The 57,671-nt window shown below is 42.4% G+C and carries 47 protein-coding genes (1 of these 47 running past the window's edge); 11 read left to right on the forward strand and 36 right to left on the reverse strand.

Annotation, left to right across the window (positions count from 1 at the left end; all coding sequences use genetic code 11):
• A partial coding sequence (locus BUB77_RS18865; protein ID WP_170866692.1) for a transposase occupies positions 1 to 348 on the forward strand: 348 nt, incomplete at its 5' end.
• 205 nt (positions 349 to 553) lie between these two features.
• Here the strand turns inward: BUB77_RS18865 and BUB77_RS18870 are convergent.
• From BUB77_RS18870 to BUB77_RS18885, 4 genes are all read right to left on the reverse strand, one after another.
• Positions 554 to 2,227, reverse strand: a complete 1,674-nt coding sequence (locus tag BUB77_RS18870; protein WP_073278506.1) for a sigma-E factor regulatory protein RseB domain-containing protein — start codon at positions 2,225 to 2,227, stop codon at positions 554 to 556.
• An 81-nt stretch (positions 2,228 to 2,308) separates the two neighbouring features.
• The gene (locus BUB77_RS18875; RefSeq protein ID WP_073278409.1) at positions 2,309 to 2,521 is read right to left on the reverse strand and encodes an RNA polymerase sigma factor; all 213 of its coding nucleotides are present in this window, start codon (positions 2,519 to 2,521) and stop codon (positions 2,309 to 2,311) included.
• A gap of 97 nt (positions 2,522 to 2,618) precedes the next feature.
• Entirely contained in the window at positions 2,619 to 3,782 is a 1,164-nt protein-coding gene (locus BUB77_RS18880) for a M23 family metallopeptidase (RefSeq protein WP_073278410.1), read from the reverse strand.
• Positions 3,783 to 3,853: 71 nt separating this feature from the next.
• Positions 3,854 to 5,188 carry an MATE family efflux transporter gene (locus BUB77_RS18885; RefSeq protein WP_073278411.1) on the reverse strand — a complete coding sequence of 445 codons (1,335 nt, stop codon included), beginning with the start codon at positions 5,186 to 5,188 and terminating at the stop codon, positions 3,854 to 3,856.
• Positions 5,189 to 5,965: 777 nt separating this feature from the next.
• On the opposite strand from BUB77_RS18885, the gene BUB77_RS18890 reads away from it, so the two are divergent.
• Entirely contained in the window at positions 5,966 to 6,724 is a 759-nt protein-coding gene (locus BUB77_RS18890; protein WP_073278412.1) for a MerR family transcriptional regulator, read from the forward strand.
• Between the two features lie 197 nt (positions 6,725 to 6,921).
• On the opposite strand, the gene BUB77_RS18895 is transcribed toward BUB77_RS18890, so the two are convergent.
• The 5 genes from BUB77_RS18895 to BUB77_RS18910 all read right to left on the reverse strand — a co-directional run bounded on the left by BUB77_RS18895 (position 6,922) and on the right by BUB77_RS18910 (position 14,692).
• Positions 6,922 to 9,414, reverse strand: a complete 2,493-nt coding sequence (locus BUB77_RS18895) for a leucine-rich repeat protein (RefSeq protein ID WP_073278413.1) — start codon at positions 9,412 to 9,414, stop codon at positions 6,922 to 6,924.
• Between the two features lie 181 nt (positions 9,415 to 9,595).
• A complete protein-coding gene (locus BUB77_RS30005) occupies positions 9,596 to 9,739 on the reverse strand; it encodes a hypothetical protein (protein WP_170866693.1) in 144 nt (47 codons plus the stop codon).
• 292 nt (positions 9,740 to 10,031) lie between these two features.
• On the reverse strand, positions 10,032 to 11,897 hold the full coding sequence (locus BUB77_RS18900) for an ABC transporter ATP-binding protein (protein ID WP_073278414.1): 1,866 nt from the start codon (positions 11,895 to 11,897) through the stop codon (positions 10,032 to 10,034).
• Positions 11,890 to 14,136: an ABC transporter ATP-binding protein gene (locus BUB77_RS18905; RefSeq protein ID WP_073278415.1), complete on the reverse strand. Its 2,247-nt coding sequence runs from the start codon at positions 14,134 to 14,136 to the stop codon at positions 11,890 to 11,892. The genes BUB77_RS18900 and BUB77_RS18905 overlap by 8 nt, the downstream gene beginning before the upstream one ends.
• A gap of 40 nt (positions 14,137 to 14,176) precedes the next feature.
• On the reverse strand, positions 14,177 to 14,692 hold the full coding sequence (locus tag BUB77_RS18910) for a MarR family winged helix-turn-helix transcriptional regulator (protein WP_073278416.1): 516 nt from the start codon (positions 14,690 to 14,692) through the stop codon (positions 14,177 to 14,179).
• 340 nt (positions 14,693 to 15,032) lie between these two features.
• Here BUB77_RS18910 and BUB77_RS18915 point away from each other — a divergent pair, with 340 nt between their 5' ends.
• Both BUB77_RS18915 and BUB77_RS18920 read left to right on the forward strand, forming a co-directional pair.
• Positions 15,033 to 15,464: a MarR family winged helix-turn-helix transcriptional regulator gene (locus BUB77_RS18915; protein ID WP_073278417.1), complete on the forward strand. Its 432-nt coding sequence runs from the start codon at positions 15,033 to 15,035 to the stop codon at positions 15,462 to 15,464.
• 70 nt (positions 15,465 to 15,534) lie between these two features.
• Positions 15,535 to 16,647 (forward strand): alpha/beta hydrolase family protein, encoded by a 1,113-nt coding sequence (locus BUB77_RS18920; protein ID WP_073278418.1) that lies wholly within the window; start codon positions 15,535 to 15,537, stop codon positions 16,645 to 16,647.
• Positions 16,648 to 16,961: 314 nt separating this feature from the next.
• Here the strand turns inward: BUB77_RS18920 and BUB77_RS18925 are convergent, their stop codons facing one another.
• From BUB77_RS18925 to BUB77_RS18990, 14 genes are all read right to left on the reverse strand, one after another.
• On the reverse strand, positions 16,962 to 18,239 hold the full coding sequence (locus tag BUB77_RS18925; RefSeq protein WP_073278419.1) for an O-acetylhomoserine aminocarboxypropyltransferase/cysteine synthase family protein: 1,278 nt from the start codon (positions 18,237 to 18,239) through the stop codon (positions 16,962 to 16,964).
• Positions 18,240 to 18,331: 92 nt separating this feature from the next.
• Positions 18,332 to 20,848 carry a homocysteine S-methyltransferase family protein gene (locus BUB77_RS18930; protein WP_073278507.1) on the reverse strand — a complete coding sequence of 839 codons (2,517 nt, stop codon included), beginning with the start codon at positions 20,846 to 20,848 and terminating at the stop codon, positions 18,332 to 18,334.
• A gap of 76 nt (positions 20,849 to 20,924) precedes the next feature.
• Entirely contained in the window at positions 20,925 to 21,326 is a 402-nt protein-coding gene (locus BUB77_RS18935; protein WP_073278420.1) for a hypothetical protein, read from the reverse strand.
• Between the two features lie 35 nt (positions 21,327 to 21,361).
• Positions 21,362 to 23,248, reverse strand: coding sequence for a bifunctional homocysteine S-methyltransferase/methylenetetrahydrofolate reductase (locus BUB77_RS18940; RefSeq protein WP_084124464.1), 1,887 nt, complete (start codon positions 23,246 to 23,248; stop codon positions 21,362 to 21,364).
• A 129-nt stretch (positions 23,249 to 23,377) separates the two neighbouring features.
• Positions 23,378 to 23,788 (reverse strand): nuclear transport factor 2 family protein, encoded by a 411-nt coding sequence (locus BUB77_RS18945; RefSeq protein ID WP_242962546.1) that lies wholly within the window; start codon positions 23,786 to 23,788, stop codon positions 23,378 to 23,380.
• Between the two features lie 15 nt (positions 23,789 to 23,803).
• A complete protein-coding gene (locus BUB77_RS18950; protein ID WP_330392632.1) occupies positions 23,804 to 24,232 on the reverse strand; it encodes a DUF2500 domain-containing protein in 429 nt (142 codons plus the stop codon).
• Positions 24,233 to 24,397: 165 nt separating this feature from the next.
• On the reverse strand, positions 24,398 to 24,826 hold the full coding sequence (locus BUB77_RS18955; protein WP_073278510.1) for a hypothetical protein: 429 nt from the start codon (positions 24,824 to 24,826) through the stop codon (positions 24,398 to 24,400).
• Between the two features lie 154 nt (positions 24,827 to 24,980).
• On the reverse strand, positions 24,981 to 25,673 hold the full coding sequence (locus BUB77_RS18960; protein ID WP_073278421.1) for a response regulator transcription factor: 693 nt from the start codon (positions 25,671 to 25,673) through the stop codon (positions 24,981 to 24,983).
• Positions 25,674 to 25,716: 43 nt separating this feature from the next.
• Positions 25,717 to 28,407, reverse strand: coding sequence for a sensor histidine kinase (locus BUB77_RS18965; protein ID WP_073278422.1), 2,691 nt, complete (start codon positions 28,405 to 28,407; stop codon positions 25,717 to 25,719).
• Positions 28,408 to 28,592: 185 nt separating this feature from the next.
• Positions 28,593 to 29,153, reverse strand: a complete 561-nt coding sequence (locus BUB77_RS18970) for a potassium-transporting ATPase subunit C (protein WP_073278511.1) — start codon at positions 29,151 to 29,153, stop codon at positions 28,593 to 28,595.
• A 243-nt stretch (positions 29,154 to 29,396) separates the two neighbouring features.
• Positions 29,397 to 31,454, reverse strand: coding sequence for a potassium-transporting ATPase subunit KdpB (kdpB, locus tag BUB77_RS18975; RefSeq protein WP_073278423.1), 2,058 nt, complete (start codon positions 31,452 to 31,454; stop codon positions 29,397 to 29,399).
• A 17-nt stretch (positions 31,455 to 31,471) separates the two neighbouring features.
• A complete protein-coding gene (gene kdpA / locus BUB77_RS18980) occupies positions 31,472 to 33,157 on the reverse strand; it encodes a potassium-transporting ATPase subunit KdpA (RefSeq protein WP_073278424.1) in 1,686 nt (561 codons plus the stop codon).
• Entirely contained in the window at positions 33,154 to 33,243 is a 90-nt protein-coding gene (locus BUB77_RS18985; RefSeq protein WP_139241242.1) for a potassium-transporting ATPase subunit F, read from the reverse strand. The genes kdpA and BUB77_RS18985 overlap by 4 nt, the downstream gene beginning before the upstream one ends.
• 450 nt (positions 33,244 to 33,693) lie before the next feature.
• Complete coding sequence (locus tag BUB77_RS18990; RefSeq protein ID WP_170866691.1) at positions 33,694 to 33,837, reverse strand: hypothetical protein; 144 nt, start codon at positions 33,835 to 33,837, stop codon at positions 33,694 to 33,696.
• 142 nt (positions 33,838 to 33,979) lie between these two features.
• On the opposite strand from BUB77_RS18990, the gene BUB77_RS18995 reads away from it, so the two are divergent.
• The gene (locus tag BUB77_RS18995; protein ID WP_139241243.1) at positions 33,980 to 34,516 is read left to right on the forward strand and encodes a hypothetical protein; all 537 of its coding nucleotides are present in this window, start codon (positions 33,980 to 33,982) and stop codon (positions 34,514 to 34,516) included.
• A gap of 41 nt (positions 34,517 to 34,557) precedes the next feature.
• Here BUB77_RS18995 and BUB77_RS19000 read toward each other — a convergent pair whose 3' ends face one another.
• Both BUB77_RS19000 and BUB77_RS19005 read right to left on the reverse strand, forming a co-directional pair.
• A complete protein-coding gene (locus BUB77_RS19000) occupies positions 34,558 to 36,003 on the reverse strand; it encodes a GNAT family N-acetyltransferase (RefSeq protein ID WP_330392633.1) in 1,446 nt (481 codons plus the stop codon).
• A 48-nt stretch (positions 36,004 to 36,051) separates the two neighbouring features.
• Positions 36,052 to 36,855, reverse strand: a complete 804-nt coding sequence (locus BUB77_RS19005) for a MerR family transcriptional regulator (protein WP_073278428.1) — start codon at positions 36,853 to 36,855, stop codon at positions 36,052 to 36,054.
• 154 nt (positions 36,856 to 37,009) lie between these two features.
• Between BUB77_RS19005 and BUB77_RS19010 the strand changes: the two genes are divergently transcribed.
• Positions 37,010 to 37,687 (forward strand): YitT family protein, encoded by a 678-nt coding sequence (locus BUB77_RS19010; protein WP_073278429.1) that lies wholly within the window; start codon positions 37,010 to 37,012, stop codon positions 37,685 to 37,687.
• 419 nt (positions 37,688 to 38,106) lie between these two features.
• Positions 38,107 to 38,793, forward strand: a complete 687-nt coding sequence (locus tag BUB77_RS19015; protein WP_073278430.1) for an ankyrin repeat domain-containing protein — start codon at positions 38,107 to 38,109, stop codon at positions 38,791 to 38,793.
• A gap of 247 nt (positions 38,794 to 39,040) precedes the next feature.
• Here BUB77_RS19015 and BUB77_RS19020 read toward each other — a convergent pair whose 3' ends face one another.
• Both BUB77_RS19020 and BUB77_RS19025 read right to left on the reverse strand, forming a co-directional pair.
• On the reverse strand, positions 39,041 to 40,429 hold the full coding sequence (locus BUB77_RS19020; RefSeq protein ID WP_073278431.1) for a GDSL-type esterase/lipase family protein: 1,389 nt from the start codon (positions 40,427 to 40,429) through the stop codon (positions 39,041 to 39,043).
• Between the two features lie 98 nt (positions 40,430 to 40,527).
• Positions 40,528 to 41,928, reverse strand: a complete 1,401-nt coding sequence (locus BUB77_RS19025; protein WP_073278432.1) for an MBOAT family O-acyltransferase — start codon at positions 41,926 to 41,928, stop codon at positions 40,528 to 40,530.
• A 466-nt stretch (positions 41,929 to 42,394) separates the two neighbouring features.
• Here BUB77_RS19025 and BUB77_RS19030 point away from each other — a divergent pair, with 466 nt between their 5' ends.
• Positions 42,395 to 42,961, forward strand: a complete 567-nt coding sequence (locus BUB77_RS19030; protein ID WP_073278433.1) for an SOS response-associated peptidase — start codon at positions 42,395 to 42,397, stop codon at positions 42,959 to 42,961.
• Positions 42,962 to 43,269: 308 nt separating this feature from the next.
• Positions 43,270 to 44,130, forward strand: a complete 861-nt coding sequence (locus BUB77_RS19035; RefSeq protein ID WP_073278513.1) for an MBL fold metallo-hydrolase — start codon at positions 43,270 to 43,272, stop codon at positions 44,128 to 44,130.
• Positions 44,131 to 44,155: 25 nt separating this feature from the next.
• Here BUB77_RS19035 and BUB77_RS19040 read toward each other — a convergent pair whose 3' ends face one another.
• Entirely contained in the window at positions 44,156 to 45,595 is a 1,440-nt protein-coding gene (locus BUB77_RS19040) for a hypothetical protein (protein WP_073278434.1), read from the reverse strand.
• A 459-nt stretch (positions 45,596 to 46,054) separates the two neighbouring features.
• Here BUB77_RS19040 and BUB77_RS19045 point away from each other — a divergent pair, with 459 nt between their 5' ends.
• A complete protein-coding gene (locus BUB77_RS19045; RefSeq protein ID WP_073278435.1) occupies positions 46,055 to 46,312 on the forward strand; it encodes a hypothetical protein in 258 nt (85 codons plus the stop codon).
• Positions 46,313 to 46,314: 2 nt separating this feature from the next.
• Here the strand turns inward: BUB77_RS19045 and BUB77_RS19050 are convergent, their stop codons facing one another.
• The 8 genes from BUB77_RS19050 to BUB77_RS19085 form a co-directional block, all read right to left on the reverse strand.
• On the reverse strand, positions 46,315 to 47,475 hold the full coding sequence (locus tag BUB77_RS19050) for a pyridoxal phosphate-dependent aminotransferase (RefSeq protein WP_073278436.1): 1,161 nt from the start codon (positions 47,473 to 47,475) through the stop codon (positions 46,315 to 46,317).
• A 96-nt stretch (positions 47,476 to 47,571) separates the two neighbouring features.
• Positions 47,572 to 48,948 carry an FAD-binding oxidoreductase gene (locus BUB77_RS19055; RefSeq protein ID WP_242962547.1) on the reverse strand — a complete coding sequence of 459 codons (1,377 nt, stop codon included), beginning with the start codon at positions 48,946 to 48,948 and terminating at the stop codon, positions 47,572 to 47,574.
• A 35-nt stretch (positions 48,949 to 48,983) separates the two neighbouring features.
• Positions 48,984 to 49,928, reverse strand: a complete 945-nt coding sequence (locus BUB77_RS19060) for a MetQ/NlpA family ABC transporter substrate-binding protein (RefSeq protein ID WP_073278437.1) — start codon at positions 49,926 to 49,928, stop codon at positions 48,984 to 48,986.
• 103 nt (positions 49,929 to 50,031) lie between these two features.
• Entirely contained in the window at positions 50,032 to 50,991 is a 960-nt protein-coding gene (locus BUB77_RS19065) for an L-lactate dehydrogenase (protein WP_073278438.1), read from the reverse strand.
• Positions 50,992 to 51,016: 25 nt separating this feature from the next.
• Positions 51,017 to 51,697 (reverse strand): methionine ABC transporter permease, encoded by a 681-nt coding sequence (locus BUB77_RS19070; RefSeq protein ID WP_073278439.1) that lies wholly within the window; start codon positions 51,695 to 51,697, stop codon positions 51,017 to 51,019.
• On the reverse strand, positions 51,681 to 52,724 hold the full coding sequence (locus BUB77_RS19075; RefSeq protein WP_073278440.1) for a methionine ABC transporter ATP-binding protein: 1,044 nt from the start codon (positions 52,722 to 52,724) through the stop codon (positions 51,681 to 51,683). The genes BUB77_RS19070 and BUB77_RS19075 overlap by 17 nt, the downstream gene beginning before the upstream one ends.
• Positions 52,725 to 52,974: 250 nt before the next feature.
• Entirely contained in the window at positions 52,975 to 53,877 is a 903-nt protein-coding gene (locus BUB77_RS19080) for a LysR family transcriptional regulator (RefSeq protein ID WP_073278441.1), read from the reverse strand.
• 136 nt (positions 53,878 to 54,013) lie between these two features.
• Positions 54,014 to 54,784: a class I SAM-dependent methyltransferase gene (locus BUB77_RS19085; protein ID WP_073278442.1), complete on the reverse strand. Its 771-nt coding sequence runs from the start codon at positions 54,782 to 54,784 to the stop codon at positions 54,014 to 54,016.
• A 430-nt stretch (positions 54,785 to 55,214) separates the two neighbouring features.
• On the opposite strand from BUB77_RS19085, the gene BUB77_RS19090 reads away from it, so the two are divergent.
• On the forward strand, positions 55,215 to 57,671 hold the 5' portion of the coding sequence (locus BUB77_RS19090) for a metallophosphoesterase (RefSeq protein ID WP_073278443.1). The gene runs 2,418 nt beyond the window's last position; only the first 2,457 of its 4,875 coding nucleotides appear in the window; the start codon lies at positions 55,215 to 55,217; the stop codon falls past the right edge of the window.

Consider the following 57,671-nt stretch of genomic DNA (forward strand, 5'->3'; position numbering starts at 1 on the left):
CTGGTCATGGATAACCTGAACACTCATACAAAAGCCTCTCTCTATCAAACATTTCCGGCAGAGGAGGCATTTGAGTTGGCAAAACGGCTGGAAATTCATTATACCCCAAAGCATGGAAGCTGGCTCAATATAGCTGAAATAGAACTGAATGTCATGACAAGGCAGTGTTTAAAACGGCGAATATCAAAGATTGAAAAACTAAGCCAGCAGCTATCTGCTTGGGAACAAGAGCGTAACAGTAGCAAAGCAACTGTACAATGGCAGTTTAAAACAACAGATGCAAGAATAAAGTTGGCATCTTTATATCCAAAGCTTATAAGACCAGTTATCGATTTGGCTTCACACTAGGTAAAGCAGTGCCACTGTTTGAGCTCGTTAACTGACACAGCCATAGTTGTCACAGCGAGTTTGGCGCTGATTTACCTGCCAGTTACGTTTTCTGCCGCTTTAGTGGAATAAGGGTTCTCGCGTAACAAAACTTCAAAACAACCCCCTTGGTCATCGTCCGCTTCCATAAACTTCCTTCATACATTTGTCATGACTTCCTATAACGCTATTTCTCTTTCTCATAATTCTTATTTTTATCATACCCTACCACAGTCCAGATGCCCGTGCTGTCCTGCCTTACAAGTTGTTTTAAGTATACCTTTGAAACCGGAGATTTTTTATTATCTACCTGAATTTCGACTGAGCTTCCACTTTTGCTTATCATCTTGAAATCCTCATAGGGAATAGGATAATCTCCCGTTATTCCTTCCGGGTAGATTAAAAGGCTTGTAAATACCTGAGCTACAAAGGCCGGGTCCAATCTCCAGGGCTGATGTCCGGCGTCCACACTCTTTTGGGTCTCCTCTTCCGTTTTAATATCATAATCCACCTTTATCTGAGGTATATTTTCCTTAGTTTTTGCAAGAACTGCCTTACTTCCTGTCAGTGCTTTGATAAAGACATTGATTTCATCCATGGAGCCATTTCCCAAAACCTGATACTCTCTGCCTTTTTGCTGCCAGCGAATGCTGGTAATATCTGCTTGCTGACCTAGACTCTCTGCAGCGATACTTCCGGCTTCGGCGACAGCCACACTTCCGGCTGCCACAGCATCCGTTATAATTTCCGCTTTCATAGAACCAATTGAGCCTGTTACAGCCCTGCCGGTTTCTTCTTTTGCAAGTGCAGCTTTTTCTACAACAGCTACCTTATTGTCCTGCCCGTCAAGACCATAATATAGCTTTATTGCTTTTTCCCCGGTATTTGCCGCAATTTCTATTAAGCTAAAAGAGGTATCCGAAAGCTCCGGCAATTTTGACGAAAATCCCGAAAGATTTTCTGCTTCCTCCAGGGTTGCGCAGAGCTGCCAGCTGTCATTCCGGTTTACAACATATCCGGTTAAATCACCATGGCTTAAATACTCTTTTGGTATTCCGTTCGTATAATCAATATCCGCATACCGGATTTCATAGGCAATCCCATTTACCGTAGCCGTCAGCTTTTTAAGCGGCACTCCTGTTTTCTTATCTATCCAGAGTCTGTAGCTTTCCCCTCCCTTGGGTGTGACCTTGTAAAGAACCGCCTGCCGGCCTCCTATTATGACCTTCTCCGCTTCTTTTACTTCCTCTGCTTCTTTTACATCCTTTATCTCCTTTCCGATTTCAAAGGTAAAGGAGTAATTGTCCGGAAAGGACGGATAAAGGCTGATATAGTTGTCTTCCTTTTTCTTCTGCCACTTTTCCTTCTTATTATTGGCTGTTATAAGCCCCTCTTCCATTCCCTGCAGCTCCTTGACATAGTACCTGCCCTCCTTATCCGCCCAGACCTCTCTGACCGCCTGGGTATTACGCTGTCCTTCCCCATTTATCGATGTAACCGTTACTATACCATGGTAAGCATTTGCCTTTTCGTAAGCCTGTTCCATTGCATACACAGGATTTGCACCGGGCAGAAGGGAATCCTTCAGGTAGAATACTCCAAGAAATACCGCCGCAGCGGCTGCCACTCCCCAGAAGGCAGGTGCAATATTGTGTTTCTTTCCGGATTTCTTTTTGTTTTTCATGTCAGAAAGCTGTTTTTCAAAACCCTCTTTGGGGCAGACAGGTTCATCCAGGTTCTTCAGAGCCCTGATAACATCTGTCAGTTCCTTTACTTCCTCTTCCGCCCATAATCCCTTGTCGGGTACCTGTTCCTGATTCAATTTATTAATATATTCTGAAACCAGCTTTTCCTTTTTCATTCCATCACCCTCCTTAATACCCAGTTTCATGGCAATCTCATGCATATCTCCAACTTGCCTATGGCATTGCTCAAATAAAAATTATAAATGCAACATATTTTTTATAGCTCTAGCCGGCTCCCTATTCTGCTTTCTCCACTCATCTCTTATTATATTTAATGCAATAGTTTTTAAATAAGCACTGTAATTTTCAATTACCGCATATTCTTTTTTAAGATATGCCATAACTTTGGAATAGGTTTCCTGGGTAATTTCCTCTGCTTCTTCATAAGTATGGACGAAAAAAACATACAAAACGTTATACTATAATTCACATTTTGTATGTTTTCTTATACTAATCTATGTTTTATATACTCCATATGCTAACACTTTCATAGGAGTGAAATTCCATTTACCTGCCCTGCTCGCCTGTACCTTCTATGGAATCTCCCGTATCCTCGTCGGTATTATGGGGTACAATATTCGTATCGCCTTTATTCTTCTTAAATTCCTCCACTGCCGGGTCCTTTATATTATAGATGCGCTTCCACTCCTTGGAATCCGTTACCTTTGCCGCCTCAGAACGGTTATGGTACAGGAATTTTACGATATCATAGCAGTCTACCCAGATTTCATTGCTTCCTTCCTTCTGGGATTCATCAAAGATCAGCTGTAATCCAAAATGCAGATGGGGCGTGTCGATATTATTGACATTTTCCGTATTGCTATAGCCTGTTCTGCCAAGATATCCGATAACATCTCCGGCCTGAACGATGCTGCCTACTGCCAGCTCCTTGTTATATGGATAGTTCTTTCTAAGGTGTGCGTAATAATAATAACGCTTTCCGTCAAAGCTCCGGATACCGATTCTCCAGCCGCCGTACCTGTTCCAGCCAAGTGCTTCCACATATCCGGACTCTACGGCAATTACAGGTGTTCCCACCTGCCCCATCATATCATGTCCCAAATGCCTTCTTTTATAGCCATAGGTCCTAGATACCCCAAAATCATCATAATCACTGTAGGGAAAGTATTTTGCAAGGGGCAGATAGGCTTTTAACCCATACTTCTTGACCCATACCTTCTCTTCCGGCTTATCCTCCTTAGCAGCTTCTATTTCATACTCTCCCACCAGCCCTCCAAGGACTGCGGTATAGGCTTCCAGATAGTAGGTATAGTATTTCATATCTTTTGTAACCACCTCCATGGTAGTCTCGCCACTTTTTAATTTATCAGCAAGACTGGTAAGGTCTTTTTCTTTATACCTTGAAAAATCCCCTCCATAGCGGGTACCAAGATAGGCCAGCAGCTGTATCCAGTTTAACTTGACATTCTCTGAATGTGAGTTGATATCCAAATCACAGGCTTTCACCATAGCTTCAGAACACACATCAAAATCCACCCATTTTATGTACTTCTTCTCAGTTCCTCCCTCTGTCGTGAGAAAACGAGGCAGGAAGGTTTCCTTCATAAATTGCCTGATACCCTCACTTTTATTGCCGCCTAATACAATAATTCCAACTACTGCCAGCAATAAAGCTGCTTCTATGATTATTCCATACTTTAACTTCTTCATAAAAAGAAAACCCTCATCCATAAACTGTAGTAACATTTTATGTCATGAGGGGACTTCTTAGCACTATTTTTCTAGTTTAAGTAGGCATGCCTTATCCATTTGCCTTTTACAAACCGCAGGGTAAAACAGATTCCGCGGAACAGCCAGTCAATGGTCATGGCAACCCATACGCCCATTACTCCCATATGAAGGCCTTTCACCAGGAAATAGCTGAATCCGATACGCCATATCCACATGGACAGAATGGAAATGGTCATGGTAGCCTTTACGTCATTGGCCGCTCTTAAGGCATTGGGCAAGGCAAAGGACAGGGGCCAGATGATGCAGCAGCAGATACTATGGTAAATTATCAGTGCCATGGTAGTCTTTTCGGAAGGGCCGGACAGGGCGAACAGACCTATAATCTGCTCCCGGAACAGGAATATGCCGATATTCAGCACGCCCAGTATCAGGTAGCAGAGCTTCATGATTTTAACTGTATATTTCTTTGCCTGGGCGATATCTTCCGCTCCCACGCACCGTCCCACTACCGTAATCATGGCTAATCCCATGGCGCTGCCCGGTATCAGGGCAAATCCTGCTATGGTGCCTGCCACGCCATTTGCTGCTATGGCTACAGCTCCAAGGCTTGTGACCAGGCCCTGGACCAGAATCTTACCTATCTGAAAGATGCTGTTTTCCAGTCCGTTGGGAACACCAATGTTTAATATCCTCTTTATCATCCGGAAATCAATTCCTGCATGGAGGATATTATTTACATGGATAATATTTTTCTTTTGCCTGATCAGGGTATAGATGATTATGGCAGAAGCCGCTCTCGCTACCAATGTGGGAACAGCAACCCCTTCCACTCCCATATGAAGGAGAAATACCATAATATAAATTCCGGCAATATTAATCAGATTCATTATGATGGAAACATACATGGATATCTTGGAATTTCCCATGGCCCGAAACAGGGCGGCACAGGAATTATAAACTGCCAGAAAGGGAAAAGAGAAGGCGGTGATAAAGAAATAGGTGGCTGCACTTCTCATGATGTCCTTTTCCGGTTCCCCATAAATCACCCGCAGGAGATTTTCATTTCCAATAAGAGAGATTGCCATAATAATAAGTGCAAAAAACAGGGTTGTTATTATAAGCTGTCCACCGGCTTTACTGGCATTATCCGGCTCTTTCTTCCCTAAATACTGGGATGCTACTACAGCGCCTCCCGTTGCCAGGGAGGAAAAAAGTGTTATCAATAGAACGTTTAAGGTATCAACAAGGGATACTCCGGCAATTCCTGCCTCACCGGCGGCTCTGGATACCATCATGACATCCACCAGCCCAACGGATACTGCAAGAAATTGTTCGGCAATCAGCGGCAGAATCAGTTGAAAAAGCTGCTTTCTGGTAAATAACATAATAATAATGACCTTTCCTTGGTAAATTATATGTAAATACTATGTTTACAACAGTTAAATTCCATTATGGAACGGGGGAGCTAAAATTACAATATAATTTTCGACAATTATTCATGTAGTATCTTATTCAAAAGTTGGCGAGGTTACTTTTGGGGTTGGAATTGAATTGGCGGGGTAATATCTAGAATGGCAATATCCAGGGTGTTAAATGTATCTTCGACAAATAAAAATACACTCAGCTCCATGATAGTCGCTTCGTTGCATTTTTATTTGTCGAAGATACATGGGAAGGTTGAGATTAGTCTATGGAAGGGGTATGGATTGATTAATAGGAGGTCTGCTACTTTTATTTTATAGGTAATTTTTTATTAAAAATATTTGAATATATTTGAATATTTAAGTCCTCTTTTGAAAGACCCTCCTTCATCCTGAATGAAAAAGAAATTCTACTACATTTGAACAAAAGTGGCATTCTTGAATTTACCCAATTAAAATATAACTGTCCATTTTCCATTCGTAGAAAATTTGTAAAATTACCTATTGACATTAACATTACGTAAAGGTTTATGATAAACCTATGGTTGATGATAACTGTATCCGGAGCCGTTATCCTTAACCTGAATGTGCGCACAATACGGCTGTTTATGCAGGCAGGCTACTTAAATCATATGTTAACAGACTGGCAGAGAGCCTGACTTGTTATGGTCGTATAAAGATATAAAAAGACCCTTTAAGACTTAGCAAACTATCACAAACGATGGGACGGGAGGTAACAGGATGGAATACACCATTTTAAAATTGAGCAGGATGGCTGGAATCAGCACCAGAACCCTGCGTTATTATGACAGCATCGGACTGCTAAAACCGCTGAGAATCAATTCCTCCGGTTATCGAATCTACGGGCAGAAGGAAATTGCTTTATTGCAGCAGATACTCTTTTACAGGGAATTAGGGTTCAGTCTGGAGGATATCCGCTCCATCGTATTAAGCCCTGCTTTTGACAATCTGAAGGCCTTGGAGGAACACCGCAGTAAACTGCTAAAAGAAAGAGAGCGGCTGGATTTGTTAATATCCACCGTTGATAAAACCATTGATTCAGCAATAGGGAGGAATATCATGTCAGATAAAGAAAAATTTGAAGGTTTTAAAAAGGAACTGGTAAAAGAAAACGAAGATAAATACGGAAAAGAAATCAGAGAAAAATATGGGAATAAGGCAGTGGAGGAATCCAATAAGCGTATGTTAAGCTTGACCAAAGAGGAATACAGCAGATGGGAAGAACTCAGCCATCAGATTCTGGTGACCCTGAAGGAAGCCTATGCCACCGGAGACCCCGCAGGGGAAAAAGCCCAGGAGGCCGCAGCACTTCACAAGGAATGGATCACTTTAAGCTGGGGACACTATAATCCTGCCGCCCATGCCGGCCTTGGTGATATGTATGCAGCAGATGAACGCTTTAAGGCATACTATGATAAAGAACAGGATGGCCTTGCCGAATTCTTAAGAGACGCTATCCATGTATATACCAATGCTTAATCACCTCGAGCCTTTTTAAATGTTTCATCTGAAAGTTTACACAGGTAACCGGTCCGGTTATTATACGAATGATTTAGCGAGATTTAGCCCCTGCCATAAACCGGACCGGAATGAAAGAGGAAGTTCTGCAATCCTTAACCCCTGCTTTTAATGGCAAGGTATACAAGGCTGCAGAACTTCCTTTTTGTCAGTGGAAATTAATCATACACGATATCTCTGGGATATTCCGTATCCCCAACAGTGAAATATTTAAGGTTGCCCAAATAATTATAAAGTGACTGTGATTCCATACGGAAACTGGTATTGCCGGCTTCAACCTCTATACCTTTTACCTTCCCGCTTCTTACCAGTGTCTGATAAAATATGGTAGGAATCTTAGTTACTGTGGCGGGAATTGTTAATACCGGATTTTGATACTCGTCCGTACACAGATACATAACGGTGCCATCCTTACTATATAAAATTCCGTTATCCATCTTAAAATTTTGATTCTCATCACTGACTATTATTTTTTTCAGGTTCTCAAATCCCCATACCGGATTATCATAGTATATCCGGAAGAACTCTTTCACATTTTTCCCAATGGTCAGTGTCTCCAAATGAGGATTGGTATGCGGTTCAAAATAATAGCTGTATTCATTTATGCTTACCGGTTCAGCATTATACAAGCCCTTTACGGAAATAACCGTATCCGGAATGGTAAAGCTCTTATCGCTCTTTTGGTATGGATATGCAATCAGTTCCGTTCCTGCACTGTTATACAGAACTCCATCCATACTTTTATAAGAAGTACTTCCCTGGCTCACCTGGATTTCTTTCAGGGAGCTGCTGCCGGTGAAATTATAATCCTTATATTCCAGTTCCTTTGACAGGGTCAGCTCTTCCAAATAAGGATTTCGTATCATGGAAAAGGAATCATAAATGGTTTTGACCGTATCCGGCATTGTATAAGCTTCACTCTGCTTCTTAATGGGATAGTACAGCAGCTCTGTTAATTCCTTATTATATAATACTCCGTCTCTGGAGGCATATTTGCTGTTATCAGGGTCTACCTCAATTGATTCCAGGGATTTTATATACCGCAGCTCAAATATTCTCATATCAGTTAAACTCTTCGGTATTTTTATACTTGTCAGATCGCGGTTATAAAAAAGCATCATTTCTATTTTTCTGACAGAATCCGGTAATATCAGATTTTTTGTATCCTGAGGAATATCATACAGGATGGATTTATCAGCACTGAGCAGCATCCCATTTTCCAGGGTATAAAGCTTATTGCCCTTGGATAAGGTTACCTTTTTCAAAGTAGGAATATCATATATATTCAACGTACCGCCGGCGATATCCGCCTTAGGGGGAATAACCAGTTCCTTTATACCGCCGTTTATTATCAGTCTGATGGGCAGCGATTTTAACGTATCAGGAAATTCAGCCTTTTCCTGTTTCAGGAACAAGGATAATTCCGTTTTTTCTTTATTATATAAAGAACCTCGATGAAGTATAAATTTTTTATTGCCGTTCTCCAGAACTATCCTGCTAAAGCACATATCGCTTTGATTGTAGGAAAAGAAGGTCTTTAAGTCTCTTGGAATCTTAATCTCTCTCGCATTTTTCATACTGAAATCACTTAAATCAAGACTTTGCAGGGTGGAAGGGAACAACAGGCTGCTCTTGCTATAAGCCTGGGGTACAAATATTATTTTTGTAAGATCCCTATTATAGAGAATGCCCTTATAGGATTTATACAGCTTGTTTCCGCTTTCCACCGAAATAGTCTGCAGGGATTTAAGATTCTTAATGTCAATAACATCCATTTTGGTAAGGGCTTTCGGTATGGTAATCGTGGTTAATTCATTACAGGTGGATAAGGCTCCTTTATTAATGCTTTTTAACCCGGAGGGCAAGGTCAGCTTCTTAATCCGGCTGTTGTAAAAGGAATTTTTCAATAAAGCAGTTGTTCCCTTTGGCACGGAATAGACCGTCCCCTTACCGTTGGGGTATAAAAGCAGGGTAGCTCCCTTTTTATCAAATAACACACCATCTTTTGCAGAAAATGAGGTATTCCTGCTGCTGACTTTAAAGCCATTAATATGCCTTAACTGATTCATTATGGATTTCAGCTGGCTGCGGTCCACCTTGGCTCCGATGGTAACCGTCTGCAGCTTATCAGCATGGACAAATGCATTACTTTTAATCTTCGTTACCGTATCCGGAATTACATAGGAGGTATTTCCGGAAGCAGCCGGATATTGAAGAAGGAGGGTTTTGCTCTTATTAAACAGGCACCCGTTTACAGACACATAGCTGGTGTTCCCCTTCGCCACAGTGACTGCCCTTAACTTGCTTAATCCGTCACTATAATTAAAACCGTTATAGCTTATCTTTTTTAAGGTGGAAGGTAATGTTACGGTTTCAAGATTCGGAAAGTAACCGGTGGCAAGAATATCCCAGTCAAAGGAAGTTACACCTTCCTTTATTCTGATTTCCTTCACGGAGAAATAAACCGGTTTGTTAAAAAAATCCGAAATCACCAGATTTTCTGAAATCGTAAATACCTCTTCTGCATTATAAGCTGCCGTATTATCTTTTGAATAGTTATACTCAGAATCTGCCCTTACGGCTTGTGCCGGTACTGCCAGCCAGATACATGCAATTGCCAGATAAAAAATATACCGCATTTGTTTCTTCATAATCCTCTTCCTCTCTCTTTTGCAAAGCAAATCAATACATATACTCCATCCTCTCTGTCTTCTTTATCATAACCAGCCGTTTTGTTAAATCCATGTCAGAATTCTTATAAAACCCTATTCCTTCCTTAAGATTTATGCTCTGCCGTTTGAAAGGCCAACTTCATTTCCGTTTCAAAAAATGCTATTCCTTTTTATTATAGTAATTATTCGTAGTGTTTCCACTGTTATTTCCAATTCCGTATTTTACCGGTGACAGGAAAAATCCCAGTATCACACCGGTCAATAAACAGATAATGCTGACTAAAATAGCTACTGACTTCTTCATATTAACTCCTTTCGTGAATATCAAATTTTTGATTTAATTCCTGAATACATAGTTGAAAACAATTTTTTTGTTTTTAAACGAGCAACCATGCATTTCGCAATTACTTTGAAATTGCTCAATTCTTATTTTGCTTCAGTTCTTATTTTGCTTCAATTCCTATTTTGCTTCAGTTCAAGAAAAAGAAATCCCTCTGCCGGAAATCCCTTGTAAGGATTTCCGGACAGAGGGAAACTCTATCCCTACTATTAACTTAATGTAATCTGCAATATTTTGCAAGAGTTATTCTGCCTGATTAAGCGGTCTCTTCAAATTGTGAATTGTAGAGGCTGGCATAGAAGCCGTCCTGCTTTAACAGATCTTCGTGGTTACCCTGCTCTACGATATCTCCATCCTTCATAACAAGGATAAGGTCAGCATCACGGATAGTCGATAATCTGTGGGCAATGACAAAGCTGGTTCTTCCCTTCATCAGGTTATCCATTGCTTTCTGGATTCTTACCTCCGTTCTGGTATCAACAGAGCTGGTAGCTTCATCCAGAATCAGAATCTTAGGGTCTGCCAGAATCGCTCTGGCAATGGTCAGGAGCTGTTTCTGTCCCTGGGATACGTTGCTGGCTTCTTCATTTAATTCCATCTGGTATCCGCCGGGTAGGGTCTGGATAAAGTGATGGGCATGAGCAGCTCTGGCTGCTGCAATGACCTCTTCATCCGTAGCATCTTCCTTGCTGTAACGGATATTTTCCATAATGCTTCCGTTAAAGAGCCAGGTGTCCTGCAGTACCATACCGAACATCTTACGAAGCTCTCCGCGGTTAAAGTCCTTGATATTGTGGCCGTCAATCAGGATTTCACCGGAGTTTACATCATAAAAACGCATTAATAATTTTACCATCGTGGTTTTTCCGGCTCCGGTAGGGCCTACAATTGCAATCTTTTGTCCGGGTTCAATCTTTGCTGAGAAATCATTGATGACAATCTTATCGGGATTGTAACCAAAGTGTACGTTCTTAAATTCAACCCTGCTGGCCACTTTTTCGGTATCTACCGGATTGGCAGCAAACTGGTCTTCCTCTTCTTCATTTAAGAATTCAAATACTCTTTCCGCAGCCGCAGCAGTCTGCTGAAGCTGGGTGGATATCTGGGCAATCTGGGCAATAGGCTGGTTAAAGCTTCTTACATACTGGATAAAGGACTGGATATCACCGACCTCAATGGTCTTTTTGATAGCCAGGTAGCCTCCCAGGATGGATACTGCAACATATCCGATATTTCCCACAAATGCCATAATAGGATGCATCATACCAGAAAGGAACTGAGATTTCCAGGCTGAATTGTAAAGAGTATCATTGGCCTTTTCAAATTCCTCAATTACCTGTTTTTCACCATTAAAAGCCTTAACGATGTTATGTCCGGAATAAACTTCCTCCACCTGTCCGTTAACATGGCCTAGATATTCCTGCTGGGACTTGAAGTATTTTTGTGACATCTTCATCATAAGGGCAATCAATAAAGAAGATATCGGGAGAGTCAGAACAGCTACCAAAGTCATTCTTCCGCTTATGGAAATCATCATAATGGTTATACCGATAATCTGTGTAGCAGCTGTAATGAGAGTTGTAATACTCTGGTTCAAGCTCTGTCCCAAGGTATCAACATCATTTGTAACTCTTGATAATACCTCTCCATTGGTCTTTGTTTCAAAATAATTCATAGGCATGCGGTTTATCTTGCCGGAAATCTCTTTTCTCATCCGGTAAGTTACCTTTTGCGTTACTCCAGTCATGATATAGCCTTGAACAAAAGAAAATATTGAGCTTATAACATATAATCCAAGCAAAAAGAGAAGGGTCTCTCCTATTTTTGAAAAATCTATTTCTCCTGTGCCCTTTATTCTGCCTAGCAGACCTTCAAAGATGTCTGTCGTAACATTACCTAATATCTTAGGTCCTGCAATAAAGAAAACGGTACTTCCTACTGCAAAAAGCATAGCTATTATAATGCTGATTTTATAGGCAGATATATATTTAACCAGCTTTGAAATGGAGCCTTTGAAATCCTTTGGTTTCTCAACCGGTCCTCCTAGGCCTCCGCCGCCCATGGGGCCTCTGGAAGCCCTTCCCCGGCGAGCTGTCGTCTGTACATTTTTTTCATCACTCATATGCCAATTCCTCCTTTGACAACTGTGATAACGCAATCTGGTTATAGACATCGCAGTTCTTTAACAGTTCCTTATGAGTGCCCTTTCCGACAATTTTGCCGTCATCCAGTACTATAATCTGATCTGCATGAAGAATGGTAGAAATTCTTTGCGCTACAATAATAATAGTCCTATCCTTAATTTCATCATTTAAGGCTTTACGGAGTGTAACATCTGTTTTATAATCCAGCGCAGAAAAACTGTCATCAAAAATAAAGATTTCCGGGTCTTTTGCAATTGCTCTTGCAATGGAAAGCCTCTGCTTCTGTCCGCCGGATACATTACCGCCGCCCTGTGAAACCTGCGTCTCATATTTTTCGGACTTCTCTTCTATAAAATCAACCGCCTGTGCAATGCGGGCAGCCTTCATTATCTCTTCCTCTGTGGCATCCTGCTTACCGTATTTGATATTGGATTCAATGGTACCGGTAAAAAGCACTCCCTTTTGAGGTACAAAACCAATCTTATCCCTCAAGTCATGCTGCTTGATCTCCCGGATGTCCACACCGTCAACCAGAATGCTTCCGCCTGTAACATCATAAAATCTTGGAATTAAATGTACCACTGTGGACTTACCGCTTCCGGTGCTTCCGATGATAGCCGTTGTTTTACCCGGTTCTGCTGTAAAGCTGATATCTTCCAGTACATTATCATCTGCATTCGGATATTTGAATTCAACGGATCTGAATTCTACATAACCCTTTTTGTCCGGTACAAAAGCCTTGGAGGTTGAAGGGTCGTGTATTGTCATCTTGGAATCCAGCACCTCCAGAATACGTCCTGCCGCAACTGTAGCTCTTGGCAGCATAATGGATATCATGGAGAACATTAAGAAGGACATAATGATCTGCATGGTATACTGCAGGAAAGCCATCAGGTCACCTACCTGCATCTCTCCGTTATTAACACCGTGCGCACCGCTCCAGATAATGAGTACGGATACACCGTTCATAACAAGCATCATAGCTGGCATCATGAATGTCATCGCTCTGTTTACAAACAAATTAGTCTTTGTCAAATCCCTGTTAGCCGTATCAAAGCGTGCTTCCTCTGACTCCTCCTTGTGAAAGGCACGGATTACGGGAAGTCCTGTAAGTATCTCTCTGGTTACCAGATTCAAACGGTCTACCAGCTTCTGCATGGACTTAAATTTGGGCATGGCTACGATAAACAGCGTACCTACAATTGTAATAATAATGATGACTGCCAATGCAATAATCCAGGTCATGGACACATTGGTATTTAATACTTTTACGATACCTCCGATAGCGAGAATCGGAGAATAAAATACAATTCGTATCAGGAATACCAGCATCGTCTGTATCTGCTGGATATCATTGGTGCTTCTTGTGATAAGGGAAGCAGTGGAAAAATGGTCGAACTCTGAGTTGGAAAAGCTGACGACCTTTCGGAACACACTGCCTCTCAGGTCTTTACCCAGCTTAGCTGCCATTCTGGAAGCAAAAAAGCCTACCAGTACGGTGGATATCATGGCAATAAGAGCTAAACCGAGCATTTTTAATCCTGTGAATAAAATATAATGAGTCTGGATTTTATCCGTATCCATACCCAATGCCTGGTATTCATACTTTACAATAGCTGTTGCCGACTGGGTTTTAAGGGAATCCGGTGTGCCTTCCAATACTTTTGTAACAGGCTCAAGGAATTTATCAGCTTCTTCTTTGGGTAAGGAGATTATCATTGCTAATAAAGGTGCCTTCTGCAGCTGCTCCGGTACCACCTTGGCAACGGCTTCCTTTAATTTTGCAGTACTGTCGCTTTCCATGCCCAAAGAACCTATCATTAGCATGGGATGCGTTAAAATCTGATTTAATTTATCTTTACTATCTTTGTCTATGTCTTTCAGAACGTAGATATTTTCCTTTTCCAGACCCGGATATTTATCAAGGTAATCCTTATATTTTTTCTCGGATACAGAATCCTTTGTCACCAGCACATAGGAATCCAATACTTCCTTCTGATCCTTTTCGTCTGTAAAATAAAGGACGGCTTTCATATAATTTTCCGCGATTGCCTCAGGAACTGCGCTTTCAATTCCTCCTCCCTGGATACCCACATCTACGATATCGGAGGTGTAGGAAGGAAGTGTTAAATCACAGTAAGCCTGAAGTCCTAAAAGAGCTACAACTACCAGCATAATAGGCCAGGAGGATTTTAACAGCTTTAATATTTTAAACATAGCTGCTCCTTTCTGATATGTTTTCTGTCAATTTGCAGGATTAAAAAATATTGGTTTCACCTGATTCTTTTAAAACTTCTTTCATAGAACCGTACAGCCTGTTAAGATTCTGAATCAGATTTTTTGTATCTTCTTCTCCCATTTTCTGAATTGTTTTGTCTGTAAATTCATATAACCTTTTTGTGGAATCCTGAATAATTTTATCTCCAGTTTCCGTAAGTACGATATAAACTACTCTACGGTCCTTCGTATCCGTTATTCTTTCAATATAATTTTTCTCTTCTAAGCCCTTTAACATTTTAGATGTGGCAGATTTGGTAGAATGAACCATCTTACTTAGCTCGCTTACTTTTACACCAGGCTCCCCCTCTTCCCTTTTCGTATCTCCACACCTACCGGCACCGTGATGAATAGCGCCTAACATCATAAACTCAGCCGGATAAAGTACTCTGTTTGTATGAACCTTACCCATCAGTTTGCGTACATTGTTAAATGAAGTAAAAAGCTCATGTGACATGGTTCCTTCTTTGTTACTGTCATCCCTTATATCTGCCATTTTTATTCTTTCCTCCTTAAGAACTTCCCAAATCAAGCTCTTGTTATGGGTCCAAGTACTGCCTTGCACAAGACAGCGCTAGTCTATTTTAGTTGAATAGCTCAACTATTGAGATGTTCAACCAATATTATAATTCTTTTTTTTATGAAGTCAATACAGCTTATAAAAAATAGCAGATTCCATAATCCAAACAATTTACGGTAACCATTTGCTTTCATAATGCACAAAATTCGATTAGATTATGCTGTGATGCCAGTAGTCACAAAAAATGCTTGACAAAATATTTAGTTAAAACTATTATAGCTATAACAACTAATCGCAGGGAGGTGTGTATCGGAATATGCCATATGACTACACAAAATTGATTGGATATAAAATAATCAAAGGTGAGGTTCTGATAAAAAGGAAGATTCTTAATGCTTTTATTGAAAAAGGATACATGATTACTTTCGAGCAATGGATCGTCTTAAACGTGCTCTATGCGGAACCTGGTATCATTCAAAGCGAAATTGCCCAAAGAACCTATAAAGACAAAACAAATGTCACCCGGATTTTAGATGTTTTAGCAAAGAATGGGTATATTATCAGAGAAGCCAATGACAAGGATAGAAGAATTGCATGTGTATATCTTACGGATGCTGCAAAAAAAATGTTTGCAGATATAATACCGTACATTGAAGAAATCAATGAACACTTTTGTAATGGAATATCCGAGGAGGAGTTAGCCTTATTTGATGATATTTTTGGGCGGCTTTGCAAAAATGCTGAATAAGCATTTTTTGCCATAATAGTTGTTGTAGCTATATTAGTTATATCAACAAATAGAAACGGAGGAATTATGCATGGTAAAGTTATCAGTAAAGGAAAAATTCGCCTTCCAATTTGTAATGGGAGAAAAATTCTATCAAAGGTGGTATGCCCGTTTTCTGTCCTTTGGCATTGATTACGGGAGACTGAAAAGGGTAATCGGAAGAATTACCGGCTGGATGCAATGGTGTGCAGAATGGACAAGGGAGGGGGATTACCTTTTCCAAAAGGCGGAAGAAGCCCTTAGGGAAGGCTCTGAAACCAAGGCCAGAGCATTATTCCACGAAGCAACCGCCTGCTATCATATCGGACAGCACATTTTTTTCATTGACAGCCAGCAAAAGGAAGCCTCCCAGGAAAAAGCCAGAAGAAGCTATAAAAGAGCAATCGGATTATATGCGGAAGAAGAAAGACCCATAAGAATCGACATCCCCTTTCAAGGTACTCAAATTCCAGGATATTTAAGACTCGCCGATACTCCCAATAGACCTCTTATTATCTTTGTAAATGGTATGGACAATATTAAGGAGGCCGAAGGACATGCACAGGGAAGTATATTCAGACAAAATGGCTTTAACTTTTTTACTTTTGATGGGCTGGGACAGGGAGAGCTGTGGAAGAGCCTGAAATTTGATTCAAAGCAGTATCACATAGCGGTTTCCGCCATTATAGACTGGTTTGAGGCCAATCAATCCTACCGGATTGACATGAATAGAATTGCCCTTGTGGGCTATAGCTTAGGGGGATATCTGGCACCAATGTCCGCTGCCTATGACAGGAGGGTAAAATGTGCGGTCGGAAACAGCGGGCTAATCTTTATTGGTGGGCTGGATGGGCTTAAAAAGCTAAATCCCATTTGGCAGCGGGGCGTAACGTACATGACGGGATGTGAAAGCCTGGAACAGGCAGTTAACCAGTTTGACTGGGATATAGCGGATGCCCCTTCCCTTCAGATTCCGCTGCTGTTTTACCATGTGGGAAATGATGAAGTAATGCCCTCCCCGGAAGTCCATGCGGATAAAATCATGAAATGGGCAAAGGGCGAAAAGACTCTGAAGTATTACGAGGACGGTGAGCACTGTACTCAGAACTATATGGATGAAGTATTTCCTGAGATAATTGACTGGCTGAATAGGAAGTTAATTTAATTAAATAGCAGTACAAATCAAAAATTAGTAAAATTTAGAAAGTTAGTAGAATTTAAAAAGTTGATTTGGGTGTCGAAAGGGTAGTCTTTCAAAAGGGGACGGCAATTTGCACAAATCAAAAGCTAGTAGAATTTAAAAAGTTAGTAGAAAAGGGATTGTCTGCAAAAGTTATCCTGCTGTCAGACGATCCCTGTTTCTTGTATTTTATAGAACCATTTCAATTCTGAGCTTTAACGATTTGAGAGCTTTGCTTCTCTTAAAAGTCCTCGAATCGCTGCATCTGTTTCCGCATCAGCCTTCTGCCGGTTACTCTTCTATATCTGCTCCAGTGCCTGCTTTAAATCTGCTATGATATCTTCCGCATTCTCCACACCAACAGAAAGGCGTATCAGATCCGGTGCAACACCGGATTCCCTGAGCTGCTCATCGGTAAGCTGCCTGTGGGTATGGCTTGCCGGGTGCAAGAGACAGGTCTTACTATCTGCCACATGGGTTACAATGGATGCCAGCTGTAAACTGTCCATAAATTTTATTGCGGTTTCTCTTCCTCCCTTTAACCCAAAGGACAGCACGCCGCAGGAGCCCTTGGGCATGTACTTTTCTGCCAGCTCGTGATATTTATTGCTTTCCAGACCGGAATAATTCACCCAGGCAACCTTTTCATTCTTCTCTAAAAACCTTGCAGCTGCCAGGGCATTCTCACAATGCTGCCTCATACGCAGATGAAGTGTTTCCAGTCCCAGATTTAAGTAAAAGGCATTCTGGGGAGACTGGATGGCACCAAAATCCCTCATCAGCTGGGAGGTCGCTTTGGTGATATAAGCTGCCTTCCCGAATTTTTCAGCATATATGATGCCATGATAAGATTCATCCGGTGTGGTAAGTCCCGGGAATTTATCCCCATAGGATTTCCAGTCAAAATTACCGCTGTCTACGATACAGCCGCCTACACCTACTGCATGACCATCCATGTACTTGGTGGTGGAGTGGGTCACGATATCTGCTCCCCATTCAAAAGGCCTGCAATTGATGGGCGTTGCAAAGGTATTGTCAATAATTAAGGGAACTCCATGGGAATGGGCCAGCCTTGCAAACTTCTCAATGTCCAGAACTGAGACCGTCGGGTTGGTAATGGTCTCACCAAATACCGCTTTCGTATTCGGTTTAAAGTACTTGCCAAGCTCCTCTTCTGTCAGGTCCTGGTCCACAAAGGTACATTCAATCCCCATTTTCTTCATGGTTACACCAAACAGGTTGAAGGTACCGCCATAAATGGCAGAAGAAGCAATAAAATGATCCCCTGCTTCACAGATATTAAAGACCGCATAGAAGTTAGCTGCCTGGCCGGAAGAAGTTAACATTGCAGCAACACCGCCCTCCAGTGCACATATTTTTTCCGCTACCGCATCATTTGTGGGATTTTGCAGCCTTGTATAAAAATACCCTTCTGCTTCCAGATCAAATAACTGTCCCATTTCTTCGCTGGTATCGTATTTAAAGGTAGTACTCTGGTATATAGGTAACTGCCGCGGTTCCCCTCTTTTTGGCTTCCAGCCTTCCTGTATGCATTTGGTTTCAATTCTGCTTTCCATATTCTCCTCTTTTCTGAATATCCAATCTTCGATTGGATATTCGTTAATCCTTAGCTGATAAAACTCTCCTAATGCCATCAAAAATTTGTGTATCACAAGCCCATCAAGCGTTTTACTACTGCTACGGTCTCACCGGCGTCCTTTGCATAGCCGTCGGCTCCTATTTCATCCGCATAGCTTTGGGTAATAACAGCCCCTCCGATAATAATTCTGGCCTTAATGCCTGTTTCTTTCTTAAGTGCTATTACCTTCTTCATTTCCAGCATAGTCGTGGTCATAAGAGCGGATAAGGCAATGATGTCCGCATCGTATTCCCTTGCTGTTTCAATGATTTTCTCCGAGGGCACATCCTTGCCCAGGTCAATGACCTCAAAGCCATAATTCTTAAGCATTAAGACTACCAGATTCTTCCCGATATCATGGACATCTCCTGATACCGTTGCAATTACCACCGTTGCCAGCTTCTTCTTTTCTTCCTTTCCTTCCTTTAGCAAAGGCTCCAGAAAATCAATTGCCGTCTTCATCGTTTCTGCCGAGGAAATTAGCTGGGGCAGGAAATATACCTGTTTATCAAACAGCTTTCCCACATCATTTATAGCTGGTATCAAAAGCTCATCCAATACAAAGGAGGGCTTTACATCTTCTTTTAGGACCTCTTTTACCTTATTTAAAATATCTCTTTTATTTCCCTTGATAACAGCCTCATAAACCTGATGGAAGGTTTTATTTTTCAGTGCTTCCGACAGGTTCTCATCCTCCCCGGGCTTGCCGCTGCTTATTGCCTGATTTCCTGCTGTACTACTATTTTTATCAGCATTGGGGCTGGCATCCCCTTTTTGGGTAATGACTGTGGCAGGCCTTTCTGTCACCCGCCTGATATAGCGGATATCCGCCTCTTCCTTTGCCGCAAGAAGGTCCGCTGCAAAGGCGGTATTCATTAGCAGCTCCTGGGATGGATTTGCGATTGCCATGGTTAAGCCTTCCCGAATAGCAAGTGCCAGAAAGGTGCTGTTCACAAATTGCCTCTCCGGCAGCCCAAAGGAAATGTTCGACAGTCCGACCACTGTTGCCAGTCCCAGCTCTTCCTTGCAGTAACGGATGGTCTCCAAGGTCTGGAGGGCTGCTTCCTTGTTAGCACCTACGGTATTTACAAGTCCGTCCACCACGATATCCTCTCTTGTGAGGCCATTTTCCTCTGCTGCATTTAAGATGGTATGAATAATTTCCTTCTTCTCCTCTATATCCTTTGGAAGGCCTTTATCGGATAAGGGAAGCAGGATGAACATAGCTCCGTACTTTCTGGCAAGGGGCAGCAGTTTTTCAAGCTTTTCCTTCTCCAGGGAGACCGAGTTAATCAAAGCACGTCCCGGGTAGATGCGAAGGGCGGCTTCTATTACATTTACATGGCTGGAATCAATACTAAGAGGTAAGCCGGAGAAGCCGGTTATTTCATATACCGCATCTACCATTGTCTCTTTTTCATCAATTCCGTTCATTCCCATGTTGACATCCAGAATATCGGCTCCGTCTTCCTCCTGCTTTCTGGCAAAGTCCGCCACCATCTGAAAATCACCCTGGCGCAGCTCCTCCTGGAGGGCTTTCTTTCCGGTGGGATTGATTCTCTCACCGATTACCAGGAATTTTCCGCTATCCGGTATTTTAAGCGCTCTTCGTTCTGTGGTCAATATCCTCACTCTTTCAGGCTTCAGAGCGGGAGGGATTAGACCACGGACGGCATTGTGAAGTACCTCCAGATGCTTCGGCGTCGTTCCGCAGCAGCCGCCTATAATACCTGCCCCTGCTTCAGCCAGCCTTATTGTCTCCCTTGCAAATTCCTCGCTTTCCATGGTAAATACGGTTTCATCATTTATCAGCTGAGGAAGCCCGGCATTTGGCTTTGCAATAATGGGCACGGAGGCGTAGCGCTTCATTTCCTTTACAATTTCATACATTCCCTCGGGTCCCGTAGAGCAGTTGACACCTACCGCATCCGCTCCCATTTTCTGAAGGACCGTAATGGCTGTTACCGGGTCCGTTCCATATAAGGTGCGGTTATTCTCATTAAAGGTTAAGGTAATCATAACCGGAAGGTCACAGGTTTCCTTTACTGCCAGCAATGCGGCCCTGCACTCCTGAAGGCTCATCATGGTCTCAATGACAAAAAGGTCCGCTCCCCCAAGAAGGAGATAAGCAATCTGCTCCTTGTACACCTCCACCAGCTCCTCAAAACGCAGGGTGCCTACCGGGTATAGCTGCTGTCCTGTCATGGTAATATCCCCGGCTATATATACTTTTCTGTCTGCTTTGGCTTCCAGAACAGCTTGTTTGGAGAGCTTCACAAGCTCCTGGTTCATTTCCGATATTCTGCCTTCCAGGCCATATTCCGTAAGTTTAATGCGGTTCCCAGTAAAGGTCGGAGCATAGAGGATGTCCGTTCCGGCCTCAATATACTCCCTCTGGAGCTTAATCAAAACCTCCGGATTTTTCAAAATCCATTCCTCCGGACAAACTCCTACAGGCATCCCGGCCTTTTGCATATTACTGCCGGTTGCACCGTCCAGCAGGATAATTTTTTGCTTTGTGAGTTCTCTGAATTCCAATTTCGTCATGATAACAACCTCTTTCCCGGATATCCTTTCCTTTGTTCCGCATCCGATACTTCCATACTGCATTTATTATATATTCTTACTGTTTTCCCACCAGCCAGAGCTTTGCCTTCTCAAAATCCTCTATAAAGGTATAGAGAAAGCCAATGGTTTTACCGCTGTGACTGAGCTGTTTTTTGATAACATGCTTTATTTTCCGGTTTACGCCTACGAACACAACTCTTCGCAGCTTTTCAAATTCTATCAGCCGGTTTGCTATTTCTGCCGCCATCTCCCTGTCCACAGCCGTCTGGTTAAGGTTAATGCCCACAAGTCCCGTGGCCGATGGTCTTCTTATGGAATCCATATCTTTATGGAATTTCTCCATGACAAGCTCTTTCTCCTCATAGAGTGCATCCAGCTGGCAAAACCAGATCTCTCCGCCCTGAAATGCCATGGAAAAGGATTCCCTGATAATAACATTATTCTGTGCATCCCTCATAGGTTTCTGCCCCCTTATCTGAATCTGCCATTGATTTACCGGATTACGATCTTATTCATCAGACTTACCCGGTTAAAGGGAAGCATAAAATAATAACCGTCGGCAAAAGGGCTTATGTCCTTTATTATCTGACTGGCTATATCCGCACCTACCCATTCCGCTTCTTCCCTGTCCATATCCGGACGGTATTTTTCTACCACCCAGTCCGGTACATGGATACCGGATATTTCATTCTTGATAAAGTTGGCATTCCGGTAGCTTACCAGAGGCATGATACCGCAGAGAATCCTGGTCCTGACCTTTGATTTAATCTCCTCAAGCCTTCTGATATCCTCTTCCGTAAACACCGGCTGGGTCAGGAAATAGCTTGCTCCGGCTTCTATCTTCTTCTCCATCCGCTCAATAACCTTTTCGATAGGGCCTCTGCCATAATTTAAGGCCCCGCCGTAATAAATAGGCTCTTCCTTAAAGTGTTCCCTGTTCATTTCCTTTACATAACTCATCAGCTGAATGGAATTATAGTCAAATACTCCTGTGGTGGACTGCCTGTGCTCGCTTGGAATGGGATCTCCCGTTACGATCAGGATATTGCGTATGCCGCTTACATAGGCTCCTAAAATCATGGAACGCATGGCAATCACATTCTTATCCCGGCAGCAGATATGGGGCATTACAGGAAGTCCTGTTTCATTACGCAGCTTTAAGGCCATAAGGACAGAGTCCACACGGCTCCTGCCCATGGGAGAATCGGCAAGGGTTATGATATCCGTTCCGGTCCCCTTTAATTTATTGGCACAGGCAATAACTGCCTCATCGCTGGCATCAAAGGGCGGGTCAAGCTCAACTGCCACCACCTTTTTCTTTTCCTGAAAGGTCTGATAGAATTCATTGGGCCTGACTTCAACATTGGCTTCCTTGATACCCGATAATACTATCCGGTTTCCTCTGAAAGTCTCCTTTAAAGAAAGCCTCTCTGCCATATTCTTAATATAATCCGGTGTAGTACCGCAGCACCCTCCCACCGCATCAATGCCAAGGTCACAGATCCTCTGGATATTTTCCCTGAAATACCCTTCGTTGTCCATAAACAGCAGGCGGTTCTGAAATTGCTCCGGATATCCCGCATTGGGCATTGCAAATATGAATTTTCCTTCCGGAAGGGGAAGCTTCTTTAATATCTGGTACATATGCCCGGAACCGATACCGCAGTTAAAGCCCCCCGCTTCGATTTCCTTTGTTTCTTCAATGGTCTCTAAAATTGACCTGGCACTGATACCCTTCGTTGTAAAACCGTTTTTGTTCAGGCAGAAATCCGTTATAAGAAACGCCTCAGGCTTCTTTGCCTTAATATATTTTACAAGGCTTTTTAAATAATAAAAATCCGAAAAGGTTTCAAAGAGGAAGATATCTCCTCCCTCCTCTAAGAAGGCATCACAAATATCCTGATATTCTAACAGAATGTCTTCCTCGGTCCTGGTTCCGTTCTCCGGAATGGGCCCTATATTGCAGGCAATGTAAACACGTCGGCTTTTTGCTTGTCCTTCCTCCGCTGACTCTGCAACTGCCCTTTGGGCAAGGCGGTAGGCTTTTTTTATCAGTTCTTTTTGTTCTTTCCCGGTTTGATTTAAGGTCTGCCTGTTAGCCGCAAAGGTGTTGGTCCGGATTAATTCTGCCCCAGCTTTGATATATCCCTTATGGATAGCTGTAATTGTAGCTTCCTCCGTAAGGTTGCCGAACTCCGAAACCGCATTGTCATTGTTTAAAAGCCTGGAATAATAGGTGCCCATGGCACCGTCTGTTATTAGTTTATGCTCTTTTAAATACTCCCTTAATTCCATGGCTTCATCCTCTCTTCCTCCATTACCTCTTGTTCTGTATGTATACTTTCTGCCGGTATATTTATACAGGCTGCTTACCGGCAATTTTTCATTTCTTCTATCATAATCAGAAATGCAGAAATTGTCTACTAAAAATATCACAGGAAAATGAAAAAAACGTACTGCAGCAAGTAAAAAATCCGCTGTAATACGTTTATTTGTAATTTCATATTCTCAAATACAAGGACACCTCAGCCGCATTTTTATACGGTTAATCTGCATAGGGCTGATAATGCTCTGCTTAGACTGGAATTCTTTTAGAGCTGCAATTTTATCGGAAGCATCAAAGGTTATAACAGAGACTCCGTCAAAACCATCCCTGTTATTCTCATAAATACATTCGAAATACCACTCTACTGCCATAGTGCTGCCCTGATGTATAAACTGTTTGATATCCCAGGCAGTAACCTTTCCCTTATGGTTCCAATCCTGAAACCACCTTATTATCTGCTCTATACCGGTATATACCGGCCCATAGCATTCCGTATATGTGATATTGGGTGCAAATACAGATGAAAGACAGGAAGGGTCATTTCTTAACCACGCCTCAAAATATTCCCTTATCATTTTCTCGCGTTCTTCCATAAAATTCTCCCTCTGTCAGATTTGTCTTACAAACCCTAAATATCTGGTTCCCTGGAATTTTAATTTTCCGCAATCACCTTCTACCAGCATTCCAAATTCGCTGCTCATAACACTGAACTCCATACGGTCACCGCTTTCGACCTCAAAGGTCACATAGTACCATGTACTGCTACTGCTGGTGTCGATTCCATCATCCACGTGGTCACTGTGATAGCTTATATCCGTTCTTTTGGCAACAACCCTGGCATCCACCGACAATACCGGTGACTTGCTGTTCTTTATTCCCTGACGGGCAGATACCACAATTATACGGACAAACATTACTATGAAAACGATAAAAATAAGAATCATGAATATCTCAACAAAGCTTGGAAATAAACTATTACCAAATCCACCGCCATATCCGTTATAAAAATCCGTAATATATCCCTCCCTGTTATTCAAATATCAATCCTGGCTTTGTAATATTATAACAACGGAATTGGGAAAATGTCAAATAATACTGGTTTTTACAACAGGGTATTTCTTAAATTAAAATACGCAAAAAAAGCTGTCAAACCTCCGGCCCTAAGGAGCCGGTACAGCAGTTCTACAGCCTTTCGCCGGTGTTTATATGAATTTTCTGCATTCGTTAAAATTAGTCTCTTCGAATTTTAAAAGCCTGTGCCCTAAATCTGAGATTTCCTTATCAGTCCCCTGATACTTACGGTTATTCCTGGTAATATCTATTATTCCCATTGTACTGCCCTGCATCAGCATTTCCGCTATATGGGAGGGGGATTTGTCCGTAAGGGTCTTTGCATTAATCATAAGGTAGGCTGATACCTTCTGGTACAGGCTGATGTCCTTCTCTTCCTTGCTGTTTTCTCTTAGAAGCCTTTCCGCTTCCTTCTCAATAGACTCATACTCCCTGTACTGAGAATTCAGAGTTTCTCTGAATTCCTTATCCTCTGCAATGTCCAAAAGCTGTCCGATGGTATCAGTCCCCATCTGGGTGTTCTTGTGTATATAGTTTAGATATTCTGCATTTGCGTCCATGATATTACCTCCTGGCAGATAGTATCTGCCGGCATCCGTCGTATTATACCGGCTCAAAGGCATAAATTGCTGGCCAGGAATTTGCTGCCAGTAATCTGCTGCCGGAAATTTACTGCAAGAAGTCCAGCTTTCTTTACAAATGCTCCTGCACATTTTATTTATCTGCCATTCGGTAGCCTACGCCCATCTCTGTCAGGATGTACTGGGGCTCACCGGGATTTTTCTCAATCTTTCTGCGGATATTAGCCATATTTACCCTAAGGGTGCGGCTTTCATTGGCATAGGGGCCCCAGATTTCCTTTATGATATAGTCATGGGTCAGTACTTTGCCAGGATGTCTGGAAAGTAAGGCCAGAATCTTATATTCAATGGGCGTCAGATGAATCCGCTCTCCTGCCATTTGTACAATTCTTTTATCAAAGTCGATTTCCAATTCCCCAATGGTCACGGAGCTTTCCTGCCACTCTTCCCCCTCCCTGCTCCTGACTCCATGCCGCAGGGCTGTCCGTATACGGGCAAGTAATTCTGAGGTTCCGAAGGGCTTTACGATATAATCATCCGCCTCCAGATCAAGGGCTTCTACCTTCTCTCTTTCATAGCCTCTGGCCGATACCACTACCACCGGAACTTTTGACCAGCTGCGGATATTTTTCAGTACCTCAAGACCATCCATATCAGGCAGCCCCAAATCCAGCAGGATTAAATCGGGAATATGGGAGGCATTCATTTGTATGGCCTCCTTGCCTCCTGTACTTCTGATTACCTTATAGCCATTCGCTGTCAGTACCGCAGAAATAAAATTACCTATGGTTTCATCATCTTCCACTACTAAAATTAAAGGCTCCATATCCCATTTCAGCTCCCTTCTATGCTCCTTGAGGCAGGTTATATTAGCTATTTTCTTCCAGAGGCAGGTAAAAGCGGAAGGCTGCCCCTCCCATACTGCGGTTTTCGGCCTCCATCCTGCCATTATGGGCTTTTATAATGGACATGCAGATGGAAAGCCCGATACCCATTCCACGGGAAGAATCCAGAGGCTTATCTCCGGCTGGTATATAGCTTTCAAAGAGATAGGGGATATCTTCCGCCGGTATGCCCCGTCCGCTGTCCAGTACCTCAAATACTGCCCATTCTTCCTGTTTTTTCAGCTGTATTTCAATGAGAGCATCCTCTTTGGAATGCTTTATGGCATTTTCTAATAGATTGATTATTACCTGTGCAATCAGGGTACCGTCCATGGGCACCTCCAGGAGCTCATCCGGCACCTTTACGAGGATATTTCTGCCCGGATACCTTACCCGGATTCTGCCCACTGCTTCCGCAATGACTTCTTCTCCGGCCTCCAGGGTTTTCGTCACATTCATGGTGCCTTCCTTAATACGTGTAACCGATAAAAGATTTTCTACCATTCTGATAAGCCACTGGGAATCTTCCTTGATATTTACCACCAGCTGCCGGCTTGTGTCCGCATTTAAGGTGCCTTCATTTTCCAATATGGCTGAGCTGGCTCCTAATATACCGGTAAGGGGCGTACGAAGATCATGGGATATGGCCCGCAAAAGATTGCTCCGCATTTTTTCTTTTTCTGTCTCCACAAGAATATTTCTCTGCTCATCACTTAATCTCTGGCGCTCCAGTGCCATGGCAACCAAGGGCACAATCCTTCTTAAAAACAAGCGGCTGCTATGATCCAGATTTCCATTCCGGCAGGAAAGCCCGATTACTGCCAGTACATTGCCCTGAAACAGGACCGGCTGATAAAATGCTCCGGCTCCCATTAAGGTGTCTGTGCCGGCTCCGGCTTTTTTCTGATTGACAAAAACCCAATGGGCCACTGCCTTTTCATCGTCCGATTTCATAAAGGAAGCGTCTTCCTCTCCCTGAAACTGTAAAAAGCTTCCGTTCAGCTCTGCCTTGTCACTTATGGTATAGAGTATAACAGACCGGCTGAAAAGATTCACTACATAATCTAAAACCAGAGAAACAATATTTTGTGTACCTCTGGTGGCAAGGAGCTTTTTATTGATTTCATACAGCACCTCCGTTCGGTGCTCTCTTTCAACGGCTAATCTTGCCTGTGTCTTAATCCTTACCGTCAGGGCACTTGTAATCAAAGCTACCAGAAGCATAATGGAAAAGGTCAGAGGATATCCGCTGCCAATGGCATTAAAGGTAAAAAAAGGCTGGGTAAAAAAGAAATTAAAGAGCAGCACACTGATAATAGATGCCACCACTCCGTAAAAATAGCCTTCCGTAATTCTGGAAATAATAAGCACGGACAAAATGAATACCATAATGACATTCTGCCCTCCAAAATTCAGGTTCTGCAAGCCTTCACAGAGAAGAAGGGCAATTAAAAGGATTCCGGCCATTTTCAGCATATCTCTTCCTTTAAAGCTGAATTGGGGCTTCAGCAATATCTGCCCGCCCTTTGCCGCAAACCTCCGCCCGGGAGCAATGCCAGGAATAATATGAACCTCTATGTGGGGAAGCAGGGATATGAGCCGGTCTTCAAAATCCATTTCAAATAAGCTTTTTACCGTCTTTTTATTCCTGCTCTTTCCTACCACAATATTAGTAATGCCAGACAGCCTTGCATATTCCGCTATGGTTTCCGCAATGTCATGTCCGGTCAGGGTGGTGACTTCCGCTCCCATTTTCTCCGCCAGGTCCATATTCTCCCGGATGCCCTGCTTCTGCTCCGGTGTCATTACTTCCTCATCTTCCACGTACACCGCATTCCATTGGGCATGAAAAGCATCTGCTGCCCTGGCAGTCCACCGGATACATTTTGCAGAAGAGGGGGAAGCCCCAATGCAGACCAGAAATTTGGTGTTTGCCATTTTTTCCTGCATGAACCGTTCATTCTGGTTTTCATTGCTGATGCGCTCCGTAGCCTTCCTGAGAGCAATTTCCCTCAGAAGCTTGAGGTTTTCCACCGTAAAGAAATTGTTCATGGCAGCTTTTGCCCGGTCTGCCCGGTAGACCTTGCCTTCCTTTAACCGGTGGAGCAGCTCCTCCGGCTCTATATCAATCACCTTAACCATATCTGCCCGGTCAAATATGTAGTCCGGCACCGTTTCCCTTACCGTTACCTTGGTGACATCCTCCACTACATTATTAAGACTTTCAAGATGCTGGACATTTACGGTGGTATAAACATCGATACCTGCGTTCAAAAGCTCTTCCACGTCCTGATAACGCTTCCGGTTTCTGGAGCCGGCGGCATTGGTGTGGGCCAGCTCATCCACCAGAATCAGCTGGGGCTTTTTTCTCAGGGCTTCATCCAGGTCGAATTCCTTTAGCTCCATGCCCTTATACGATATGGTTTTAGGCGGCAGCACAGGAAGTCCTTCCAAAAACCGCAGAGTTTCCGGCCGCTCATGAGGCTCCACATATCCCACCAGGACATCCGTCCCCATGCTGTAACGCTCCTTCGCTTCATCCAGCATGGCATAGGTCTTCCCGACTCCTGCGGCATATCCGAAGAAAATCTTTAGCTTTCCGCTTTCTTTTTCTTCCTCTTCTTTTATTTTTTCTAAAATTGCCTCCGGGTCAGGGCGGTAATCCTGATTATCCATGTTAGCACCTGATGCTGCCAGACCGGCATCCTTTCTTTTTTCTTATTCTTTTGACTTTTGTTTTTTCGGGCTTTTATTTTTGAGCTTTTATTTTTGGTCTTTTATTTTCCTTCGCTCGTTCTTCTTTCCTTATTATACCACACAATGCTCTTTATATCTTGCGAGTTTGCTGAGGTCTTTTCTTTTTATAGCAGGCCGTCCAATGCCAGATTCACCTTTAATACATTAACTGCCGGTTCCCCAAAAATTCCAAGAAATGACTTGATGGTATATTTATCAATAACCTCTTTCACCTTATCTTCTTCTATTCCTCTCTCCCTTGCTATCCGGCTTATCTGATAGTCCGCTGCATTGGGGGATATATTGGGGTCGACTCCGCTTGCGGATGCCATTACTAAATCCGCCGGGATATCCTTTTTATTGTCCGGGTCCAGGCTGTGCCACCAGTCTATTCTCTTATTTACCTGCTCTTTCTGCTCCGCACTTGTCGGGGAGAGATTGCTTGTGCCAAGTGGCCTTCCGATCAGATATTTGGGCTCGGAAAATTCCTGTGCGATAAGAGCTGAACCAAAGTCCTTTTTGCTGCCATCCTTTAAGGTAACCGTAATTATGCTTCCATTTGCTTTCTGGGGGAAGAAAATCCCGGCAATTCCTGTGACCGCCGCGGTATAAAGTACCCCGCATAAAAGCGTCATCAAAAGGAAGCATACAATTGCAGGCCTTAAAACTCCTTTACTGCTTTTCATATTTGCACCCATTATATAACCCAGGCAGTCCAGCCCGGGTTACCGCCACAACATAAATGTGAAACAAGTTTCACCGAGTGAAAGAATTTGTACGTGGCACCTTTCATTTCTATATTTTCTTTCACAGACTACCATTGCATACTGCAGACGGTTCTGCAGTACTGTCATAAATAATGGAGTGTGGAAGTGCTTTCCTTTCACACATTAACATGACCTTCTTATCCCAAATAAGAAGAAAGCGTCTTACACAAGACCAAAGGCGGTCAGTAGTATATCAATCACTTTTATTGCTATGAACGGTGCTATAATTCCGCCAAGTCCATAAATGAAGAGATTCCTCTGAAGAAGCTTTCCAGCCGGCAGTTCTCTGTACTTAACCCCTCTTAAGGCCAGGGGTATCAATGCAATGATAATAAGGGCATTGTAAATGATAGCCGAGAGAATGGCACTGTACGTGCTGGTCAGGCCCATGAAATTAAGCACCGACAGCTGAGGATAAATGGTAAAGAACAATACCGGAATTATGGCAAAGTATTTCGCAACATCATTGGCAACGGAAAAAGTAGTCAGGGAACCTCTGGTCATCAGTAGCTGTTTTCCGATACGGACGATATCAATGAGCTTGGTGGGATTAGAATCCAAATCCACCATATTTCCAGCTTCTTTTGCCGCCTGGGTGCCGGAATTCATAGCAACCGCAACATCAGCCTGGGCAAGCGCCGGCGCATCGTTGGTACCGTCCCCTGTCATTGCAACCAGATGGCCCTTTGACTGGTAATCCCGGATTAAGGTAAGCTTTGCCTCCGGCGTAGCTTCCGCCAGAAAATCATCCACACCTGCTTCTGCCGCAATGGCTGCCGCAGTCATAGGGTTATCACCGGTAATCATGATGGTCTTAATCCCCATCTTGCGCAAATCTTCAAAACGTTCCTTTACCCCGTTCTTAACAATATCCTTCAGGTAGATGACCCCAAGGACCCTGTCGTTCTTTGCTACGACCAGCGGAGTTCCTCCGGCTCCCGCGACCTCCTTTACGATTTTTTCACACTCTTCCGTATATTTGCCGCCTTTTCCTGTTACATAATCCTTTACCGCCTCGGCAGCTCCTTTTCTTATCTCATTGCCCTGATAATCAATACCGCTCATGCGGGTCTTTGCCGTAAATTCAATGAAGGTAGCCTGAAGCTTCGATAAATCCCTTCCCCGTATGCCAAATTTTTCTTTTGCCAGAACTACGATACTGCGGCCTTCTGCCGTTTCATCGGCTATGGAGGATAGCTGGGCGGCATCGGCGAGCTCTTCCTCTGTCACTCCCTTTACAGGAATAAATTCGCTGGCCTGACGGTTTCCCAGTGTTATGGTACCGGTCTTATCAAGGAGCAGAACATCCACATCCCCGGCAGCCTCAATTGCCCTTCCGCTCATAGCCAGTACATTTGCCTGATTCAGCCTGCTCATACCGGCAATACCAATGGAGGACAGAAGTGCTCCGATGGTAGTAGGTGCCAGGCACACTAACAATGCAATAATATTGGTGATGGATATGGGCGAGCCGCTTTTTGCCTGCCTGCTTGCAAAGTCCGTAAAGGGCAGAAGCATTGCGGTTACTACAAGAAATATAATAGTTAAGGTTACTAAAAGTATCTGGAGAGCAATTTCATTTGGGGTTTTCTTTCTTGCGGCGCCTTCCACCATGGCAATCATCTTATCCAGAAAGCTTTCTCCGGCTTCCGCCGTAATACGGATGACCAGCCAGTCAGATACCAGGGTAGTACCTCCGGTAACTGCACTTCTGTCGCCTCCCGACTCTCTGATAACCGGAGCAGATTCACCGGTGATGGCACTTTCATCCACGGAAGCAGCTCCATCTATTACTTCTCCGTCCATGGGTATCTGTTCTCCGGCAGCCACATAGACAATATCACCCTTTTTGAGGCTGTTTGACAGAACCTCCGTATATTGGCTGACATCTGTCTCCGATGCTAATTTCTTTGCCTTTACATCCTTTCTGGCGCTTCTTAAGGACTGTGCCTGGGCACGTCCCCTGCCTTCCGCAATGGCTTCCGCAAAATTGGCAAACAGGCTGGTGAACCACAGGATAATAGATATGGTAAAGGTATAGCCGGCACTCTCATCCCGAATTCCCGCAAAGGAAAGGATAAACAGGACGGTGGTAAATACCGCTCCTATATATACAACAAGCATAACCGGATTGTGCACCTGCACTCTGGGGTCCAGCTTTTTAAAGGACTGTGCAAGAGCATCCAGCAGGATATTTTTATCTAAACTTTTTTCTTTCATGATATTCTCCTCCTCCCTTAACGCGTTGTGAAGTAATCCGCTACAGGCCCCAGGGCAAGCGCCGGCAGGAAGCTTAATGCCGTGACAATCAAAATGACTCCGATCAAGAGCCCTGCAAACATACCGTTGCTGGTAGACAGAGTTCCTTCGCTTGCTGCCACAGACTTTTTGCCTGCCATATTGCCTCCAAGGAATATTACTGCTATAAGCGGAATAAATCTTGCAAGGAGCATAACAATTCCCCCCGTTATATTGGTAAAGGGCGTATTGGCAGTAAATCCGCCAAAGGCACTTCCGTTGTTATTTCCCATGGAAGAGAAGGCATATAGAATTTCTGTAAATCCATGGGCTCCTGAATTGCCAAGCCAGCCTTCTGCGGCAGGTATTAAAACAGCCGCTCCTGTTCCTAAAAGAGACACCAGAGGTGGTACCAGAATAAGCAGGCATACCATCTTCATATCGTAGGGTTCAACCTTCTTTCCCAGATATTCCGGTGTCCTGCCCACCATCAGGCCTGCTATGAATACTGCCAGCAATACATAGGCAAGTATACCATACAGGCCGCTGCCTGCACCGCCGAACACAATTTCTCCAAGCTGCATTAGAAATAAGGGCATCAAACCGCCAAGAGGTGTCAGGCTGTCATGCATGGCATTGACGGATCCATTGGAAGCAGCTGTGGTTGCAATGGCCCACAGGGACGACATCCCTACCCCGTGAATGGTTTCCTTTCCTTCCATATTGCCGGAAGCTGCAACTCCTTCGAAAGACGGTGCCGTATTCTGCTCGCCTACCGTAGTAAAGATAAGGGCCGCTACAAATAAGAGCATCATAACCACATACAGGGTTCTTCCCTGTTTCTTATCCTTTACCGCCTTGCCAAAGCTTACCAGAAGGGCTGCCGGTATCAGCAGAATGGAAAGCAGCTGAAGCAGGTTGGAAAAGGAGGTGGGATTTTCAAAGGGATAGGCGGAATTCATTCCGAAGAATCCACCTCCGTTGGTTCCTAACTGTTTTATGGCAATCTGGCTGGCTGCCGGTCCCATAGGCAGAATCTGTCCGGCTCCATCCTGCAGTGCCGTAATTTCCTTATAGGAAGAGAAATTCTGCACCACTCCCTGGGATACCAAAAGCACCGCCAGCACAAGGGAGAGGGGAAGCAGGATATAAACAACAGACCTGGTGAGGTCAGCCCAGAAATTTCCGATGGTTTTCTTTTCCTTTCCAATAAACCCTCTTATCAATGCAAAAAGTACTGCGATTCCCACTCCCGCAGATACGAAGTTCTGAACCGTAAGCCCTAAGAACTGGGACAGGTAGGAAAGGGAGGATTCCCCGGAATATGCCTGCCAGTTTGTATTGGTAACAAAGCTTGCCGCGGTGTTAAAGGCCAGATCAAGGCTCAATCCCTTCATTCCTTCCCTGTTAAAGGGAAGTACTCCCTGAAGCAGTAATAAAAGAAACAGAAAAAGAAAACTTGCCAGGCTGAAAAGAATTGCCGAAAAGGCATATCTTTTTGCCCCCATCTCTTCCTCTGCTTTGATTCCCATAAGCCGGTAAAAGCAGTTTTCAATTGGTTTTAGCAGCCTGGTCAAAAACACTTTCCCGCCGCTCATGACCTTGTACATATAAATTCCAAGAGGAATCGAAAGTCCAATCAGTAGAATCAGGAATAAAAGCTCCTGTATTACAATCCTGCTCATAAATTCTCACCTCGAAATAAGACATAAAAAAGATATACCAGTAATCCAAGTCCGGTTATACCTGCCAGAACTATCACAGTTCCCATTCCTATCACTCCCATCTTTACTCATTATCAACCATCATTACCAATTCTTTCTTGTGTTATGCACAGTATGTTTTACTTTCACTGCACCTAAAATAATAGCAAAAATGACATTAAAGAAGTATTCAGATACAAAGCACTGGTATTAAGAAAGTATAAAGATTAGGCTTAACATATGAGCTTCATAAGCTTTTACTGTTCCTCACTGCTGATTCTAAGCCATGTACGTGCTGGCTGCCCTGTAAATGCAAAAAAGCCCTGTGAGCTGCCTATATGGTTTTTGCAATTTCATATAGGAAATTCACAGAGCTTTTTATATTTGATTCGGGTATCATAAGTCAATCATAAAAAATGCAGGGAAGCGGCTTTCGCGGAGCTGAGTGTATTTCGATACTCCAGGTATCCATCCAATATACATGACATTTTGAAGCCCACACATATTTGTTATTTTTATTATTTTTTCTGATTGATAGGGCCGGTACCTTCTCTGACCACGTTATGGGTCTGATTCTGGTTTTCCGGTGTTTCCTTATGGGTGGTCTGGTTAAAGGTTTCCCTGACTTTACGCCATTCTTCTTTTTCTGCTTCCTTCTTCATATCTATGCCTCCATACAGTATTTTTAACAGTATTTGCAGCATGATTTTATTTATTCATCCGGTTCATACTAACAGCCATAACAGGATAAATTACATAACACCTGGACATACTGCAATAATAAACTTATTTGGAGAAATACAAATGGATAATCAAGATAAAATAAAAGAAGAACTTTATACTATTATATTAAATGACGGTAACTGCATCAAAAATAACGAGCAATATTATTTTGCCTGCGGAGTTGCCCTTACCGCACTGCTTTTTGCAAAGGAGTACAGTGATTCCACAAACACTTCCATCTACGAAGAACTGCTGGATGCCAATAACCTGAAGGAATTCAGAATAAAAATCAATACCCTGATTGAACAGAGCCTGGATTATATTGAACAGCTTCCTGCCTATAAGGGCAATTTATTCCGTTATATTCTGGACTATACACCAAGTGAAAATATTGAACGGATAGATTATAAGGAATCTTTTTTAACAGGAACCTCCAATTCCATATCATTCTTTGAAACAAATCCCATCCCGGTTACAGCTTATGCTGCCATGCATGGTGTCAGTCCCAGCACCGTCCGCTACCATATTAATAAAAAACATTTAAAAACATCTGAAAAGGTCGGACGACTTCTTTTTATTTCAAAAGACGAGCCCTATCCGAAAAGATTAAAAAAGTAAAAGCCATCGCCTGAAAACCTTTCCTCTTCCAGGCTCCTTGTCTAAAAATAATCCGAAAAATAAGGGGTCTGCTGCTCAATTGCATCCTCCAGCATATCCACCGTCTCCGGACTGCAGGAAATACGCCCGATTCTGTATAAGTAATCCGGACGCTTGTAGCCTAGAAGCATGGTTGTCATGGTCTGGATGTCTATCCTGTCCGAACATTTTTCCGTTGTATGGATAACTTCACCCTTTCCTCCGGCCGTTATATGCAGGCGGAAGGTACCCTGATTCCAGGAAAGCAGAGGGTCATCAAGGGTAAAGGTCCACTCCCTGTCTGCCGTATCCGGTTTAAAGGGATACTGGGCAACAAACTTCTCCACATCCACTATACGCGCCATAAAATAAGGTGATATGGTTTCTTTTATATCCGCATCCTCTAAAAGAAAAGCCAGCGGTTCATCGGTATGGATATTTCCTATTACCTTCGATATCATGGAAAAATGTGCACTGATAAAATTCCAGATTCCGATGCGGGCTTCTTCATTGATAAATATGATATCCTTGATATGGAAAACCTCATCGGAAATCCAATAAATAACATAGCCATCGGGCTGTCCCTCTTCATTGTAGTAAATGGCGGCCATTAAATCATCCGTATCCCACAGCCAGTACTCATTCCAGGCAAGGTCATTTCGAAGCATAGCTCCATGGGCCTGGAGGGCAAAACGCTCATATGCCTTTTTCACCTGGTCACTTTCTACGGTTACACGCTCTATTTCTCCTGTTACCCGCTTATTCTTAGGTAACTGGTAATCATTGATCTCAAAAGTAATGACATCGGATATGATTTCCCAGCCCTTTCTGCGGTAATAGGGAATAGAATAAGGGAATAGATAGGATATGGACTGTTTGCACTTTCGCATATTCTCAAGTGCCTGGCACAAAAGCTTATGCATCAGCCCCTGGCCGGAGTATTCCGGATAGGTACCCACTCCCGTAAGGCCTCCCATGTCATAGGTCTGGTTAAAGATACGCACCTGAAAAGGGTATACCGCCACCTGAGATATCAGTTTGTCCCCGTCAAACCAGCCAAGAACATCTGCCTGCTCTAACACAGGGGACTTGGCCCGGATGATTTCATCCTCCTCCCAGCCGCTCTGATGCAGCTCCCTGTCCGTAACCTGAAAAACATATCTTAACAACTGGTTATACTGTTCCAGATGCTCCACGCCTACTTTTTTCATTTTTAACTGTTTTCTTCTGCTCATACTTGCTCCCATTGCATACTGCAGACTGGTCTGCGGTACTGCCATTAATAATAGAGTGTGAAAGCGCTTTTCTTTCACATTTGCTCCCATTGCATACCGCAGACAAGTCTGCGGTACTGCCATAAATAATGGAGTGTGAATGTGCTTTTCTTTCACATTTGCTCCCATTGCATACCGCAGACAAGTCTGCGGTACTGCCATAAATAATGGAGTGTGAATGTGCTTTTCTTTCACACTTTCCTCGTTTCTGTGCTGCTTAATAGATTCTCTTATTTTGTATGTTTATAAAATTCTTACCTGAATTTCCGTTAAGAATTCTTCCTGCCGGATGGTCTCCCTGTTGTCAATCAAATACAGTTCAAAGGGATTGCCCCTTATCGTATATCCCTTTTCCCCGGCAAAGGAAAGCATGTGATTGATGCATTCCGTGCTCTTTTGATATTCCCCCCTGTAATAGCAGGAAAGGTACTGCCCTTCCGGTATGAGAAAATCATATTGCTCTGCCGAAGGTTCCAGAATAAAGAATACATTGTGGTATCCTCCGGTAATCCCCTTTTGGAGGTCCTCCATATCTACCGCCGCTCCAATGGCCAGATTTCCAAAGTCACGAATCTTGCCTTCATGCTTACGATGCAGCTTTTTTACCGCAAAGTCCATCTCCTCATCCCTGGTAATATGTTCGTTCAGGCGGACACAGGGACGCTCTGGCAATGATTTCACCGTATAGATATCCGGCTCTATTTTGACTGCCTTCTTTAAGGCGGCCATGCGGTCCCTGATAATCTGCTTCCTTAGCTTTAACTGTTTTACCTGCTCTGTGATATATTCTTCTTCCTCCTGCAAAAGGGCCAGGGTATTGTCTATGCTCTGGTGCTCGAGATATTCCCTGATCTGCTTCATGGAAAAATCCAGTCTTCTCAAGTCTGCAATAATATTCAGCTTATAGATATCCTTGAGGCTGTAAAGCCTGTAGCCGTTCGTATCCCTTCTAGGCTTCAGGATGCCGAGTTTTTCATAATAACGCAGGGAGTCCACTCCAATTCCATAAAGCTTTGATATTTCATTAATTTTATAGTAATCCTTCACGGATATACCGCCTCCTTGCGGCTGAAATAAATTCATATAAGATTTCAGTAAATTTCAATACTTGACATTAGTATTATACCAGAGTTTAAACTAAATTGGTAGGGATATCAACTCTCTAAAAAGAGTATATCACAATTAGAAAGGTAAGATTGCTATGTTTTTCTCAAAAAATAAAAAAAGACTTTTAACTCCCGGAAGATTTGCAGTAATCCTCCTCGGAACTGCTATCTCCTCCTTTGGAATATATAATATCCACAGGCAGACACACATTACCGAAGGCGGTGTATTAGGGCTGATTCTCCTTTTGAACAACTGGACAGGTATATCTCCTTCCCTTTTGACTCCTTTACTGGATATCCTCTGTTACGCTCTGGCCTTCCGGTATCTGGGAAAGGATTTTATTAAAGTGTCCCTCATTTCGACCTTAAGCCTGGCTGGTTTTTTTAAGCTGTGGGAACAGTTTCCTCCGGTACTGCCGGACCTTTCCGCCTACCCCCTTGCTGCTGCCATTGCCGGAGGACTTTTTGTCGGAATCGGAGTGGGCCTTATTATCCGGCAGGGAGCCTCAAGCGGCGGTGATGACGCCCTGGCATTGATAATCTCAAAGCTTGCCCACTGCCGTATTTCCTGGGTATACCTTGCCACGGATATTACAGTCCTGCTGTTATCCTTATCCTATATCCCTTTGGGCCGTATTGCCTATTCCCTGGTAACGGTGACAATCTCCTCCCTTCTGATAGAACGCGTACAGATGATGGGAGCCGGTTCGAAAGCCAAAAAGGCTCCCATTCCGGCACTAGAGGCACTGGAAAAGGACCTTTCTTCAAATTAGCAGCAATCGGGCCCTTTCGGACGGTCATTCACTTGTTTTGTCCATCGATGAATTATTGTATACTTTTTTGACCGCCCTCCCGTATATCCAAAAGGTTGGAAAATGGGCCAAAACGAAAATTTTCCACGTTTATGGAAATTATGGTACAATGGCAGAAAGCGACAAATAAATTTCATTCTGCAACAGTATGATTATTGGGTCCATTGGAGATGTTTATTTCAAAAAGGGAATGTATTCACAAGCACATGAATGTTTTGATAAAGTACGAGGAAATTTTAGTGGTGAGGGATATTTGAGCCTGATGAGGATGAGAAAGATGAAGGGCAAAAATATTTTGAATTCTTAAAAACTCATGTTGAACATATCGAGTAAATAGGCAAGGACTCAATAAATTTAAATATTAAAAGCGAGGGATAACAATGGATGAGCGTGAGTTAAGGGACAAGGCGGATAAGGTAAAAAGCAAAATGATAGCCGGTGAGTATTGTGACGCTGTAATCAAAAATGAAATCGAAAAAAATCCAGAACTGGTTCATGTTATTTTGCCTGCAACAACAAATCTGTTTGTCGAGGCAGTCAATTATAATTATTTTGAAATTGCAAGAAAGTTGATGGAATATGGTTCAGATATTCACTTGTGCTGCCGGCCGAGCCTTTTTAAAGGCAATGCACTCAATGTGGCAAAGACTCCTGAAATGGCAGAATGGCTATTGAAATGTGGGGTTGAAATTGAAAAAAATTTGTCGCAAAGAAATCCTTTCGTAAATCCGGTTATTCATGCAGTTTCAATGAATAATGTTGACATGGCATTTTATTGGCTGAAAAAGGAAACTGAACTTTTTTGTGATGATGAAACATACATTGCTGATATGTTTATTGAGGTATCAAAATGTGCGGTTATAATGAATCAAGAAGGTATGATTGCCCGGATTATGGAAGATGAAAAATTATATTACATTTTAAAAAAGTTATATTTACAAGAAACAGATGAAACATCTATTAAGCTATATTCACAAACATTGCGAAAAATTAAAGTGAATGAATTACAAGGAAAGAAAAAAGAGCTAAGTAGTATTCTTCGTGCAAGGAAAAGTGATAGAAAATAAAACATCTTATTGGGTATAGTCCCGCCTATGGTAAATAAGATGTAATTCTCATACATAAGTAGTATCTATTATAATGATGAGAGAAATCATGTCTCCACTCTTTTTCCTTGACAGTCTGGATTTTTGCCGTAAAATGAAGCAGACGACAACGGGGAACAGGATAAAATCCTGCCTCGTTGTCGTCTGCTTCATTTTACGGCAAGACTGGCTTCGCTAAATTGATAATCAAAGCTATTACCTAAAAATTTTATTTTTCAACAACTCCATGCTTTAGCAGAAAATCCGTCCAGATACTGTAATAGGCCGCTTTTAAATGAATATTATCAAAGGTATATTTCGCCGGTATTCCGCCGGTACTGTCGGTAATAGCCTCATTTACATCGATATAAAAGATTTTCCTATTATCTGCAAGCAGCGCAAGGTGTTCATTCCTATCCTTGATATTCTTATTATTAAATATGGGGTCCGTATCTGACTTCTTTTTGGATACATTCATAATGCCTTCTACGAAAATAATGGCATCCGGCTGCAGCTCTTTTATTCTGTCAACTACCTCTTTATATGCCTTCGTAAAGCTCTTTGCATTACCGGTGCCCATTTCGTTGATGCCAAGCATAATATATATTTTCTGAAAGCTCTTCTTTTTTAAAGCATCTTCAATGGTAACCTTCTTGCCGCCGACCTCTGCTATCTTCTTATCAAATACATCATAAATAGTAAGCCCTACATCTGCATAATAGGTGGGATTCTTCCAGCCGGAATAATCAGCAAGCCCTACTGTCCTGGAGTCACCGATGAACAGGGCATCATTAAAATAGCTTTTTTTAACAGCAGCGAACTGGTAGGAATCTCCGGAGCCCGGCTTGCCTGTTTCCCCTGTATTGTCTTTGCTGCCTGGATTATCTCCTTTGCCCCCTGCTGTACCTTTTGTTGTACTGTTATCCCCGCCGTTGTTACCCGGTGCTTTGTCTGTGTTGTCCCCTTTATTACCGCCTGCGTGATTTTTACCGCCGCCTGTACTGTTATTACCGGAGTCCTTATTATCGGAAGGCTTATCTGTATTATCCTGTGTGCCGTTACCGGAAGTATTACTGTCTGAACCGGTATTATGGGAATTATCTGAGCCATTCCCCTTGGAGCCGTCATTTCCTGCTGACGTACCTTTATCTCCTGAGGTGCCTTTATCGGCTGATGTTCCCTTATCGCCCGATGTTCCTTTATCGGCTGATGTTCCTTTATCAGCTGATGTTCCTTTATCGGCTGATGTTCCTTTATCAGCTGAGCCTGCATTATCGTCCTTATTTCCTTTATCCTTAGTACCCTCTCCGGTTTCCTCTGATGCATCCTTTCCAGTAGTATTGTTATTTTCAGAAGTATTGTTACCTTCTGAAGCATTCTTGCCTTTATCTGCGGAAGCAATGTCTTTTATCTCATTATCTCCATTTCCCTTCCAGGGATAATTTTTATCCTTCATGCCCTCAAAGACCACCGAAAGCTTTGGATTTTTCAGTAAGTTCACGGAATAACCCGCATAAACGGTATTTCCTCCCGTATATGCCATTATGGTAAGAATCAGAGTGCTTACAATGATCAGCACTATAAAGGGATACCTCCCCATCCTCTTAAAAAATCTCATATCCTTCTCCATTTCTAAAAAGTTGAATTTTCAATTTATATATCTCTGTTTCTGTCAATGAAAATGACAAAAACACGCCGTCTACACTTTTTTGCATATTAAAACTGGAAGTACATAAAGGGATTGTTTATTCCGTTTGAAAGCTGGTAGATACAATACCAGAAGACCAAAAATAAAATCCCTGTAAAAAGGATACTGTTTTTATATCTTTCATAAATTCTTTGCCCATAGGGGAAACAGAAAAAGATTCCAGCTATAAATAACCATTTGTACTGTCCGAAATACTTTACAAAATCACCTGAATTTACATTGATACCGGGAACCAGATGAAACATCCTCCCCAGATAAATTCCGATATCCCCCAGATTGTTAATGGCAAATACCATCCAGGTAATCGGCATCACAAGCAGAATATAAAGTCTTGCCGCTATCCTTGATTTATCCAGCCAGGGCTTTATATACAGCTTTTCCAGCAAAATTAAAAGGAACAGCGTCAGCCCCCAAAGGATATAATTCCAGCTGGCTCCATGCCACAAACCGGTTAACAGCCATACTGCAAACAGATTAAAAACAAGGCGTCCTTTTCCCTTTCTGTTACCTCCTAAGGGAATATAGACATAATTCTTAAACCATTGTCCAAGAGTGATGTGCCACCTGCGCCAGAATTCCGTTACGGATTTTGACATATAGGGATGTTTAAAGTTATCCGGCAATTCAAATCCCAACATCCATCCTATGCCGACTGCCATCAGCGTGTAACCATGAAAATCAAAATACAGCTGCAGAGTATACCCAATGGCACCCAGCCAGGCAAGAGGTGTCGAAACGCTTTGAAATCCTATGGTTTGTATATCATTCCACAAAATTCCGATACGGTCAGCCAGCAGGACCTTCATTCCAAGACCGATGGTAAAGAGCTTCAATCCTGTTTCCGCTCTAAAAAGACTGATTCTGCGGTAAGCAAGCTGCTCCCTGATATCCCTGTAAGGTGTAATCGGTCCTGATACCAGCTTGGGAAACAGGAACAGATAGGTTCCAACGTAAACATAAGAAGGCTCTTCCTCTATCTCTCCACGGTAAACATCCACTACATAGGATACGGCCTGAAAAGTATAAAAGCTGATTCCCAGGGGCAATCCCATGCTTAAAGGTGCCAGCGAGGCTTTCAGGGAAAATACGTTCAGAATACCATTGATATTTTCAATTGTAAAATTTATGTATTTAAAGAAAAACAGCATGCCAAAATTATAAATCAGGGCTCCGACCAGCCACGCTTTTCTCTTTGAGCTATCTTCCTGGTGCTTTATATTTTTTGCTGCGATAGTATTGACTATAACAGATAGGAAAAGTAAAATGAGATACTTATAATCACCTAAAGTATAGAATACAATGCTTCCTATAAAGAGAACAATATTCCGGAACCTTGCAGGTGCAAGGTAATATATTATCAGAAATACCGGTAAGAAACGAAAAATAAACTCCAAACTACTAAAGACCACTGCATTGTCCTCCCTCGTGCTGTACTGTTATGGCCAGTCCTATTATTTGCCGCCACTAGTATTTTGCCCCGCAAATAACCGGACCGGATACGCAGGACAAGCTTACAGAGGTAATATCCAAACAATGCAGGGGCAGTGGGGCTATGTCGAGGCTTTTTGAATGTTACATCTGGAAGTTTATACAAGTAATCGGTTCAGTTTTTTTGTGGACGATACACTAGTAGATTATTACTGTCAAGAGAGGATTATACACTATTTTAGAAATAATACCATTAATTAAACTTTAATTAATTTTACATTTTAATAAACAAACTTACATAAAAGTTAATAATTCTGCAAATAATGCAGTTCATTCTTCTGCCACCGGAGAAATTATAGGATTTCTCGGCTTGTCAACTATTAGTTTCTGGTATCTTATCCGAATATTTCCGTATACTATATACAATAAATGACAGGAGGATTTTCCATGTGCGGCAGATATTATATAGACGATGAGACTTCAAGAGAAATCGAAAAAATTCTACAGGACATTGATAAGAAAAAACCGGACAAGAATTATAAAACCGGTGAAATATTTCCCACGGATACCGTTCCTATTCTGGTCGCGCAAGATAACCGGATTGTGCCGGAGCTTTATACCTGGGGTTTCCCCAATTTTTATAAGAAAGGGGTTATCATAAACGCACGCTGTGAGACTGCCTTTGAAAAGAAAACCTTCCGGGAAAGCCTGGTATCCAGGCGCTGTATCATCCCTGCAAGCGGCTTTTACGAATGGAACAAAACAAAGGAGAAATTATATTTTACCCAGCCTTCCGCTGATATTTTATATATGGCCGGTATTTATAATACCTTTAGCGGCATAAGCCGTTTTGTCATACTTACTACCAGCGCAAATGCTTCCATGGCAGATGTTCACGACCGTATGCCTTTGATTCTAAAGCCGGAACAGACAGAGACATGGCTTTCTAATTCCTCTGTCACCCAGGACATTCTCTATCAGGTTCCTGTAAGCCTGCAGAGGCGTTCTGTTTAGATAATTCCCCGGAACTGTATTGTGTCAGCTATTGCATTACTTCTTCCTGGGATAATTCCCTGCTTCATTAAATCAATACCATAAACATGAACTATGTATACTATTTATGACTATTAAATAGAAATATGTGGTAATTTATATTTTTTAGTAGTATCATAATACAATAAAAGAATAATCAAGGATGTTAATAAACTATAATTAATTCACTCTAAAAATTGAATGTCAAGGAGTATTTAGCTCGCCTTAAAACAGATATAATCCATCTCTTTCGCTTGGGAAAAATAAGGCTTGAGCTGATTGTAAATAATATGGAACCTAACTATTTCTTTTCAAGTGAACTGATAGAAAACGGTATTATTAGAATAACGGGCGCCGGAAATGAATTAATGTATTTGATTGCAGGAAGCAAAATGGCAGCACTCATTGATACAGGAACAGGTGCAGGTAATATAAGGGAATATGCAGAGAGCCTGACAAAGCTTCCTATTGTCGTTATATTGACTCATTCACATATTGACCATTCGGCCGGAGCTTTCTTTTTTGATGATGTTTATTTAAATGAACGTGATGCTAAATTGTTGGATTTGGAATTTAAGGAAGAAGAATGTAAACTAATGCATCAGGGAATTAAAGACTTCGTAGCCGGAGCAAATGAAGAACTTGCCATGCATTTGAATGAGACGGATATGGTCAGACCCTATCATAAGAATTTTCTGCCTCTCTCAGAAGGAGATAAATTTGATCTTGGAGGGCTGACACTTGAGATACTGGAATGCCCCGGGCATACTGCAGGAAGTGTAATGGTTCTGATTAAGGAAAAAAGAGCCATTATCTTTGGTGATTCCTGCAACCCGCTCGTATGGCTGTTCTTACCGGAATCTACCGGTGTTGCTGAATACAAAGGCTCCTTATTAAGGATAAAGGCAAGAGGGACAGAGTATGATAAGGTATATCTCTCCCATTCACCAAAGGATGCTGCCAAGGAGATATTGGATGAAGTAATACATGTTTGTGACCTGATATTAGACGGCCAATCCGATGAGATACCGTATTCAATCCCATTTTTTGTACCTGGTATGAATGATGGGTACATTGCAAAAAAAGTGAAGTCTGAAAATAATAATTTAAGAGAAGATGGTAAAATCGGAAATATCGTTTATAAGAAATAATTATTTGTATCGAAAGAACTGCAGGCTAGCCTATCCATTGAAAATGTGTTGCTGCCTCGCTTGGTGTATTCCAATAAGGGACCTTTACATACGGCAAAAGATTCTCAATAGGAATATATAATTTAGGTTCCTCGCATTCAGGTCCCATTCCAAAAAACTCTGTCTGAAAATACAAGCATATTGATTTTTCATGCAAAGCACAGAAAATACCGGTGTTCTTTTTGCTGAATACCGCATCAAGGTTATCTGAAGATTTAAGAAGCTTAAAAAGTTTGGTATCAGGCAGCTTCTTATACTTAGTTAATGCAGCTGTCGTATCATCTATCAATACGTCTGAAAAACCGTGTTCTTTGTTAATGCGTATAAGGGTGCCAATATCGATAATATCTTTTAATGTAATACGTTTTATATTTTTAACATCAATTATTGTAGTAAAATACTTTCTGTTGACACCGGAATAATTCAATTCGCTGCCATCGATTGTACCAAAAACATTATATTCAATACTGATTACTTCCGGTGTTTCAAATGTGACTTCGCCAAATAAATTAATATCAACATTAACCTTAAGAGCTTTGAGGCTATCAATAAAATCTGTCAAATTATCAGCAATAAGTTTGTTTACTTTTTGTTCTTTTACTTTATCCTGCAGGGTAACATAGCAAGGGCTTACGGAAACAACGAAACCTTCCGTATTAACAGATAATGATTTTAGTGGGGCGTCATTTTGAGTCTCTACGTCATTGTTCTCGTTAATACTAAAATCTTTAAAAGTAATCTCACCAAAATTATCCTTGGTTTGTATAGAGGAAATACCGTATTCTATGTAACCGCCATTATTATAATAATATTCTGTATAAAACCAATCGGCTTTTTCTTTATTATACTTAAAAAGATAATTGTGTTCATAACCGCCCGCCGTACCGCGGGCTCTGGTAAACTTGAACCATCCGGTGCCTGCCGTTATATTGGCAGAGCAATCATAACTGCTGAAATAATTCACATTTCTATTTTCCTCTGCAATCCTATAATCGCCATTACCTATTCCTTTTAATATCAAAGTATTTAATTGATAGCTATGAATATCCTCAGGATCAACAGAGCCAGGTATCGAAATTGACAGCAGTACATCATCAATGCCATCCATATCTAAATCAGCAATAACACATTGGTCAACCTCGCTGCCAGAGGGAATGAACCGACTAAGTGCATTACTTTTATATAAACGATAAGATTCCTTGTCAAATCCCAATGGAATATCGGCATTGTCTACTTGTTCGCTAGCGTTTGACGTTGATACCGTAATTACGTCATCACTTTCCATTGAGAAAGCAGCTTCGACAGTTTTACTTTCATTGGTAGTTGGAATTGAGCTCCCGGCATTATCTGCTTTGGGATAACCTCCTGATGCAATAAAACATAGTATAAAAAATAAACTGAATTTTTTTAATAATATTTTATTCATTTATAGCACCACCTCAACAGAAAATTTAAGTAAATGGCCGCATTTCAATAGTACAGCCTTACCATGCCTGATAATTTTACCATACATAATAGCAACAATCAATGATGAGTAAGACCAGTATGTAAGGGATAGTAGATTACATATGTGCTATCCCTTTTATTATAAGATAAAATTAAGTTATGTCTTTATTTAGGATTAATTGCTTTGGGATGCATAAATAATATTGCATTTAGGTCATTTTGCTTTTAGAAGTTTCTTTTACATAAGTTATGTCATATCTCTTTACCGCTGTCATATATTCCCTCTTTACTCCAGAACATGTGTTTGTTATACTTTTTATCAACGAACACATGTTCTTTTTATAAAACTGTACGATTCCCTGTAGTAATAGTCCATCCATATGGCAGGCGGGATTAGAAAAGAAAAAAGATTTGCAAATTATAAAGGAGTGACGATTGAATGAATATACCTGTGGACGTGATTGCTGTATTTAATACTTTAGGAAATATCAAACCCGCTTATATTCGCCTGGAAAATGAAGACCATTCTCTGATTACTTATCAAATTACGACCATCCATTTTTCAAAGGAAGAAAATCATACCGGTACCTCCAATATTGTTTACGTCTGCGACATCCTGGCCGGCGAAAACCAAAGGCAGATTAATATTGCCTATAATCTTCAAAGCCATAAATGGTTCCTTCATAATCCTTCTTAAGCTCACTTCATTTTTCTTCTGATTTCCGACAGGTTATCCAGTGCCTTTAACAGCACTTCATCGGTTTTAGCAAAATGAAAACGGATAAGATGGTTGATATCTTCCTGAAAGAAGCTGGAGCCGGGTACTGCCCCGACTCCAACCTTTCTTGCCAGGTCCTCGCAGAATTTCAAATCGCTGCTGTATCCGAATTCACTGATATCCACCAGTACATAATAGGCTCCCTGGGGTTCCGTAAGCTTCAGTCCAATGTTTTTTAATCCGCTGAGAAATACACTTCTCATGTGGGTATAATGATTCTTTAATTCCTGGTAATAGTCATCGCCAAAGCGGAGTCCGACTACCACTGCCTCCATCAATGGCGCTGCTGCTCCTACCGTAAGGAAATCATGGACCTTTTTTACCCTGTCAATGATTTCAGGTGACGCAATTACATAGCCAAGTCTCCAGCCCGTGATGGAATATGTTTTCGATAAGGAACTGCATTCAATGGTACGTTCCCGCATTCCCGGCAAAGCAGCCAGATAAGTATGCTTATAGGGTTCATATACGATATGTTCATACACCTCATCGGTAATCACATACGCGTCATATTTGATTGCCAAATCCGCAATTATCTTTAATTCCTCCCTGGTAAAAACCTTTCCGCTGGGATTGGAGGGATTGCAAAGCACCAGTGCTTTTGCACCTTCTTTAAATGCCGCCTCCAAAACCTCTCCATCAAACTCAAAGGCCGGAGGCTTCAGCGGAACATAAATCGGTTCCGCTCCTGAAAGAATCGTATCTGCTCCGTAATTTTCATAAAAGGGCGAGAAGACTATGACTTTATCTCCGGGATTTGTAACCGACATCATGGCGGCCATCATGGCCTCCGTACTTCCGCAGGTAACAACGATTTCCGAATTGGGGTCCGCTTTTATTCCGGAAAAATGCTCCTGCTTTTTTGCCAGTGCTTCTCTGAAATTCTGAGCCCCCCAGGTAATTGCATATTGATGGGGTCCCTCTGCTGCCACCTCTGCCAGTCTGTCTGTTATTGCTTTTGGCGGAGCAAAGTCCGGAAATCCCTGGGATAAGTTAATGGCACCGTATTCATTGGATATACGTGTCATTCTCCTGATAACGGAATCCGTAAAATTTGCTGTTCTGTTACTTAACGCTTTCATCTAACTCCTTTCGTAAGGAGGCTGTTTCAAAATACATATAACAGACTCTTTATACAAGCCCCTTGTATAAAAGTAATACTTCTTCTATACAGGGGGCTAAATATTATAGGCTTTATGGCTGTTCAAAATTCTTTTTTCATCAAATGCCCCTTTAATGCTTCTCATAAGCTCCAGATTCAAGGCATCTGTTTCCTTCAGAAAATATTCCTTCTTCGATAATCCTATTCCATGTTCTCCGGAGGTTAGTCCTCCCAGTTTATAAGCTTTATGATAGATGGCACTCATATTTTTACTCTTTTCCGCTTCCCACTCTGCCTGTGAACGGTTCCCGCGTATGACGCAGAGATGGACATTTCCGTCCCCGGCATGACCAAAGCTTACCATTTGCATTCCGCTCTCTTTTTCCAGTTCATTGATAAACCCTATAAACTCTGCTGTCCTGTTAATGGGTACTACAATATCAACAGGCTCCTGCTCCGAAACTGCCTCTACGGCTTTCACCAGGGCACCTCTTAATTTCCACACATCCTCCAGCAGTTTTTTATCCTCCAGTTTAATAAAATCAAGTGCGTTGGTTTCCAACACAACATTTTTTGCCCTCTGCACATTTGCCAGAACTTCCTCTTCCCTGCCGTCAAAGGTAAGAATAAGATATGCCTTTGCCTCCGGATAAGGAAATTGGATATGCAGGAAATCTTCGCCCAGCTTAATAACCTTTTTTTCCACAAATTCTATTGCGGTAGGATTGGTACTTTCTTTTATGATATGGAGCACGCTCTCAATTCCGGCACCCAGGCTGTCAAAAGGAACCACCGCACTGACTGAGGTCTCGGGCTTTGGAACCAGTTTTAATATGCATTTTGTAATGACGGCAAGAGTTCCCTCGGAGCCGATAAGGAGGTTTTTGAGAGAAAGGCCGGAGCTGTCCTTGATATTCTTGCTTCCTGCCTCTATGACCTTTCCGTCCGGCAGTACGGCTTCAAGTCCCATGACATAATCCCTGGTGACCCCGTACTTGACCGCCCGCATGCCTCCTGCATTGGTGCTGATGTTACCTCCGATAGTTGCCAGCTTTTCTCCGGGATCAGGAGGATAAAATAAGCCTTTCTCCTCCACATAGGCCTGGAAATCCTGTAATATCACCCCAGGCTCTACGGTGGCGGTAAAGGTTTCAAAATCAAGTTCAAGAATATGGTTCATCAAGGTCAGATCCAGAACAATTCCTCCCTGGTCGGGTACGGTGGAACCAACCAGGTTGGTCCCCGCTCCCCTTGGAGTTACCTGAACTTCTCTGTCATAGGCCCATTTCATAATACCGCTTACCTCTTTTGTGGAGACCGGCAGGACCACCGCCAAGGCAGTTCCTTTGAGCCTGCCCAAGGTATCGCTGAGATATTTATCCTCTATCTTTTCGGTAATTACACGGTTCTTGTCTTGTATGATAAAATTAAGTTCCTGTAAAATCTCTGCCACTATATTCCTCCGCCCTTCAGAACTGACTGAATTCTTTATTTGGAAAGTAAATCCTGGTCCCATCCCTCTTTGATAAAGTATCCGCCGAATTTATCATTAAATATTTTCTCTGTCTCTGCTGTTTGGAAGGCCTGAACTACTTTCTTGAAGGTATCAACCTTGGACTGATCTTCCAGATCGGCACTTTTAGCTGCAATCAGGTTCCAGTATTTTTCTTCCGTAAGACTTGTGTCTGCAAAGATTGCATCCCCTGTCTTAAGACCGAAATCTAGGGCAAAATTACCGTTTATAATTGCTGCTGTTACATCCGGAAGTGCGGACGGAATGGTATTAGCTGCCAGTTCTTTGATTTTGATCTTTACATTGTAGGTTTCAATATCCTCCACTGTGGGGCTGAAATTGGCACTATCCTTTAAGGTTATAAGCTTTGCTGCCGCAAGAACCTTTAATGCACGTCCGCCGTTTGTAACATCATTGGGTATTGCAACGGTATCACCGTCTTTGATATCGCCCACTGACTTCACTTTGCTGGAATAAAGATTCAAAGGGATGATGAAGGTATATCCGATGGGTTCAATTTTATAGCCGTTATTCTGAATTTCCGTATCCAGATAAATATGATGCTGGAAAGCATTCAAATCAATTTCACCGTTTGCAAGTGCATTGTTTGGTGTCGTATAGTCGGAAAACTGCTGAATTTTAAGGTCGATGCCCTCAGAAGCAAGCTTTTCCTTGGCAGGTGCCCAAAGCTCTTCATATACGGAACCAACGACACCCAAGGTTACGGTTACATTTTCTGCGGGAGTTTCTGTTGCTGCTTCGGTAGCCGCGGCTTCGGTGGCTCCTTCAGTTGCAGCTTCAGTGGCCGCAGGTGCGTTGTCTCCCCCTGTAGCTGCTGTTTTCTTACTGCCGCATGCAGTCAGACCGGCGGCTACTATTACCAGTGAAAGGACTAAAGCGAATGATCTTTTTAATTTCATAAATTCTCCTCCAAACTCTTTTTGTTTTATAATGAATATTCAGCCATGGATATTACCGAATAATTCAGGCAATGGATATGTTTTTCTGATATGCTTCCTTCTATCACAAGGATAATGCCAGCTCATAATTTTCCTTCATCGTTTTACAGGAAGCGTCAAACTGGCTTTTTTCTTCTTTCATAAGGTGTAATTCAATAATTTCCTCCACCCCGTTAATGCCAAGGACGGCCGGGACACTGGCATATATATCCTGCTGCCCGTACTCGCCGTTTAACAGTACGGAAACCGGCAGAATCTTCTTTTCATCTCCCAGTATGGCTCTTGACACCTCCGCTATTGCTGCTCCGATTCCAAATTCCGTCGAGCCCTTTCCACCCAGGATGTGCCAGCCTCCTGCCTTTCCTTCTGCGGCAATGGCAGGCAGGTCAAGTTTCCCGTATTTCTCCGGCCTTTCAGATATCAATTCATAAATAGGCTTTCCGGCAATGGTAACCGTGGACCAGGGAACCATCTGGCTCTCTCCGTGCTCTCCCAGTGCATAGGCATATACCGATTTCTGATCTATATTAACTGCATCCGAGACCGCCCTGCGCAGTCTTGCCGAATCCAACGTCGTACTTGTGGAAATAATCCTCCGGGGCGGATAATCTAATTCATGCTGTATATAGTGGGCTACCACATCGGCCGGATTGGATATGCTTACAATGATTCCATTGAATCCGGATTTCTTTATTTCCTTTACCACCTCTTTTATTATGGTAATTGTCTGCTTCAAAGTGTCCATTCTGGTCTGTCCCTTGCTCATATCGGGCAGCGGTCCGGCAGCCACAATCAATAAATCCGCATCGGCTGCATCGGAATAATCCCCTGCCTTTACCGAAACATGCCTCTGTAAATACAGGGTTGAATCATAGATGTCAAGTGCCTGTGCTTCTGCCTTTTTTACATCTGTGTCAATGTATACGATTTCATCTACAATCCCCTGTGAGGCCAAGGCATATCCCGCATGAGAACCTACGTGTCCGGCTCCGATTATAATTACTTTTCTGGTTTTAAGGCTCATCTGATAACCCTCCTTCTGTCGTTCTCTAATGAGTATTTTTTCTAGCTATATAATTACCGGCCAGCTGAATAACACTGACCATAATTACCAGTACGATTATGGTTGCATAGGTAACATCCGTCTGGTTTCTGTCATGGCCATAGCGGACGGCAAAATCTCCAAGGCCCCCTGCTCCTACCACACCTGCCATGGCAGTAAGTCCTATCAGGCTTATGGTTGTGATGGATACTGCTCTTGAGATCTGAGGGATGCTTTCTTTCAGATAGACATTTACGATAATCTCGAATTTACTGTTTCCGATGGACTGGGCCGCTTCCACCAAGCCCGGTGAAACCTCGGATAAGGCGCTTTCCATCTGCCTGGAGAAAAAGGGTACGGTTCCAAAGATTAAGGGTACAATAGCACCTTTTACTCCTATGGCAGAGCCCATAATTATTCTTGTAAGCGGCATAACACCTGTAAGGAGTATGATAAAAGGAATGGAGCGGAATAAATTGATCAATTTATCCCAAAGCTGGAACACCGCTTTATTTTCCATCAACCCGCCATCCCTGGTCACTACTAACAGAATCCCTAACACAACACCGATAATAAGTGCAATTACACCGGACCAAGCTACCATCACGATGGTCTGCCTGATACTTAAATAGAAATCCGGAAGCTTTGACATTACATTTGGAAAATATTGATTAAGAATTTCTTGCATCCAGAATTACCTCCACCCCTACGTTTTTGCTTTTTAAATATTCCATTGCCGCTTCCATCTCTTCTGCATCACCGCTCAAGATCGATACCAGCCCGCCTAAGGGCTCCGAATCCAGCAATTCGATATTGCCAAAGATAATGTTGGCATCAATATTAAACTTTCTGGAGATTGTTGAAATCAACGGCTCCGAAGAGCTCCTCACCAGATATTTGAACTTTACAATGCACTGTCCGGGTTTGATATTGGTAATGTCGGCCTTCTCCTCAATCAGGCTGAAAATTTTGGATAAATTGGAGGTGGTGTCAATAAAATCCTTTGTAATTGCCTCCCTGGGAGAAGCAAATATGGAGAAAACATCGCCGGCTTCCACCACCTTACCGTTTTCCATAACAGCGACCCTGTCACAGATTTCCTTTATCACCTGCATTTCATGGGTAATCATGATAATGGTTATGCCCAGCTGTTTATTCAATTGTTTCAGCAGCTTTAAGATTGAGAGGGTCGTCTGGGGGTCCAGGGCACTGGTCGCTTCATCGCACAGCAGAATCTTAGGATTACTGGCCAGAGCTCTTGCAATTGCCACCCTTTGCTTTTGTCCTCCGCTTAATTGGGAAGGATAGACCTTAGCCTTGCTTTCCAGCTCCACCAGTCTTAATAATTCCTCCACCCGCTTCTTCTTTTCCGCTTTTGCAAGCTTGCTGTGCTTTAAGGGATACTCTATATTTTGAAAAACCGTCCTGGAGGAAAAAAGATTGAACTGCTGAAAAATCATTCCAATGCCTTTTCTGGCATTTCTGAGGTTCTTCTCGCTTAAAGAGGTCAAATCCACCTCATCCACCAGCACCTCTCCCGAGGTGGGACGTTCCAAAAGGTTGATGCACCGCACCAGGGTACTCTTTCCGGCTCCGCTGTATCCGATTATTCCAAATATTTCGCCGTCTTCTATCTTTATGTTTACATTCTTTACCGCTTCAACCGTCACGCCTTCTGAATGAAATGTTTTATTCACATTCCTTAATTCAATCATAAGCCCTCTCCTTTATGTTCCATCCATTTAGAAAATCTCATACCCATTAAGAGCCGAATCTCAATAATCCTTTACTGTATAAATGAAAAAGGAGTACACTTAACTATGTACTCGTTCCTCCCATTGACTTTTTTACAGTGCTTTTCTATATTCAGGTATTTCATATAGATTTAATATGATTTATAGTATACTCAATTTATCCCTTCCTGTAAAATATCCAAAAACTATTATTGGTTATAGGTAAAATCTATTACAGGGCAGCCATGTATTTTCGTAGTTCTTCAATATACCTTACCCCTATCCCGCTGACTGCAGTATCTTTTAGCGTAATATAGCCGATCCGCATTACCTCTTCTGCCTTCAGCGGCACAGCTTTATAGTCATTTCCGTTTAATTCCTCACAGATAATACCGGAGCACAGGGTAAATCCGTTCAGCCCGACCATCAGGTTCAGCATGGTCGCCCTGTCACATACCTTTATGGTTTTCTTGTATTCAAAGGTGCTTAGTATTTCTTCCGAAAAATAAAAGGAATTATTTTCTCCCTGCTCAAAGGACATGCAGGGGTATGCCTGCAGCTCCTCCATGGCTATTTTTGCTTTCTTTGCCAGGGGGTGCCCCTTCCACAGGTACACGAAGGCACTGCAGGTTATGAGCTCATGAAATACCAGATTCCTCTCCTTCAGCAGCTTTTTGATGATTTTCTCATTGAATTCATTGATATATAATACGCCGATTTCACTTCTGCCAGACTGTACATCCTTAAGGATATCAAAGGTTCTGGTCTCCCTGATTGCAAACTCGTAATCATTCATATCAAAAGCCTTGGACATTTCCACAAAAGCCTTCACCGCAAAGGAATAGTGCTGAGTGGACACGCCGAATTTCTTTTTCACGGAATTATTCAGATACCTGGCTTCCAGCAGCCCAATCTGCCCGGATATCTGCCTTGCATAGCCTAAAAATTCCTCCCCTTCTGTTGTTACCACAACCCCTTTACTGTTCCTCTTAAAGATGGAGATGTGTAATTCCTCCTCCAGTTCCTTAATGGCACTGGTAAGGCTTGGCTGTGAAATGAATAATTGCTTTGCAGCTTCATTCATGGAGCAGGTGTTTGCAATTGTAATTGCATATCTTATTTGCCGTAAGGTCATTCTTTTTTCCTCCTGATCTTTCTGGTATCATCCAAGGACTGTCACACTGCAGCCTGTACCAATTATTTCTTCCTTTTGCAACCGCAAAATGGGATAATCAAAAGTCCCCTTTGACTTTCGATTATCCCTTCCTGCCTTAATTATTTATATTCCAGCGCTTCCTTGCAGCAATCAAAAACCGGTGCTCATTATTCGATATATAGCTCTTTTGATTTATTTCTTCTTTTAACTCTTTTAACTGTTCAAAATATCTCTCAACGGAAAAATCCGGGAACTCCCACTGAATCTGCTTTGCAAAATATACCACGGCTCCCAGGTCATATAATTTCATCTGAGACATTTCTTCCATTTGCTCTAAAATAGTAAATCCGGAATTTTGCAATAACGCAGCGTTATGCATTAAATCATGATCGGGAAATGGCAGCGGAATATTTCCAAGGAGCTTTTCCACTAAAGCCCTGTCATTTTGACTTCCTACCTGCTGCGTTATAAAATACCCGCCGGGCTTGAGCACCCGGTATACCTCCCTTATATCAAAGGACTCATGCCTGTTGATAACCAAGTCGAACCGCTCCTCCGGATAATCCAGGCTATCGTCAGGACCTACATATTTTACCGTAATGCCTAAGGGCTCCAACCGCTCCTTGCATAATAATAAATTGGGCTGCCAGCCTTCCGTAACAGACAGTAAATGGTATGGATGCCCCAAGCCTGCAATAAATTCACCGCCCCCTGTTCCCATATCAAGAAGGAAATCGGTATCCCGTCTGTAATGATTCAGAATTTCGGTATAGTCCCAGGAAAGGCACTCACTTTCCCATCTGCCATTCAAATAACTGAAATCCCATCCCTGGAAGGACTTTTGTTCTTCCTCTAATAAATATCTCTTTAAATCCATATCGCTCATTTTGCACATCTCCTTGTATTTTTTCTATAAGGAAAATGGTGCAGTCCTGATAACATAGCTCTCTATTCTTCCCGATACAATCTGTTACCAGACGACTTCTGTTAAAGTCTTAAACTGCACCGAGTATTTATCTCGCATCTTCCACATAATGTGTTCACCTCTTTCAATGAAAAGCTCCCTATAAGAGCTTCTTAATAATTATAACAATTTTACCATTACAGTCCAAGCTCATTACTAAATTATTTATAGAAAAGTTGTAGGATCACAATACGAAGTTCTATTTACCATATAATTACATTTAAATTATCCTTTTTTAACAGATTTATTATATAAACTTATTTGTGGCAAAGGAAAAAAGCGGTATACATTGCTTACTGCCTAAGTTCAATTTCTACAAAAGAGTATAGATGGGAGTTTAAGGAGGTTTTTTATGGTAAAAAAATGCTTTATGTATTACAAAAGAATAATTGCAGCAGTCATGCTCTATGTCATGATAATCAGTTCTGTCTGCATGGATGGGACAGGTTTATTGGTAATGGCAGCAGAGGAAACAGGAGAGGAAAAATTTTGCGAAAACCTTTCCGAAAACCTTTCAGCCATTCCTGCCCAGGAAAAAGAACCGGCGGAACAGGTAATGAATGATGAGACCGTAACGGCAGCCGCAGTAACAGGTTCTGCTATAACAACCAAAGCAAAAGGGTTATTTATTACGGAAATCTACCGTAATTCCATGCCTGAAAACGGCAATGCCAATGAACAGGGGGAACCCCTGGAGTTCGTTGAATTATATAACAGTACAGATGAAAATATCCGTTTTAATGAGGAGTATACCATAAGCAGTGTATCCGGCTCGGCAATAACCTGGAAGAAGTTGACGGTTGCTGGAATTTCAGGCAGTGATGTCATCATACCCCAAAATAGTGCGGCACTGCTATGGCTGAGTAAAACAGATGTGAAAGGCCCTCTAACAGCAGAAAAAGAAGCAAATTTCAGAAGGAAATTTAATATTAATCCGGAAGTGCCGGTTTATACTTTCATGGGACAGGACAGCCTGAATAGTACCAGTGGATTTCAATTGGAAAACAGAAATGGAATTCCGGTATCCTCCATCCACTATACGGCAGGTGAATTGGGAAGCATCCATCTAAAAGTAACAGGGACAGGCAGTGCTATGGCTATTTATAAGCAAACTGCCGAGCCTTCTCCTGGTGTGGTGGAAGAAGAACAGCTGCTGTATGAAACCAAGCCGGTGCCGGATACGAATCCGCCACGGCTTGCCTGTGATGATTTTAAAAAGCAGATACAGCTTGGAGATTCCATAACTGTAAAAATGACATCAAATGAAGCTCTCCAGAGTGCGGAAGTCACCTACGCGGCCAGCATCAGCGGAGCTGAAGGCGCCGCTGCGAAGGTCTCTATGGTTCCTACAGGAGAAAAGGACGGAATTTTCACCTACGAGGGAACCATCAAACCGGAACAGATTGGTGTTTATGTAATCCGGTTAAAAGGAACGGATTTAGCCGGCAATGAAACCAGACTGCCGGCAGACGGCTCTGCCTTTACGGTAACCGTATTAATCAGAGATACCGGCAACCGTCCAATACTCACATGTCTGGATGAGACCATTACCAGTATAGAAGAGGGACAGGAAATGAATATACCCTATTCCTATGCGGATGACATGGAAATGAAGAAGATAAGCCTATATTATAAGACATCCTCGGCAGCCGATTATAAATGCATTGAAACCACCTCCTTCCGTATTGCCGGGAAATATTTTGCAAAAATTCCGGCAGACGAACTACTGAATCAGGATTATGTAGATTACTATCTGGAGGGCTTTAATCCATACCGCAGTACAAAGACTGAGGTTAAACGGATTGCCATTCATAAAATCGATGACTTTACGGGAATCCGTACCAATTTAAGCGAAGGAATGAGCTTATCCGGTAATGTACTTATAACCGCAAAGGATAAAAAGGATAAGAATACGGTTTCCCTGGAAATTGACGGTACAAAAATGAAGCGGGTCAGCCTGCTGGAAAAGGGAGCCTTTTTTACCTTTAGCTATACCGATAATGACAGTTACTTTAAGGACGCGGTCTCCGTAGGATATAATATTTTAACCTACATAGCGAAGTGGTCCAATGTTATGGCATCCAAAGCAGTATTTGTTGACCAGTCACTTTTTACTTACCGTGAAGACGGAAGCTGTGCCATAACGGTTTCCGTATGGGCCGGTACCCAGGGCAGTGCCTTCGAAATAGGGAATGAAAAAAATAATGATGATTATAAGGCCACCGGATTTCACCTTGTGCTAACGGATGGTACCGTGTTAAATCCTGATAACGGGGTCGACCCCAATACGGTTTACAAAATGGGGGACAGCAAGGGAATGATAGAACGGCTGGACATTCACTATACTGTGCCGGCTGAAAAGGTAGATGCTTTAGGCTATGTCTGGGATACGACTTTGGAAAAGGACGGCATTCATGAGGTAACGATCAAATCTGCCACCGATACAAAGAAAATAAAAGTAAGGGTAGACAACACAGCTCCTGAGATTACTGCCAAGCTCCTCATTAACCAGCAGCTGGATAATTTGTGCCAGGCAGATATGAAATTTAATGATGCTACGGGAATAAACGAAAACTCCCTGGAAGTATATCTTAACGGCAATATACTAAAAGAGCCCTACACCTTTAAAGGTTCGGATTTACTGGAGGGAACCAATAAGCTTGTTATAAAGATAATGGATTTAAACGGGAATCAGGGAATCCAGACCATTGACTTTACCTATACAAACGGTAAGCTAGTCGTAAAAAGCATGACCCAGACCGGAGGAAGCAAGGACAGTATTTACTTAAAAGCAGTCCTGGGAGATACC

The sequence above is a fragment of the Anaerocolumna jejuensis DSM 15929 genome (assembly GCF_900142215.1).
Classification (GTDB): domain Bacteria; phylum Bacillota; class Clostridia; order Lachnospirales; family Lachnospiraceae; genus Anaerocolumna; species Anaerocolumna jejuensis.

Coding starts and splice junctions, on each gene's coding strand:
- BUB77_RS18870 (WP_073278506.1), bottom strand. CDS start 2,227: ATGAAAAAGGAAAAGCTGGTTTCAGAATATATTAATAAATTGAATCAG.
- BUB77_RS18880 (WP_073278410.1), bottom strand. CDS start 3,782: ATGAAGAAGTTAAAGTATGGAATAATCATAGAAGCAGCTTTATTGCTG.
- BUB77_RS18885 (WP_073278411.1), bottom strand. CDS start 5,188: ATGTTATTTACCAGAAAGCAGCTTTTTCAACTGATTCTGCCGCTGATT.
- BUB77_RS18890 (WP_073278412.1), top strand. CDS start 5,966: ATGGAATACACCATTTTAAAATTGAGCAGGATGGCTGGAATCAGCACC.
- BUB77_RS18895 (WP_073278413.1), bottom strand. CDS start 9,414: ATGAAGAAACAAATGCGGTATATTTTTTATCTGGCAATTGCATGTATC.
- BUB77_RS30005 (WP_170866693.1), bottom strand. CDS start 9,739: ATGAAGAAGTCAGTAGCTATTTTAGTCAGCATTATCTGTTTATTGACC.
- BUB77_RS18900 (WP_073278414.1), bottom strand. CDS start 11,897: ATGAGTGATGAAAAAAATGTACAGACGACAGCTCGCCGGGGAAGGGCT.
- BUB77_RS18905 (WP_073278415.1), bottom strand. CDS start 14,136: ATGTTTAAAATATTAAAGCTGTTAAAATCCTCCTGGCCTATTATGCTG.
- BUB77_RS18910 (WP_073278416.1), bottom strand. CDS start 14,692: ATGGCAGATATAAGGGATGACAGTAACAAAGAAGGAACCATGTCACAT.
- BUB77_RS18915 (WP_073278417.1), top strand. CDS start 15,033: ATGCCATATGACTACACAAAATTGATTGGATATAAAATAATCAAAGGT.
- BUB77_RS18920 (WP_073278418.1), top strand. CDS start 15,535: ATGGTAAAGTTATCAGTAAAGGAAAAATTCGCCTTCCAATTTGTAATG.
- BUB77_RS18925 (WP_073278419.1), bottom strand. CDS start 18,239: ATGGAAAGCAGAATTGAAACCAAATGCATACAGGAAGGCTGGAAGCCA.
- BUB77_RS18930 (WP_073278507.1), bottom strand. CDS start 20,848: ATGACGAAATTGGAATTCAGAGAACTCACAAAGCAAAAAATTATCCTG.
- BUB77_RS18935 (WP_073278420.1), bottom strand. CDS start 21,326: ATGAGGGATGCACAGAATAATGTTATTATCAGGGAATCCTTTTCCATG.
- BUB77_RS18945 (WP_242962546.1), bottom strand. CDS start 23,788: ATGGAAGAACGCGAGAAAATGATAAGGGAATATTTTGAGGCGTGGTTA.
- BUB77_RS18955 (WP_073278510.1), bottom strand. CDS start 24,826: ATGGACGCAAATGCAGAATATCTAAACTATATACACAAGAACACCCAG.
- BUB77_RS18960 (WP_073278421.1), bottom strand. CDS start 25,673: ATGGAGCCTTTAATTTTAGTAGTGGAAGATGATGAAACCATAGGTAAT.
- BUB77_RS18965 (WP_073278422.1), bottom strand. CDS start 28,407: ATGGATAATCAGGATTACCGCCCTGACCCGGAGGCAATTTTAGAAAAA.
- BUB77_RS18970 (WP_073278511.1), bottom strand. CDS start 29,153: ATGAAAAGCAGTAAAGGAGTTTTAAGGCCTGCAATTGTATGCTTCCTT.
- kdpB (WP_073278423.1), bottom strand. CDS start 31,454: ATGAAAGAAAAAAGTTTAGATAAAAATATCCTGCTGGATGCTCTTGCA.
- kdpA (WP_073278424.1), bottom strand. CDS start 33,157: ATGAGCAGGATTGTAATACAGGAGCTTTTATTCCTGATTCTACTGATT.
- BUB77_RS18985 (WP_139241242.1), bottom strand. CDS start 33,243: ATGGGAACTGTGATAGTTCTGGCAGGTATAACCGGACTTGGATTACTG.
- BUB77_RS18990 (WP_170866691.1), bottom strand. CDS start 33,837: ATGAAGAAGGAAGCAGAAAAAGAAGAATGGCGTAAAGTCAGGGAAACC.
- BUB77_RS18995 (WP_139241243.1), top strand. CDS start 33,980: ATGGATAATCAAGATAAAATAAAAGAAGAACTTTATACTATTATATTA.
- BUB77_RS19010 (WP_073278429.1), top strand. CDS start 37,010: ATGTTTTTCTCAAAAAATAAAAAAAGACTTTTAACTCCCGGAAGATTT.
- BUB77_RS19015 (WP_073278430.1), top strand. CDS start 38,107: ATGGATGAGCGTGAGTTAAGGGACAAGGCGGATAAGGTAAAAAGCAAA.
- BUB77_RS19020 (WP_073278431.1), bottom strand. CDS start 40,429: ATGAGATTTTTTAAGAGGATGGGGAGGTATCCCTTTATAGTGCTGATC.
- BUB77_RS19030 (WP_073278433.1), top strand. CDS start 42,395: ATGTGCGGCAGATATTATATAGACGATGAGACTTCAAGAGAAATCGAA.
- BUB77_RS19035 (WP_073278513.1), top strand. CDS start 43,270: ATGGAACCTAACTATTTCTTTTCAAGTGAACTGATAGAAAACGGTATT.
- BUB77_RS19040 (WP_073278434.1), bottom strand. CDS start 45,595: ATGAATAAAATATTATTAAAAAAATTCAGTTTATTTTTTATACTATGT.
- BUB77_RS19045 (WP_073278435.1), top strand. CDS start 46,055: ATGAATATACCTGTGGACGTGATTGCTGTATTTAATACTTTAGGAAAT.
- BUB77_RS19050 (WP_073278436.1), bottom strand. CDS start 47,475: ATGAAAGCGTTAAGTAACAGAACAGCAAATTTTACGGATTCCGTTATC.
- BUB77_RS19060 (WP_073278437.1), bottom strand. CDS start 49,928: ATGAAATTAAAAAGATCATTCGCTTTAGTCCTTTCACTGGTAATAGTA.
- BUB77_RS19065 (WP_073278438.1), bottom strand. CDS start 50,991: ATGAGCCTTAAAACCAGAAAAGTAATTATAATCGGAGCCGGACACGTA.
- BUB77_RS19070 (WP_073278439.1), bottom strand. CDS start 51,697: ATGCAAGAAATTCTTAATCAATATTTTCCAAATGTAATGTCAAAGCTT.
- BUB77_RS19075 (WP_073278440.1), bottom strand. CDS start 52,724: ATGATTGAATTAAGGAATGTGAATAAAACATTTCATTCAGAAGGCGTG.
- BUB77_RS19080 (WP_073278441.1), bottom strand. CDS start 53,877: ATGACCTTACGGCAAATAAGATATGCAATTACAATTGCAAACACCTGC.
- BUB77_RS19085 (WP_073278442.1), bottom strand. CDS start 54,784: ATGAGCGATATGGATTTAAAGAGATATTTATTAGAGGAAGAACAAAAG.